Consider the following 54,801-nt stretch of genomic DNA (forward strand, 5'->3'; position numbering starts at 1 on the left):
CTTCGCCGTTGCATAACTTACCCGTCGACGATGCTATCACCGCGGGCGAATGCATGTTTTCGCCCCTTGAGCCCGACCTGCATGCGACTTTCGGCCATCCGCAGGCTGTTCGTAATGAGCCTCGCTCAATGCACGGACGGCCGGAAATCCGCCATGGGCGGCACTCGTCACATTGTTCGGTTTGGAGCAATTGTGATTTCACGCTATCGGCATAGAAAAAGGATAGACGCCGCCTAAACTGCATTTTGTCAGCGGCGCGCGTCTCACCCGACTTGCGGCGCTCCTCAAAATCGCATTGGAGAGTCATCATGAAAAGCAAACTTCTTGCAGCCTTGCTCATCGCAGCTACGACCGCTTTCGCTGCACCTGCGTTTGCCAGCGGCTACGGACCGGCACCTTCGTATCGCCCGTCGGTGGGTGCGCCGGCATCGCAGCGCGGCCAAAGCGCACAAACGGTCGCAGCAGAACGCAACAATGCAGTCGGCTCCGTCAGTGATTCGTACGGCGGCGTAGTCGCTTCGTCTTCGGACTCGGGAAGCCGTCAACCTGAGCAGTCTGTTGGTCGTCTGTACGCAGGTCACTAATCGGAACGTCGTCTCCGTACCGAGGCTGTAGCGAGGTGTCGAAATGTTGAAGATTGTTGAAGGTGCGGCGGTTCTGGGTGCGGTGATGCTGTATTTGGCGCCCGCAATGATTGCGGACGCCAGGGAACGCAAAGACGCCTTTGCGGTGACCATGGTGAACGTCTTGCTCGGATGGACGGTGATCGGCTGGTTTGCGGCGCTGATATGGGCGCGACATCCGGTCAGCGATCGCCGTCTGAAGCACTTCGCAAAGCGAGCACAACGGGCAGTCGCACGGGTCACGATTGATGGAATCGTTGCTCGAGCTGAATGTCGTGATAGCTCGATCCCGGCGTTCAACCCTCGCGTGGTGCCGATCGTTGCGCGCATTGCTGCAAGCAGTAGTCGCCGGAAAATTTGATTCGGCGTGCGGTTCGCACGGTGCGTACGACGATCGCAAGCTCTTTGGGTAGCGACAGTTCGCTCAGAACTTCACCTTCAATTGAAACCCAATGGTGAACGGAAGATTATCCGACGGGATAGGTGGAATCACGATAAAGTTCGCGCCCACACGCTTGTATTCGACCATGACGATCGGCGCGACCACTGGCCCAATCGTGTGGTCGCGGCCCAAGCCCCAGTTGCCATAGTTATAGCCCGAGATGATCCCGCCGATCGCCGCAATCCGCACTACGCCCCAGTGCGCGAACTCGGGCGCCCATACACCGCCGCCGTAATACGAAGGCCGGCGCAGCGAGTTGCGGAAACCGCCGGCAGTCAACGCCCATTGGTTATTGAGCCAGCATTCGACGCCGAGGCCAGGGTTGAACTGTTCGAAATGAGTGTTCGGGTCGGGATTGATGTGATACGAACCCAGCATGGCGTCGACCCATACGCCGCCTTCACACCAGTTGCCCGCATGCGCGGCGGACGCCGCGGCCAGACTGGCAACGAGCGCCGCCAGAGTACGTCGGATGTTCTTCTTGATCTGCCGAAAATGCATGTGCTCTCCGCCACCGGTCGAACGCCGGCGTCATCTATGTTCTGGGTATGCGTGTTTGCCGTCCGTCGCGCACTGTACCGCAACCCGCTCAGGCGATGTTGAGGACACGCTCGGGCGCGCCGGCACAAGACGTGCCCTGCCGCGCAGACACAACAGTAACGGAGAACCCATGGCAGAGCGGTGAACGCGCGTCACGCGTTCGCCCGCGGAAGATCAGAGACCGAGATCGGACAGGCTCGGATGATCGTCGGGGCGGCGCCCGAGCGGCCAGTGATAAAGACGGTCGGCTTCGCGAATCGGCATATCGTTAATGCTGGCGTGACGGCGTGCCATCAGTCCGTGCTGGTCGAATTCCCAGTTCTCGTTGCCGTATGAGCGGAACCAGTTATTCGAATCGTCGTGCCATTCGTAGGCAAAGCGCACGGCGATGCGGTTATCGGTAAACGCCCACAACTCCTTGATCAAACGGTAGTCGAGTTCTCTCGCCCACTTGCGGCGCAACAAGCCGACAATCTCCGCGCGGCCGTGTGTGAACTCGGCACGGTTGCGCCATACGCTGTCCACCGTGTAGGCAAGCGACACGCGCTCGGGGTCGCGGGTATTCCAGCCGTCTTCCGCGGCACGCACTTTCTGGATCGCGGTTTCGCGTGTGAAAGGCGGCAACGGTGGGCGGGTTTCGATCGAGTCGGCCATGATAGTTCCTCAGTCAGGTTGTGGTTCGCCGGGATGGCGGTCGTTTGCTTGGCGGTGTGCCGGATTCGCTCGCACACGCCGCCTCGAGCAGGACTTGGGCTGCAGCTTGCGCGTCGAGCGCGGCATCAGGCTCGCCGCTCACCAGCGCCACGGCAATGGCGCCGTCGAGCAGGATCAGCCATTGACGCGACAAGCGCGCCGCGCGACGAGCGTCGATGCCCGACTCCGCCGCGAATGCATCGCATTCGGTTCGCACGAATGCCAGCAGACGTTCTTTGTGATGGCGCGCGACGATCCGGATCGGATCGTCCGCGGAGGCTATCTCACCGGACGCATTCAGAAACGCGCAGCCGTGAAAATCCGCCGATGCAAACCATTCGCGCAGCACCTCGAACATGCCGAGCAGGCGTTTGCGCGCCGTTTTCCCGTGCCGTTGCGTGCCGGCGATGAACCAGTTCATCCAGCGTTCGTCGCGCCGGTCGAGTGCGGCCGCCACGAGCGCGTCTTTCGATTCGAAATGCGTGTAAAAGCTTTTGCGCGCCGTGCCGGACTGCTTGACGATCGCGTCCACGCCGGTCGCGTGAATACCGCCCGCGTAGATCAACGCTTCAGCCGCGTCAAGCAGCCGCTCGCGCGCGCTGCCCGGTGTGACTGATTCAGTGTGAATTCCGGTAACCATGAACGAAGGGTAGAACGATCATTCTACCTCGTCAAGTCTTTTGCGTTTTTGCAGGTTGGGGGCGCGAACTGCTATCTTGAGTACGATCGATCAACGGGAACGAACTTCATGAACACACTGACTCTCCGCGCTACATTTGTGCGCGCCTTGCTCAGCGCAACACTGCTGACGACGATGGCCTGCACGCCTGTGCAAGTGCTCACGCATTCGGTCAGCCAGAACGAAACGCGCGTGCCGCCCGGCCGCTACGAAATTGACCCGGATCACTGCAGCATCACCTTCGATATCGATCATTTCAAGTATTCACGCTTCACGGCGCGTTTCGATCGCAAGAAGGGAGAGCTCGACTGGAACGAAGGCGGTCTCGACAAGAGCACGACATCGGTGACGATCGATGCCGCGAGCATCGATACGAATGTGCCCTTGCTCGACAAAATGGTGAAGAGCGGCAACATGCTCGACGTGGAGCGTTATCCGGAGATTCGTTTCGTCAGCACGCGTTTTGAGCGCACCGGCGAATCGCGCGGCACGTTGACCGGCGATCTGACGATTCGCGGCGTCACGCAACCGGTCACGCTCGACGTCACTTTCAACGGTTTTGCCCCGGACCCGCTCACGAAAAAAGACACGCTCGGCTTTTCCGCCGAGGGTCATTTCAGTCGCGCGAAGTTTGGCCTCGCGACGTGGTATCCGGCCGTCGGCGACGATATTCATGTGCGCATTCAGGCCGAGTTCGTTAAAACGCCCGCAGGCGGGTGAGCGCGGTGCGGGCGTTTTGCCTAAGCGTTTTTCGCTGTGCGCGCTGCTGCGATTGCGCGCGTCAAAGCATGCTCACGTGTTAGCTCAGGCGGCTGTCCAGTCGAGAATCACCTTGCCGCTCTCGCCTGAGAGCATCGTGGCGAACGCTTCCTGATAGTCGTCGACCTTGAAATGGTGCGTGAGGATCGGCGAAAGATCCAGGCCGCTTTGCAGCATCGCGACCATCTTGTACCAGGTCTCGAACATCTCGCGCCCATAAATGCCCTTGATTTCAAGGCCTTTGAAGATCACCTGGGTCCAGTCGATCGCGGTTTGTGCGGGCGGAATGCCGAGCAGCGCAATCTTGCCGCCGTGATTCATCGCTTCGAGCATGCCGGTGAAGGCGCTTGGCACACCGGACATTTCCAGCCCGACGTCGAAACCTTCGGTCATGTGCAGGTCCGCCATCACGTCGCGCAACGATTCGCGCGAGACGTTGACCGCGCGCGTCGCGCCCATCTTGCGCGCGAGTTCGAGACGATAGTCGTTGACGTCGGTGATCACCACGTTGCGCGCGCCGACATGTTTCGCGATCGCCACCGCCATGATGCCGATGGGTCCGGCGCCGGTAATCAACACGTCTTCGCCGACCAGATTGAACGACAGCGCGGTATGCGTCGCGTTGCCGAACGGGTCGAAAATCGCGGCGAGGTCGTCGGAAATCTCGGGCGGAATCTTGAAAGCGTTGAATGCGGGAATCACAAGATATTCGGCAAACGCACCTTCACGATTCACGCCGACGCCCACCGTATTGCGGCACAAATGCCGACGGCCCGCGCGACAATTGCGGCAGAAGCCGCAGGTGATGTGTCCTTCGCCGGATACGCGATCGCCGATCGCAAAGCCACGCACTTCCTGGCCCATTTCGACGATTTCACCCACGTATTCATGGCCGACATGCATCGGCACGGGAATCGTTTTTTGCGCCCAGTCGTCCCACTTCCAGATGTGAATATCGGTGCCGCAAATCGCGGTGCGCGTGATGCGGATCATCACGTCGTTGTGACCGACTTCGGGTTTCTTGACGTCCGTGAGCGTGAGGCCGGGAGCGCGTTCGAGTTTTGCCAATGCTTTCATGTGCGCCTCCGTATCAGATGACGCCGAGTTCACGACCGACACGCGCGAAAGCATCTACCGCGCGGTCGATCTGTTCGGGCGTGTGCGCGGCGCTCATCTGCGTGCGAATGCGCGCGCGGCCTTTCGGCACCACCGGGAACGAGAAGCCGATGACATACACGCCTTCCTTCAGAAGCGCGTCGGCCATTTTCGATGCGAGTTGCGCATCGCCGAGCATGACCGGAATGATCGGATGTTCGCCGGGTACGAGTGTGAAGCCGAGCGCGCTCATCTTGCTGCGGAAATGCGCGCCGTTTTCGCGCACGCGCGCGCGCAGTTGCGCGCCTTCTTCGCTCGCCAGCAGTTCGAGTACTTTCAGCGAAGCGGCGGCAATGCTCGGCGTCAGCGTGTTGGAGAACAGATAGGGACGCGAGCGTTGCCGCAGCAACTCGACAATCTCCTTGCGCGCAGCCACATAGCCGCCCGATGCGCCGCCCAACGCTTTACCCAGCGTGCCGGTGATGATGTCGACGCGCGACAGCACGCCACAATGTTCCGGCGTGCCGCGTCCGTGTTCGCCGACAAAACCCACCGCGTGCGAATCGTCGACCATTACGAGCGCGCCGTAACGGTCGGCCAGATCGCAGATGCCGGCGAGGTCGGCGATGATACCGTCCATGGAAAACACGCCGTCGGTCGCGATCAGTGTGAAGCGCGCGCCAGCGGCCTTCGCTTCGATCAGCTTCGCTTCGAGATCGGCGAGATCGTTGTTCTTGTAGCGAAAGCGCTTCGCCTTCGAGAGCCGCACGCCGTCGATGATGCTCGCGTGGTTCAGTTCGTCGCTGATGATGGCGTCGTTTTCGTCGAGCAGCGTTTCGAACAGGCCGCCGTTTGCATCGAAGCAGCTGGAGTAGAGGATGCAATCGTCGGTTTGCAGAAACGCGGCGAGCGCGTGTTCCAGATCTTTATGCACGGTTTGCGTGCCGCAGATGAAACGCACCGATGCCATGCCGAAGCCGTCGTTGTCGAGACCTTGCTTGGCGGCCTCGATCAGCCGTGCGTCGCCGGCGAGGCCGAGGTAGTTGTTCGCGCAGAAGTTCAGCACGTCGGTGCCGTTAGCCAGACGAATGTCAGCCGACTGCGGGCTGGCGATCACGCGTTCGTTCTTGTAAAAGCCGTCAGCGCGAATCTGCTCGAGGGTGCCGCGCAGATGGGCGAGGTAAAGGTCACGCATGACCAGACTCCTGAAAAGGTGATAGCGCCCGTGTCAGCGTGTTCGGCATGTGCGACCACGAGGCGGCCTGTTATAGTCGGCTGTCAGTTTATCGGATATTTTCGTTTTTCCGAACTAAAATCCGGTATGTCGAACAACTCTAAACGATGGGTCAGGAAATGGCAAGTTCGGGTATTCGCCGCGCCGCGGCCAACGCGGCGCCCATCCCAGGCGCAACTTCGGTCCCGGCAGCCGCGGCGCCGCCACGCGTCGGCGAGCAGATTCAGCGTTTGCGCGCCGAACGGCGCATGACGCTCGACGATCTGTCGCGCGCGGCCGGCGTGTCGAAATCGATGCTCTCGGAGATCGAGCGCGACAAGGCCAATCCGACCATTGCGGTCGCCTGGCGGTTAACCAATGCGCTCGGCGTCAGCCTCGATTCGCTGTTCGCGCCGCAAAAGACGCCGGAAGCGATCGCCGTCTCCGGTCCGCACGAGATTCCCACGTTGAGCGGTCACGACGCCAAGTATCAGTTGCGTGTGTGGGGGCCGATCGAGCTGGCCGGCAAGTTCGAGTGGTATGAGCTGACGCTGCAACCGGGCGGGGCGCTGGTGTCGAACGCGCATGAGCCCGGCACGCGCGAACATCTGACTGTGCTGCAAGGATCGATCGAGATCGAAGCGGCGAGCACGACAAAACGGCTCAAAGCAGCGGACACCGCGCGCTATGTCGCCGACGAACCGCACGCGATCCGCAACGCCGGAAAGGGCGAGGCGAGAGCGTTGCTAGTGGTGATTCACGGCTGACTGTTCGGCGCACGGCGGCTAGCAGTTGGCGGAATCGGCACTTCGGCTGAGGTTGCGTCCGACACTGTATATTTGTACAGTATAGGGTATCGACTGGAGCCGATCATGAACAACCTGACCACCGACTCGACCGACCATGCTCTGGCCGCGCTGCGCTATCAAACCGCAGCGCGCGATCTCGAACACATCGTGCGCAGTATTGCTGCGCGCTACATCGTGCAGCAGGTGCCGCTGACCTGGCGTTTGCTCCACGCCATCGAAGCCGAGGCGCTGGCGGACCTCGGCTTCGCCAGCCGGCACGACGCCTTGATGCTGGGCCTTTTTCAACGGCCGTCCGATCTGCCGTATCCGGAAACGGACGAGGCAGTGGATTTCGGCACGTCCACGGCACTGCCGGCGGTGTTCGCGTTCGCGGTCAGTGCTTATGAAGAGGCAGCACGTCGCGCTGCACAACCGTCGTCGGAGAATGCGCCTCTGAAACACGCGCGCGCCTGGGGAGACTGAATCAGGGCTGTATTTCCATCGATTGCCACCTACAATGTGTGCAACTAACGGAAGGATAGCTCATGTCACCTCCTCATCTCGTCGACCCCGTTCCGCGTCCCGCGCCGTCCACGGATCTCTTCGATCAGCAACGCGAAGACTGGCGTCGCGATCCGCAAATCGCATTCGACGCATGGCTTGCCAAACAACATTTCCGCCGCTCTTCCGCTGAAGTCTACCAGGCACAGTGGGGGCTTTTTCTCGAATGGCTGGGCATGCGCCAGAAGAGTCTGGTCACGGTTGACACTCGCACGATTGCCGAATTCGTCGCGGGACTGGATGTCAAAAAAACGCAGCGCGCGCGGTATTTACGATTGATCGAGCGGGTACTCGATCATGTGCGGGAAATCGAATCCACTTCGACCAATCCGGCGCGCTTCATTGCTCAGGATGGCGAAGCAGCGTGGCGAAACGCGCGCGATAACGAGCCGACCGGCTTTCTCAACCACGCCGAACGGACCGCGCTGATCGCGCATCTGTTTTCTCCGTTGCCGGATTTGTCGGCAGCGCAACGGTGGAGGGAGCGGCGGGACCGCGCTTTGATTGCTGTGTTTTTAGGCGGCGGATTGAAAACGGGCGAGGGCGCCTCGCTTACGGTTAGTTGCGTGAATGCAGGCTCGCCCTGGGTGGCGATCGAGTCAGCCAATCCGATGCTGACACGGCGCACCCGGCTCGCGCCTTTCGCCGCGGCCATTCTCGACGCGTGGCTTGCCGAACGGCGTCTTTCGGAATTGGCGGGCAATCTGGTTTTTCCCGCATCGCCTTCCGGACGGCCGATGCATAAAGCCACCATGCTGCGCGCGGTCGACGCCCTGATCGACGGGGCCGGGATCGCTGAATCGCGGGCGTCGCGAGCTAGTCCGCAGACATTGCGCAACACATTTGCAGCGGATCTGTTCGAGAGCGGGGTCGAGGCGGAACTGGTCGGACAATGGCTGGGGTTCGTGCAGGCGGTTTCGGCGAACCGTCTCTATCGTGCGTGGCAAAACTGGATGGATCAGCAGGATTCTCCCGCCTCGGACGTTCCTGATCCGGCCGTTCCGCCGTTACCCGCACCTAGGCGTGACGGGCGTTTGACGCGGAAAAGGGGAGCCGACGAGTCCTGAAACGCTCACCTTTCGAGTCCCGAATTTCCTCACCTTTGGCGATTTATCCGCTATTGCACCGAGTCAAACGTCACGCCGACGCCGCGATCGAGGTGCTCGACAGAAACCGGCTAACCGCCTCCAGCCTTGATTCGCCCAGACCCGACGAGTGATCGCATTCCAGGCACTGTAGCTCGAAGCGGTGATCCACTTGCGACAGTTCCGGCTCACCTTCCTCACATTTTGGGCACCGCAGCGGTAGGGCGACATGACCGTCCGCCGTCGTGCCGATCGCCCTTAATTCGTCGGTCGTCAGCCGGCCGGCTTCGACCAGCGAGCAGAGCAGACTCGCAATCGCCGGATCGATACCTTGCTGGCCGCGCAGGCTGGCGATCTCTTTCGTGAGCGCGTCCACTTCGTCGGATTGCTCGCGCAGCTGGGCGTCGAGCCGGTCGCCGCGTGCCTTGGCCGCGGCGATTTGCTGAATAAACTCAAATTCTTTGCGGCTTGCGTCGCGCACGCCGGACTGATAGGTGGCCGCCATGCTGCGCAAGGAGTCGAGCTCGACCAGCATCGGCTTGACGCGCCGCTCAGCTTCCGCGACAGCGTCCTTGATCTGCTGCGCATAGTGTTCAGTGCTTTGACGCAATTCGACGTGCAAGGCGTCGATCCGGTCTCGCAATGTCGCATTGTTCGCGAGTTCATTGTCGAGGCGTTGACGAAGCACTTCGTTCTCGTGATCGAGTCGGCGCACCGTGGCCTGTAAGCCTTCCTGGTGAGCATTTCCGTGTGTGGTCGCGCTCGATAGCTCGGCTTCGAGCGCACGAACACGTTCCCATGCGGCCTCCGCTCGCAGTTCGCTGCGCGTGATCGCGTCTTCCGATACTTGCTGGCGAATTTCCGCTTCTCGAGCGCGCTGCTCGGCGCTGTTGATTTGCGCACGAATTTCTTCGCGTTCGTCGTCGAGTGTCGTGCGTGCCTGTACGACGGCTTCTTCGAAAAGTGCGCCCAGCAATTCGCCGGCGCGGTCTTCGAGTGCTTTTGGGATAGCGCCGGCGCCGACTTTCACGCGCGACACATTTCGGATGCGCTCCCAGAAGTGGTCGATGTCCTTTGGAATGTCGCTCGCACTGCCGGTCTGAGTCAGATCGCGGACGGCGGCCATGGACGGACGGATTCCCAGATCAAAAAACAGTCGCTTACATGCGTGCAGCGAAAGTTCCTGTCGCCGTGCCCCGTTGAGCCGTAGCGCCTCAAGCTCGTTTCGAATGGCTTGCCGTTCCTGATCCAGATTCATGTATACCTCGATGTCGCTCGAATTGGATTGATCATAACAATTTACGTATTGTTTGCTACGTATTCGTTGGTGCGATGGACGGATGCGAGAAAAGGCGTGTTTTGCTGTCCGGAGGGGGGCAGTGGATTCGCGCCAGCTAGTTTTCTTCGTGAAACAAAACGAAGAATAGCCAATAAGGTCTTGTAAAGAAAGAGTTTTTAAAGATTTTACATCGATCGCGCACTGTTTCACGAATGCTTCACGACGGCTACTTCGGTTCGAAGGCTTTGTCCGAAGGACACGCGGGGAAAATTCTAGAGAGTAATAAAAGTAAACACCTTTGAACCCATGTTAAAAACGTTAACGCCACGGCAAAGCCTTATCCAGCAAGGGTTCCAGCCCGATAAGGTGAAGCTTTGCGGGAGAGGTGGTGAGATCTTGCGGGATTGTCGAGTGATGAGGTTCGGGGGCCTCGGTGAGCGGCTCCGGGACAGAACGTGAGCGGGTTCAGGAGGCATCCCAAAAGTGCGGTGCGGCCAAAGGTGAGATTTTGCAGGACCTGAACGCTATGGATCACCCGACTGGGCTCGAAAGTCTGTTCCAGGCCCGGGCAGGGAGAAGGTGAGCGCTTTCGGGACGTGCTCGTCCGGCCAATTTCGGCCTTGTTTTGAGCTCGCTCACCCCATTGGTGAGTCAAGTCGGGAGAAAACGCGAACCGAAGGTGAGATTTTACGGGGCAGAGGTGGCATTTTTGCCTTATTTCTGTGCATTCCGGTGCCTAAGGTGAGGATTTTCGGGAGTGAGGTCGGGTTTCGGACCGAATGCTCGCGTCTACGCTGGATGAATGAACCGATCCCTACTGGCAAAGGTGAGGAAATCCGGGAGGTAGACTTTCGCGCGATCCGCCGCTCGAGAAATGCGCGTGATTTTGGTCAAAGGTGAGACTTTTCAGGAATCGTTTGGCTGCTTGATGGGCATTAAGGTGAGGAAATACAGGATCAAAACGGCTTCCATCGCCGGGAAAAGCCCTACTGACGCTGCTGAAGTCGCTTGCGTTCTGTCGTCGCGGAAATCGCACGGTGAGAATTTTCAGGACCGTGGTGGCTACGATCGGAAACGCCCAATTTCGCCGAAATGCGCTTTGAGGTGAGGTTTTACGGGAGCCATGATGGCTGCGCTCGGCAACGTGTCGTCTGTAAGTTGATGAAATCATTGAATATTTGTGTTGTATTTTGCAAAGGTGAGGTTTTTCGGGGGCTCCTTCTAGAGACGAGCGGCGAGGATCAGATGGCACTACGGTGAGGTTTTGCGGGACCGTTTTTCGGTGCTTTTGGAGCACAACACGCCTGAAGGCCGCGTCGTTCCAAGCGCTTCGCTGGCGTTAAGGTGAGCTTTTTCGGGGGCTTTCAGAGGGTTGAGCCGGGCTCGTCGGGACAAGAGGCGTTGCTCGTGCACGGTCGATTACCTTTGCGCAAGTAGTAGTTGCATCGATGCGCGAAACTCAGGCCGGGCGCGCGGTTGGAACGCTTGCGACACCTGGAGGCATCGCCCTCGGCTGCATCGCGTGAACGCCGGGGCTGCACGCGGGGCGGTCTCAATAACACGGGTGGCCGGTTTGCCGCTGCGCAGTACTCTCTTCGCACGGCGCAATGCATGCGTGGAGTTGCGCATTAAGACGGTGCCGATTCATCAGTTCGCATGCCGGCGTCCACCCTTTTGCGCCGCCCCCAACCCTCCCCTGTCGGCCAACCACTACTTGAAACTTGTTCACTGCCTTGATCGGCCGCAACTGCACCCAGTCCGCAGAGGTGCACCGGTCAGAATCCCGAAATTTTTTTGAGGTGAGAAGATTCGGGATCGAGTGGCTTCCGTTCACGTACACAGTGAAAACGGCTCGGATTTGCCAAGCCCGCGACCTGCAAGGACGGCCCGAACTTGGCGCGAAACGGCTGAGGTGAGGGTTTTCGGGAGTTGTTCGAGGTGAGGTGCGCCCCGTAAACTCGCTTCACCCGCAACGGTGAGATGCACGCTATAGACGCGTATCACCGCAGCCGGTATGCTCTCGCCAAATCCCCCCTCGACCAGACGCATGGCCACGAAGCGCGCGAAGAAGACCGATGTAGTCAGCCCGAGCTCGGCCGAATTGCGTAAAGCCGTCGAGGCGATCGCCATTCAGCCCAAAAGCGGCAAAATCACCCTCCTTACCCGCAAGCTGTTCAACGTGCTCCTCGCCGTGGCTCAGCAGGCGGACGAATCCGGCGATACCTATCGGGCCTTGCTCTCCGACATCGTCGCGAACTCCGCATTTGATTCCAACGACACGGCGCTCGTCAAGGAGCACTTGCGGCGTATGGTGTCGGTCCAGGTCGAATGGAGCACCGGCACGTCGAGCCAGAAGCCGGGCCGGAAATGGGGTATTTCCACGCTGATTGCCGACGCCGAAATTCTCGAAGACCCCACAACCCGCCGCGTCTGGGTGGAATTCTCGTTTGCGCCGAAGATCAAGAAGAAGCTGCTCGACCCGGTTCAGTACGCCCGGCTGAGTCTCCAGTTCCAGAGCCAGTTACGCAGCAGCGCGGGTCTTGCGCTGTACGAGATTTGCGTGCGCTACCTGACCAACCCGAGCCATCTGACGATGCGCGAGACTTGGGAATGGTGGCGCCCTATCCTCTCCGGCACACCGGACACGGAAGCGGGCGATGAAGCGAAGCGCGAGTACAAGTACTTCAAACGTGATTACCTGCGCCCGGCTATCGCCGAAGTCAACGCCGTCACCAATATCTTCGTCGAACTGATCGAGCATCGGGAAGGACGGCGGGTCGCCGAGATCCAGTTCCGCGTGACCGAGCGCAAGCAGCCGATGCTCGCGCTCGACGAACATCCGAACGTGTTCGACAGCACGCTGGTCGACCGAATGGTGAAGATCGGCATCCCGTTGAAAGAAGCGCAAACGCTATATGCCGACAGCGAAGAAAATCGTATTCGCGCCGCGCTTCAGATGACCGAGCAACGCATGCGCAGCACGTCCTTGCCGCCGGTGCGCAGCGCGCCCGCGCTGTTCAAGGACGCGCTGAAGAAAGGCTACGCGCCGCCCGTCGAAGCGCTGCCGTCGGGTAGCGGCGGCAAGGCAGCGGTTGCCGCGCCGGCCGACGACCTCAAGGCGCGCCTGCTTGGCGAGTACTCGGCGTATCGGCGCAAGGAAGCGCGCGAGTTGTACGACGAACAAGGTGAGTCTGAGCGGGAGATCGCGCGGCAGTCGTTTGAAGAAGATGAACTGCCGGGACTCGGCACTCACCTGCGCGACGACTGGCGCCGTCGCGGGCTGGATTCGAAGATTGTCGAAACGGCATTCTTCGATTGGCTGGCTCGCAAGACATGGGGCGAGCCTACCGATGGCGATCTGCTTGCCTTCACGCTGAGCCAATCGCGCGCAGCGTAATTCGAGCGGGGCGCGGCTTTCGGCTGACACCCTGCCCCACCTCGGTGCCAGCGGTGCTTACTTCAACATCTTTTCAATCTGGCGAAGGATATCGTCGCGTTTTTCACGCGTGAGCCCCTTTAGACGAAGTTCGATTCGATCATCCCCATATGATTTGAGATCGCCGACTGACACACCGTCGAGTTTGATTTCCAGACGTTGCGCGTAGCGCTGCCGGCCCGCAGGTTTGCTGCTTTCCTGGGCACTCGCCCTTCCCTTGACGATATCCGCGACTTGCCGCGTACTCAGATCGTCCGAGAGGATCTTGTTGATCAGGCGCAGGGTTGCATCGGCGCCGCGGGCAGTGTGATAACGACCCACCTGATACGCCATGTTCGAGCCGAAGCGGTCCGGTCGCGCGACCATCTCATGCATGACGGCTTCAGGCAACTTGGCGATCGACAAGGCGACAGCAACAGTGGACTCGTCTAGCCCGAGGTGTTCGGCGAGTTCCTTCTGACTCTGGAAATGCCGGTCGTCGAGAAAGCGTTTCCATACGACCGCGTTGTCGAACACCGTCTGCGAGTCGCGTTGGACGTTGAGGTCGTAGCCGAGCTTGTAGCTCTGGATACCGATCGGCAGATCGATGACGATCGCCTTCACCGTTTCCTTGTTGGCTTCTTTCAGTGCCCGCACTCGTCGTCCGCCATCGCTGACGTAGTAGGTGCCGGGATTGTCGTAATCCGGGATGACGTGGATCGCCTGCTGCTGCCCCTGCTTTGCGAGATTGACGGCGAGCTCGGCAATCGATGACTTCAGATAGAAGTACCGCGGATTGAAGGGACTCGGCTTGATCGTCTTGAGCGCCAACTCGATGACCTGACCTGGCCGGTAGCCGTGCTCGATCCGCCATATGCGGTAGGCCGCCGACTCATTGGCTGCGTCAACGGCGTCGATATCGGCGACGTTATGCGACGGCACGACGGGCGCGAGGGTGCGCCCCGCGACGTCGCCAGTCGCGGCGCCGTTCTTGACCAAGCCGTCGATGGCGTTCAGACGATCGAGCGCGGTCCGCTTTTCACTGCTGGTCGAATCAGGACGTGCTTGAAAGCCTTTGGCGAATTGGGAGGGTTTCATTCAGGGTCCTTTATGCGCATAAATTTCACGGGAGCAAGGCGGCGATCTCATTCGCGCACGCCCGTACTTCGATGGCGGCGAGCTTGGCGCCGCGATCATTCATCTGAAGCACTGTTTGCCCTAACGCCATGGCCTGCTTGTAGGCCTCGCGAGTCGGGATTTGTGTCTTGAGCAGCGGGAACCCGAGCTCTTCCAACGCGCGCTTCAGTTCGCGCGTCAGCATCCGTTTTTCTTCGGTCTTATTGAGCAGGAAGACGGCACGCAGGTCTTCGTTCATGACCTGCGCCTGCTGGACAAGCTTTACCAATCCGATACTCGACCAGTAGTCGGCGGGCGATGACGATGTCGGGATCACCGCCACGCTCGCGGCGAGAAGGACAACGCCGGAGACTTTCTCGGTGATGGAAGGCGGGCAGTCGACGACGATGATGTCGTAGTCAGCCACGAACTTCTTGATCTCGCGATGGATCTGGCTGCCTGCTTCGGAGAGGTTGACGACTGGAAAGGGGATGCCGGTGTCGCCGTCGGATGATGCACTGGCCCAATGGATCAGGGTGTTTTGACCGTCTGCGTCTACGACGAGGACGCGTTTGCCTTTCTCATGAAACGCAGCGCCGAGGTGCATCGCGATTGTGCTCTTCCCGACCCCGCCCTTCTGCTGAGTTACCGCGATGATTTCTGCTGCCAATCTTCACCTCCTCTTTTTAGACGCAAATGGATTTTACCTGGAAGAATTTGTATTTCAATCGTTTTAGTGGAAATGCGAGAAGGATTAGCCATTCGGCTTAGGTTTATGCGCATAAAGGCGCGGCAGCGCGATGTGGAAACCATGTGGGATGAGGGCGCACGCCGGGTGGATACGCCAGAGAAGGGTTTGCTCCACGTCGCAACCGTAGATGCTCCGAGCGGTGACGGAAATGTGATCGCGCCGATGCCTTGCGTCGCCGAGTGGTCTGGCTAGGGCGGCTGCCAATCCGAATGCATTTGGGCGCGACGGCGACGTGGCTCTGCATAACACCACGAGGGTCACCCAGCGACGCGATGCGCGCGGTGACGGCGAGGGTGCGGTCGACGACCGGCGCGGCCCGAAAATTTATGCGCATAAACTCGTCGCCGCGGGATCTGCTTTGAAGCTCTTTCGCCAGTAGCGAGTCGGCTCCACAGTTCAATGCTTCATCTCGGTGATCACAGCATCGGGCGGTGTGACCTGACGTGCCAGGGTCCCTCGAGGACGGTCGCACGCAGCGCGCACAGGCTGCAACAGCTACAGCCAGATAGCGTGGCCAGTGCGGAAAAAAGCAGATGCCCGGCGCTTTATGCGCATAAACCAGCAGCCCGACCCGGCGCAGACAGGAACGTTGCCGCGCTTCGAAGCGCACGCCACGCGGTCACGAAGGAATCGGGAGTGGTGGAATGCATCCTCCGCAAATCGTCACCCACCACAAATACAACAGGCTCTGCGTGCATCGCCCAACCGCTTCCCCACCCGCTAAAATCGCCGCGCGACAACGCACAATCCATTGACCCTCGCACGCGGCGGCGAGCCACCATCACGACCCCAGGGAGCCCATGATCACGATCTACCACAACCCCCGCTGCTCAAAATCGCGCGCAGCATGCGAGTTAATCACCGGCACGTACGGCAGCGAAAACGAGGCAACAGAAATCGTCGAATACCTGAAGTGTCCGCTCACGGTCGAACAACTCAAGCAACTCAACGCCCAACTAGGCTGCCCAGTCCGCGAGATGATTCGCGACACCGAAGCCGAATACAAAGAACTCCAACTCTCCGACGCCACCCTGAATGACACTCAGCTATACGAAGCATTGGCGAACCATCCCATCCTTCTGCAACGGCCGATCGTCGTGCGAAACGGCCGAGCCGTCATCGGCCGGCCGCCGGAAAACGTCGCCGCGCTATTCGCCTGAATGGCGTAGCGAAGCGCCCGAATCGAAGCCGGTTATCCAGCCTGCAAGCTAGACTTTGCTGGCAGGCAACGCTGCATCCTTAGTGATGAGCTTTGTCGGGATGATGCGCAGTTCGCTGAAAGTGTCAGCGATACGTTGTTGTTCCGCGAGCACGTTCGCATCGACAGGTTTATAGACGTGCGCGTAGTGCCGCAAGCCCGCTTCGATCACCCCCGCGTCGAGCCCCTGAATCGGCGCAAGTTCTGCAGCGGCTTCGCTGTAATGCCCCCGTACCCACGCGCCTTCTTTGCCCACTTCATCCATCGTGATCGCGAGCACATCGGCGTTCTGTTCGGCGAACGAGCGGGCGCTCAGGAAGAACTGGTGATGGCTCACAATGCCCTCGGCATCCGCCAGCAAGCGCGCGTTCGACTGCCGCTTCGCCGCTTCGAGGAACGGATCCCAGATCGCCCATGCATCGATCGCACCGCGTTCAAAGGCCGCGCGTGCATCGGCGGGTGCCAGAAAGACCGGCTGAACTTCGCTGTACTTAACGCCGCTTTTCTGTAGCGCGGCAACCATAAACCAGTGAACATCCGAGCCTTTGTTGAAGGCGATTTTCTTGCCCTTCAGATCGGCCAGCGTTTTGATGGGCGCGTCCTGATGCACCAGAATGCCTTCGGCGTGCGGCGTCGGAACCTCATAGGCGACGTAGACGAAGTTCGCGCCGGCGGCCTGCGCGAACACCGGCGGCGCCTCGCCGACATAGCCGAAGTCGATGGCGCCGACGTTCAGTCCTTCCAGCAACTGCGGCCCCGCAGGGAACTCGGTCCATTTGACGGTGATGCCGAGCGGCGCGAGCCGCTTTTCGAGCGTCCCGTGCGCCTTCAGCAACACCAGCGTATTGGCGGCTTTCTGATATCCGATGCGGAACTCCTTGGCGTGCGCATCGGCGGCAAAAACGGAGGTCGAGACAATGGGCAGCGTGGCGGCGGCCAGCGAAACGCCCACACCGGCAATGAAGGCGCGGCGCGTGAGCAACGAATGACGTGACATGAAGTGGCTCGAAAAAAGACGGACGCAAAACGGACCGATTGGCTCCGACGATAATTCGCCTGCAAGCCTGGACGAACCGATAAATTCGCATAAGCAAATCACGCGAGCGGCCGAAGCGCACCGGCCTCGATCTGCCCGCCTTGCTGCGTCGAATCTGCGCCCCCCGCTACAATTCGTCATCCGCGCCCGGCCGCGGCTGCGTCAATCGACAAAAAGGGACTCCGTGCATCTGACGACAACACTCGCGCCGTGGTCATCCCACGACACCCAACTCATTCTGTCGTGCGTGCTCGGGCTCGCACTGATCATCGTTTTCATCAGCGTACTGAAACTCGCGCCGTTCCTGTCGATTCTGGTCGGCACGTTCGCCGCGGGTTTTTCCGCCGGCCTGCCGCTCGAAGCGGTCGCCAGCGCATTCAGTAAAGGCGCCGGCGCGCTGCTCGGCGACGTCGGCATCATCATTGCGCTCGGCGCCATGCTCGGCGCGCTCATGGCCGAATCCGGCGCCGCCGACCGGCTCGTCTCGACCATTCTCAAACACTCCACGCCACGCACTCTGCCGTGGATGATGGCGGTGGTCGCGCTGATCATCGGCTTGCCGCTCTTCTTCGAAGTCGGCCTGGTGATGATGGTACCGATCATCTTCGTGATGGCGCGCCGTTCGCAGCAGCCAATCCTTCGCATCGCGATTCCGGCGCTGGCCGGCATGACCACATTGCACGCGCTCCTGCCGCCGCATCCCGGTCCACTGATCGCGGTGAGCGCATTGCATGCCGATCTCGGCCTGACGCTCGGGCTCGGTCTGATCGTCGCGATTCCCGCGGTGATCCTCGCCGGTCCGCTGTATGGCATCTGGTTATCCAAGCGGATGCACGTGGTCGAGCCGGAAGAAATGGGCAAGCTCTTCAGCGCCAAGCAAGACACCGGCGAGCCGCCGAGTTTCGCGATCTCGCTCATCACGATTCTGTTGCCCGTCGTGTTGATGCTAGGGCGCACGGTCGCCAAGCTGCTGCTTGTGCCCGAAACGTTCCTGTTCAACACGCTGAATTTCCTGGGTGAGCCGCTGATCGCGCTCGGCCTCACCGTGCTGTTCGCCGTGGTGGCGCTGGGTTGGTCGCGGGGCATGGCGCGCGAGCGCGTCGGCGGTATCCTGCGCAAGAGCTTGCCGCCGATCGCCGCGCTGCTGCTGACCATCGGCGCCGGCGGCGGCCTCAAGCAGGCGCTCGTGGTAGCGGGCATCAGTTCGACCATCGGCAAGATCGCAGTCGGCGCGCACATGCCGCTGATTCTGCTGGCGTGGCTGATCGCCGTCGCGCTGCGCCAGGCGACGGGCTCGGCGACGGTTGCCACCACCACGACGGCCGGCATCGTCGCGCCGGTCGTCGCCGGTCTCAGCACGACGCACAATTCGCTGATGGCGCTCGCCATCGGCGCGGGCTCGGTGTTCTTCTGCCACGTGAACGATGCCGGCTTCTGGATGGTCCGCGAGTACTTCGGTCTGCAACTGAAACAGACCGTGATGGTCTGGTCGGTGTTGCAGACGATCGTGTCCGTCGTCGGCCTCGCGCTCACACTCGTGTTGTGGACCGTGCTGACGTGACGGCGCCATAGCCTCGCGCGGCGTTGGCAGGAATTGATGCGCGACTGTCCATTCCGGGCAGCCAGCGCCGCTTACACTGCGCGGCAGGCGAGCTGCGCTCCCGCACCTCGCTTCCCTGAAAACGCGGAGCCACCATGCTTGAACTGAGACCGTCCTGCGAAGGATGCGGCAAGTCGCTGCCGCCGAACGCGTCCGAAGCCATGATCTGCACGTACGAGTGCACCTTCTGCGAAGTGTGCGCGCTCACTACGCTGCGCAACGTGTGTCCGAATTGCGGCGGCAATTTCCAGCATCGGCCGGTTCGCACGCGCGCGCAACTCGAGAAACACCCGGCCGGTACAGCATCGCATCCCGTTTCGATCGACGAAACGTCGCACGCGCGTTTCTTCGAGCGCTACCGGAACACGCCGCCCGGCGAGCGCTAGACCAAGTGGCGCGCTCACGCCTGCCGTGCCACCAAAGCGCGACGCACCCACGCGCGCCGGCTCACAGCGCGCTTCAATCGTCGTTATTCACCGCACCCGGCGTCGCGATTCCACTCGCCGTATGCGCCGCCACGCGAAGCAAGCGGATCTGCTTTCGATAGTTGCGGCAGCCGCTGCAAGTCGGCAGATGCAGCCGGATCGCGACCCACTCGCCGGTCGTCAAGGAGCGGTCGAGCGCGTCGGACAACAAGCGCGTGATGTGCTTACATTTCCCCATTTGCGTCCTCGCGGGATAGGCCCTGTTCGCTCAGGCAAGTGCGCAAACGCAGCCGCGCGCGGTAGATCAGGACGCTGCAATGATTGGCGGTCATCTGCAATTCGGCGCAGATCGCCTCGGTTTCGAGATCGAGAAATTCGCGCATCATGAACACGCGTCCGATGTGCTCGGGCAAGTGTTCCAGGCACATCTCGAACAAGGTCCAGAACTGTTGCTGACGCAGCGCGGTTTCAGGCGTCGGCCAAGGGCGCGGCTTGGTTTCGCGCGACCAATGGCCGTTGTCCTTGAACAGCTCGCGATCGAGCAACGCTTCACCGTCGAGTTCGGATTCGAGCGCCGACAGGTTGATCGTGCGTCGCCGGGCGCGCAGTGTGTCGACGAGTTTGTGCCGCAGGATGCCGAAAACCCAGGTCTTATGTTCCGACTGCGCCGTGAATCGATCGGCTTGCGCCCATGCCGCGGCGAGCGCCTCCTGGACGGCGTCTTCCGCCGCGGCGGCATCGCGCAACTGCAAACGGGCGAAGCGCACCAGGTCGCGTCGCAATTGCGTCAGATAAACGGGATCGTCGAGCGCCGGCCCGCTCATTTGCGCCATGGACGGCCCCGTTGGCGCGATCCTGAATGCCGCGGTTTTTTTCTTGGATCGTAGTGATTCATGAGCGGTTGGTTTTCCTCGCGCTGTGGCTGAGCGCGTACGCCATTCTCCCGCAAGCGCCTGCGCAATCGAATCGGTATTGAACATAGGCCCGACCATGAGCGATGACCAGAATGGACTTAGTCGCGCCGCGCACGTGCTTATGACAACCACAAAACATTATTGCGAAAATTGAAATCGTCGCCGGTTGGGGCGTTTGCGGCGGACTGCCGTGCGCGGATTACCCGTCGCCAATGGGCACTCGAATCTGGCGCCAATTGCCCGACTGGATTATTTCAGTAATTGAAAAGAAGTCTTCTTGTCTTCGCTGTTTGTCGGCGAAGACTCAGTCGCTATTCTCCACTCCATCGATCGCACCAGATCGCGAACCAAACGCTGAAGAGGAGTAGCACCATGAAACGCATTCTTTCCGCCCTGATCGCTTCCGTCGCCCTGTTTGCGGCCGCTTCGGGCGCCGCCCACGCTGCCGCCCCGTCGCAATGCAACGGCCCGGCGTCGTACTGCAACGTGTTCTTCGGCAACTGATCGGCCGACGGGCGCAGATCCGTCAGCGAGAAGATTTCTCGAACAACAAAAGAAGGGCGCCGATAGCGGTGCCCTTTTTGCTTTTGATCGGCGCTGACCCAAACGAAGTCCAGAAAAACACAGTCCAGGGAAGCCGCGCGTCACAGCAGCGGCAAACAATACGCGACACCCCAAAGCAACACTCGCGCCCGGCGCGCAAATGCGTTCAATGCTCACCCTACTAACGTGTTACAGTGGGTCAACAGCTTGCAGTTCTCCTGCGCATCGCGCGCAGTCCCTGACGCAAACGCCTCGCGTCATAGCGCCCTGAACGAACAGGGTCCCTTCCTCCTACGCAACTCCGCGGTGTCGTCGAGCGGGCTAATGAAGCGGCCGTTCTTTACGCACATCGTCGATCAACACGACGTTTCGCAGGTACACCGCGACCTGGCGGGCATTGCGCCCGACAACGACGCCACGTTCCACGAAAGTCTTCACCGGAGACGAGCATCATGGGCAATACGATCAGAAGCTATCGGGGTCTTGAGATCTATCCGTTGGTGTATCCGCACCAGCCGAGCGGTCTCGATGGCGTCCGCCACTACGACTCCGGCTTCGACGCCGCTGTGCGAATCTGCAGGCGGGGCACCGACGACACGATGACCAGCAGCCGCGTGTTTCGCGTGCCGAGCCGTTCGCCGTTCGGCGCGGCAGGCGACGCGCGCATTGCTTCAGCCAGTTACGCGGAGCAGGTTATCGACGGCATGGTTGCCGGCCAGTCGATCGCTGGGCTCTGATGCGTGCGCGAATGGCAAGTCAAGTTTCCAGGCGCGCGCAGGGCGCGAATCATCCGGTGCTCACGGGGCGCGCGAACTATCAGGTGATGGCGTCTTCGCGCCGCATCTCGAGCGGCACTGTGCCGACGCTGAAAGTCATCCGCCTGAGCGACGAACGGGTGATCTACCCGTTCCAGGGGCACGCCGACATGCCCTTTTTCGAAGATGCCGAAGCGGCGCAGACGTTTGCCGAGACCTACGGCTGGCAACTGGTGGATGGTGACATCGCGGTGCCGGAGTGACACGCTGAACGCGGAGCGAGGCAAGCTCGTGACGTAAGGCCGCAAGCAAGGCACAACGCCTCGCCTTCACGGTGGGCAAAGCGCCACCGCAAAGCGCGCCACGCACAACCGCGGCGGCGCAAGACCCCCGCGCCGTCTTGCCGGCGACTAGATCTTCCCACCGCCGTCCATGCCGCTGCCGCGGCGCCACACTTCCTTGCCGCGTTCGGACAACTCGCCGCTACTATGCGCGGCGTCGGCTTCCGTACCTTCGATGGCCATCTCACCGCCTGGCTGTTCCTGTGCCCGCTGCTTTTCCTTCTTGCGAGCGGCCACGGCTTCGTCGTGGGATTTACCTGCGTAATTCGCACTCATGGTTCGATCCTCCATAAAGTAGGGTTCGCTCACGCGGCGCGCGTAATCGCTCACTGATGCCCAGCGCGTCGATTTCCGCCAGAGCGGGACACAAACAAACACCTGGTTGCCTCAAAACGTCCTAGGCCGGAAGCATGCTTGATTGACAAGGCAAAAGTACCAGTTATCCACAAGGTTATTCAGCAAATCTGTGGATAACTTTCTGCGGGGCAAGGTTATCCACCGCGCACCACGTCGTATGTGCCCCAATAGTCGCGAGGCGGTATTTGGCGCGGGTCGTCGCCGCATGCGCTGCTTTTGCCTATGATGGACAGTTCGTACCCTTATGCGCATCAAGCGCGTCACAAGAAGGAAGCGAATCATGACCCACCACATTGCAGTGGTCGTCGGCAGCTTGCGGCGCGACTCGTTCAATCGGCACCTGGCGCAGGCCGTGATTTCACTCGCGCCGTCCGACTTCACCTTCGAATTCATCGACATCGGCTCGTTGCCCCTCTACAGCCAGGACTACGACGCCGACTATCCGGAAGCCGGCAAACAGCTGAAGCAGCGGATCGAAGCCGCCGATGGCCTGCTATTTGTCACGCCCGAATACAACCGGTCCATACCCGGCGTGCTGAAAAACGCGCTCGACTGGGCTTCGCGCCCGTGGGGCACCAATTCGTGGCGCGGCAAACCCGGCGCCGTGCTCGGCACGTCGGTCGGCGGGACTGGCACGGCGTTGGCGCAACAGCATCTGCGCAACGTGCTGGCGTATCTCGATGTGGCGACGCTCGGTCAACCCGAGGTGTTCATCAAGCACGATCCGGCGGTCATCAACGAAAAAGGCGAGATCCTGAACGACGGCACGCGTAAATTCCTGCAGACTTTCGTCGACCGCTACGTCACGTGGGTCAAGCGCCACACCGCTGCCTGATGCGCCTGGCGATACGTAACGGAGCGGGCAGGCCAGACGGCTCAATGCGGCGGCAACGCCGTAATCTCACGGCCTGCCGCCACGGACGCTGTCACGTTCACACGTGGTGATGTCCTGTCACCCGCTCCCAGCCGTGACGCACGGCCAGCTTGAAGCGCTCCCAAGTGCTGTCCGGCGAGGTGCTTTCCCAATGACGTCGGGCTTCCGGTTCGACGTCGTCCCACGGCTGGTCGCGATAGCGCATGTCCTTGCCGATCTCCGCGCCATAGCGGTAGGCCGGCACGTAGTCTTCGTAACGCGCGCTTTCGGAGGCGTACTGCTCGTCGTAGTGTGCGCGGAAGTCTTCCTCGTACTCGAGATATTCGTTCGGCATCTGGCCGCCTAAACCGGCGGTCGGCTGCCCCGCTTCCGAGACGACTTCGGATGGCTGCATGATCGCGCCCGAACCCGGAACCGAGCCTGCCGCGATTGCACTACGGCCCACGTCGCCGACCAGCGGATCCGTGACCGGTTCGTTGAGCGGGTCCGTCACCGGCCGCTCGCTAAGCGGCGGTGGCACGAACGGCTCGGCGTCGGTGCTGCCCGGCGGCACGGTGTACCGTGGATCAGCCGTCGTGGCCGGCCTTGTGGTCGCCCCGGCGCTCGACGCCGGCATGCTCGACGCACGCGGTGTGCCGGGCGTCATGGCGCCGATGCCGAGTTCATCGAGGACGGAATGCTCGCGTCCGGATTCCTCCGTTTGCGCGTCCCAGCCTGGCGAGCGTTCGCCGATGTCGGTCGCACCCAGTCTCGTCAAGGTATTGCGCGCGAGGTCGGCATGGGCTTCGCTTGCCGCGCTGACGCAGACGAGCACGGCGCCGCGGCGCACGGCTTCGGCGTAGCGCGCGGTTTCCGGCGCACGCGGACCGCTGGCAAACAGACTCGACAGGAAGCGTTCGATATTCGCCAGCACGCCAGAACTGGCGACTTCGTCGGTCGCGGAACCGACAGACGGCTCCGGATTCGCCTGCAATTCGATCGTTTCGCGTCCAAAACCAGTCTCGACGAGCGTGTCGCGTGCAGCTTCCGCTTGAGCATAGGTGTCGAATAAACCAATCACGGTGTGTCGCATGGCTGTCTCCCGACGTATTTGGCACAACGGACGGCACGCCAACGCGCCGTCCTCCTTGCTTCGGTACTGCGCAACGATCATGCCGGGTCCGGGCGACCGGCCTGCGCCCGCTGGCGCCTACCCGCGCGCAGCGGCGACGCAAAAAAGCGCGGCCTGCCGCCGCGCTTTTACAACCGCTGGTAAATGTCAGACTTCAGGCCACGCCCACCAGCGCGGGCCTCACTCCGCCGGATGCGCCGCCGGATCGGCGCCCGTCTGCGCCAGATCGTGCTGGATCGCTTGCAGGAGTTCTTCCAGCAGACCGATATCGAAAGGCTTGGAGAGCACCCGCACGTCGACGTGGCGGGCACGGTCGAGCTCTTCCGCGTAGCCGGTGACGAGAATGACCGGCAGTTTGGTGTGAAATGCGAGCACCGCCTCGGCCAGATCGATGCCATTCAAGGTGCCGGGCATATGGATGTCGGACAGCACTAGATCGAACGGCAGCGGTTCGCCGGTGCGGGCTTGCCGCGCGTGGGCGTCGTCGAACAGGCGCAGCGCGGTGTCGGCGTTGAAGACGCACGTGACCTGATGGCCCATCATCTGCAGCAGGGCTTCGGTGCCGGCGGCCACTTCCTGGTTGTCCTCGACCAGCAGAATGCGCAGGCCAGGCGGCGCGCCGTTTTGCTCGACGCTCGTTTCAGGCGGTCCGTCGGCCTCCGGCTCGGCCGTGGCGCGCGGCAGATAGAGACGCACGGAAGTGCCCGCGCCAACCGCGCTGTCGATCGCGGCGAGGCCGCCGGAGCGCTCGCAGAACGCGAAAACCTGCGGCAAACCGAGACCCGTGCCCATGCCTTTCGGCTTGGTCGTGAAAAGCGGCTCGAAGGCGCGCGCGAGCACGTCGGGCGCCATGCCCGCGCCGGTATCTTCGAGCGACAGCTGCACGAAGTCGCCCGTTAGCGGAAAGCCGTCTTCGTGCCGGAAATGGATATTGGTGGCGCGCACTGTGAAGCGCCCGCCGTTCGGCATGGCGTCGCGCGCGTTCACCGCAACGTTGATGAGCGCCAGCTCCAGTTCCGCGACATCGACGCGCATCGGCCAGACCTTGACACTGATATCGATCACCAGCGATACCTTCGCGCCGAGCGAGGCGCGCAGCAACTCGCGGCACGCCGGCAGCCAGCGTTCCAGCGACAGTGTCTCGTTGCGCAAGGGCTGCTTGCGCGCAACGCCGAGCAGCTGCCGGGTGAGCGACTGGCCGCTCTTGAGCGCCCGCTCCATCGCCGACAGTTCGCGGTCCAGACCGCTTGTACCGCGCCGCCGCACGATCTGCACGTTGGCGGAGAGGATCATCAGCAGGTTATTGAAGTCGTGCGCGACGCTGCCGACCAGCGTGCCCAGCGCTTCCATCTTGCGCGACTGACGGTACGCCGATTCGATCGAGCGGCGCATGGACGCTTCGGCCTGCCAGCGTTGCCACGCCTCCTCTTCGGCGCCGAGGCGGCGCAGCGACAACCAGATCACGCACCACAGCGCGATGGACGGCGTGAACATCGACAGGATCAGCACGCCGAGGTGCCGGTACCACGCGGCCCAGATCGCCGAGGCGCGATAGCCGCATACCACGTACACGGGATACGAACCGACGTGGCGGAACGCGAGGATCAGATTTTCGCCGTCGACATTCGAATGCATGCGTATCACGCCGGCCCGACGTCCCTGCGCGAGCGCTTCGGCGAACGGCGTTTGCGACGCCATGGCGGTGGGCTCGCGCGGCGTGCGCGGATAGTGCGCGAGGATCGAGCCGTCCGTGCGCACGAGGCTCATGGTCATCGGCGTGCCGCTGTTGTTGCCGCCGAGCAGTTCGCGATAGAACGCGTCGAAATAGCTCGGCCGCAGCGCGACGGAGACCACGCCGGCGAACGAGCCGTCCGCGCCGAGCCGCTTGACGCCCATGTTGAACACCTGTTCGCCGGCCACGTGCCCCGTCATGACCTTCGACACATGCTCGAGATCCTTGCCGTCGCGAATGCCCGTGAAGTCCTCGCGCTCGCCGACCGAGATGGCCGGCGACGGCAGGTAGCGGCTGCTGGCGAGCAAGGCGCCGTCGCGCCCGAAGATCGACACGGCCGCCACCTGCGGATAGCCGCCGCCCATGACGCGCAACTTCTCGTGAATGGCGGCTTCGCGGGCGCGAATGCCGTCGTCGTCAAGACCCTCGGTCAGATCGACGATGCGCGCATCGAGCGTTTCGTTCATGTCGAACACTTTCAGCGCGTGTTCTTCGGCAATCCGCACCGTGCGCAGCGTCATGTCGGTGGCGTCGGCCTCGCGCGTGCGCCAATCGCTGAGCGCCATGGCCGCGACATACACGCATGGCAGGACGATCGCCACGATCAGCAGGGCGATCAGGGTAATGCGCCGCACATGGAAATTCTGTTCCGGCACGGCTGGGAACAACGCCTCATCCTGCCGGCTAGCGGCACGGCGACTCGCGGGCGGCGGTTCGAACCGGTCTGGTGTCATTGTCGATAATGCGAAGGTCATTCGGGACGCAGAGGCCCGGAGTCAGCATCATACGAGAAGCATAGACGCGGCGCGGCGGTAGAAGTTACTCGCGGCAAACGGGCCGCCTCGGCGGCTGTCGGACCGCCATCGACTGACGACTCAATCGTCTGCTTTTTAAAACAGCGACGAATCGAGAAGCGCAAACGTACACAAAAGGATAGAAGTAAAAGGATCCCTTCAAAACATATCGAAATATTCTAAAAAATAGTGCTTGGTGGGAAAATGTATTTAACGAAAGCGAAATCGGCGAGTTGCCTTTCCGCCGTTTTACTTCGAGAATCAGCCCCATGATAAGAGTGCGTCCGCCATGTTCGGACGCATCTGCCGCGAGGGCACCCAGCCAAGCCATGCGTACCACGCGTGGCGGAAGGCGTTCGCGGATCACGTGCGCGGCAAGGGACCAGCCCGATCCACGAGGCCGCGCAGATTCATCTACGGGGTAGGCTTCGAACATGCCGGTCATCGCCGTCGTCCATCGTGCGCGTACGTTCTCAGGCGTGCCCACCGGTTCCATCCATCGCGCCTCGCCGCGCGCGCTCCCCGCTCGCCTGCAATCCGCATTTCAGCAAGCTTCAGCCCGCTTTGCCGCTGGTCGACAGAGTTCGCGCTAAAGAATCCTCCTCCATACGCCGTTAACGCGAGTGAGCTAATTCCGCTTTCCGACCCGCCCATGTCATTGCCTATTGTGATCGCCGACGATTCGCTGCTTGCCCGCAAGGTGCTCACCAAGGCATTGCCGCCGGACTGGGAGGTCGACGTGTCTTACGCATCGAACGGGCGCGAAGCGCTCGCGCTGTATCGCGAAGGCAAAGCGTCGGTGATGTTCCTCGATCTGACCATGCCGGACATGACCGGTTATCAGGTGCTGGAAGCACTGCAGCACGAGGATCTGAACACCTTCGTCATCGTCGTCTCCGCTGACGTTCAGCCGATGGCCCAGTCGCGCGTGCGCGCGCTCGGTGCTGTCGCGTTCATCGCCAAGCCCGTGACGCCCGATTCGGTACTACCCATCCTCAAGGAGTACGGGTTGTATGTCTGAGCCAGTCCTCAACGAAGATCAGCGCGACGCGCTGCAAGAGGTCGCCAATCTGGCGATGGGCCAAGCCGCGACGCGTCTGGCGCGGCTGCTCGATGCGTTCATCGAGTTGTCGGTGCCGCGCGTGAAGGTGGTGGCGGTCAGCGAGGCGGCGCAGGCGCTGCGGGAGATGACCGGGATCGAGGACACCGTGAGCGCGGTGCGCCAGGGTTTCCGCTCCGATATCAAGGGCGAGGCGCTGGTGATCTGCCGCAGCGACAGCATCGAACAACTGTGCGCGCTCGTCAGCGATCCATACTCGCGCTCGACCTACGAGGCGGTGAGCCAGACAGAGCTGGTGTTCGATGTGGCGAACGTGCTGACTGGCGCCTGCGTGTCGTGCATTCTCGACCAGCTCGGCCGCACGCCGATCTTCTCGGCGCCGGGTTTGCTCGGCGAAGCCATGACGCTCGACGAGGTCTTCCAGCCCGGTGTGCTGCAATGGGAAGTGGCCTTGCTGGTCGAAGTGAATTTCGCGCTCGAGGACCAGAGTTTCCGCGCGCACCTCGTGATGCTGATGGCCGAAGAATCGATTCGCCACATGAACAACGCGCTCGACGCGCTGCTGTCGAGCCTATGAATGCGCCCGTGGACTCGTTGAGCGATCTGGTGGTCGAACGTGTCGGTTTCGGCATTTTCGTACTGGATCGCGACATGAACGTGCTCATGTGGAACCGCTTCATGCAGGATCACAGCGGGCTGACGCCGGACCAGGTGGTCGGCAAGTCGCTATACACGCATTTTCCCGAACTGCCGCGCGTGTGGCTGTCGCGCAAGATCGAAAGCGTGTTCCAGCTCGGCAGCTTTGCGTTCAGTTCGTGGGAACAGCGCCCGTATCTCTTCAAGTTCGATCACGACCGGCCGATTACGGGCGGTGTCGATTTCATGCAGCAGGACTGCACCTTCATGCCGCTGATGCGTGAGCGCGAAGTGGTGGCGGTGTGCGTGACCATTTCCGACGTCACGCACGTGAGCATCGTGCAGCGCGAACGCGAAGAGGCGGTCGCCAAGCTGCAGGAATATGCCGACCGCGACGGCCTGACGGGCATTGCCAACCGCCGCTTCTTCGAAGCGCGCCTGCGCGACGAATACACGCGCTGGCAGCGCTACGGCGGCGACATGTCGGTGCTGCTGTTCGATCTCGACCACTTCAAGAAAATCAACGACCAGTTCGGCCACGGCGTCGGCGACACGGTGTTGCGCGTGATGGCCCAGCGCGTCGCCGAGGTGGTGCGGGCGCAGGACACGTTCGGGCGCTTCGGCGGCGAGGAATTCGCGCTGCTGCTGCCGTGCACGCCGCTCGACGACGCGATGCGCGTCGCGGAAAAGATCCGCTGCACGATCGCCGACACGCCGGTCGAAGTGCAGGGCACGAGCGTGCCGGTGACGGCGAGCGTCGGCGGCGCGTCGGCGCGGGGCGGCGTGCCTTCATATGACGTGCTCATCAACGAAGCCGACGCTGCGTTGTACAGCGCGAAACGGCAAGGACGCAACCGCTCGGTCGGGTTCGTCTGACTTCGCGCGAGCACGGCCTTCAGCCTTGCGAGAGGCTCCGCGCAAGCCTCGAGGCGTGCCGCGAGGCGCACGGGCGAGCCCGCCTCAGGCTTCCTTCCGGCCCCTTATCCGCCGCCGAATCTGCGGCATCTCACAAACGTTGATATACTTTTCGCCGTTTCCGGCCTCCCAGCCGGGTCTTTCGCGCGTGTCCGCGCGCGCTTGCCGCCGGCCCTGCGGCAGGCATCAAACTTCTTGAACGCCTTTCAGCGGGCGCCTCCTGCGGAGATCGTCTTGGCTGTTTCCAATCTTGTCGTGGACGATACAGAAATCGACGCCGCTGCCGCCACGTCCGGCAGCTCGTTCTATCTCGCCATGCGCATCCTGCCGGCCGCGCAGCGCGACGCGATGTATCAGGTCTACGCTTTCTGCCGCGCCGTCGACGATATCGCCGACAGCGACATGCCGCGCGCCGAACGCGCCGCCGCGCTCGAGCGCTGGCGGGCCGACATCGACGCGTGCTACGCCGGCGCGCCGCGCGCTTCGCTGCGCGCGCTGACGCGGCACATTCATACGTTTCATCTGCAACGCGAAGACTTCCACGCGATGATCGACGGCATGGCAATGGACGCCGCCGAAGACATCTGCGCCCCCGATGAAGACACGCTCGACCTCTATTGCGACCGCGTCGCGAGCGCGGCGGGCCGTCTATCGGTGAGGATATTCGGGATGCAGGAAGAGCTCGGCCGTTTGCTCGCGCATCATCTGGGCCGCGCGCTGCAGCTCACCAACATCCTGCGCGATATCGACGAAGACGCCGGCATCAATCGCTGCTATCTGCCGCACGAATTGCTGGCGCGCGAAGGCATCGCGGTGACGAACCCCACGCAGATCGCCGACGACCCGTCGCTGCCGCGCGTGTGCGCCACGCTCGCCGAGCGGGCCAAGGAACACTTCGCCGCGTCCGACGCGATCATGGACCGCGAGCCGCGCAATCACGTGCGGGCGCCGCGCATCATGTCGGGCGTGTATCGCGTGCTGCTCGAACGGACGCTGGAGCGCGGCTTCGACATTCCGCGTACGAAGGTCAGCAAGCCAAAGCTCCGCATGCTGTGGATCGTCGCGCGTTACGCGCTCTTCTGAGCTGATGCAAAAGCTCGTACATGTGGTCGGCGCAGGCCTTGCCGGCCTGGCCGCCGCAGTGCAGTTGCAACGGCGCGGCGCGCACGTCGTGCTGCATGAAGCCGCTGCCCAGGCGGGCGGCCGTTGCCGTTCGTATTACGACGCCAGGCTGGGCGCGACGCTCGACACCGGCAATCACATGATGGTGTCGGGCAATGCCGCGACGCTCAACTACGCACGAGCGATCGGCGCCGCCGACGAACTGGTCGGCCCGGCCCATCCCGAATATGCGTTCGTGGATCTGGCCACGCGGGCGCGCTGGACCGTGCGCCTGTCGCCGGGACATCTGCCGTGGTGGATCTTCGACCCGAACGCGCGCGTGCCGAACACGGCGCCAGGCGACTATCTGGCGCTGCTGCCGCTGCTGTTTGCCAAACCCGGGCGCAGCGTCGCGCAGACCATGCGTTGCAACGGTGCGTTGTGGGACCGTCTGCTGCGGCCGCTGTTTCACGCCATGCTGAACGTCGAGCCGCGCGAAGCCTCGGCGGAACTGACGGGCGCCATGGTGCGCGAGGCTCTGCTCGCCGGCGGCCTTGCGTGCCGGCCGCTGGTGGCGCGCAACGGTCTCGGCAGCGCGTTCGTGGATCCGGCGCTGCGGCTGCTGCAACATGGCGGCGCGGCGATCAGGCTGGGTTCGCGCCTGGACGGAATCGTCTTTGCCGCCGACAACCGTCGCGTACAAGCGCTGAATTTCGCCGCTGAAAGCATCGCGCTCGACGCGAACCAGGCCGTGATCCTCGCGGTCCCGCCTGAAATCGCGCAAACGCTCGTGCAGGGTTTGCGCGCACCGACGCGCTTCGCGGCGACCGTCAACGTGCATTTCGCGGTCGAGCCGCCGTTTGGCTTGCCGCAGGTCACCGGGCTGCTCAACGGCACGGCTGAATGGCTGTTCGCCTTCGAAGGCCGCTTGTCGGCGACCGTGAACGGTGCTGAGCGGCTGCTCGACACGCCGCATGAAGCACTCGCGGCCACGGTCTGGGCCGAAGTGGCTCAGGCGGCCAGTTTGCCGGTCGCGCCAATGCCGGCCTGGCAGGTCGTCGTGGAAAAACGCGCGACCTTCGCCGCGCTGCCGGATCAGGAGACGCGGCGGCCCGGCACGCGCACTCGCTGGAATAACTTGATGCTCGCGGGCGACTGGACGGCTACCGGTCTGCCCGCGACGATTGAAGGCGCGATCCGCTCAGGCCAGAAGGCCGCGGATACGTTGCTGAATGAACCGATGGAACGCCGATGAACGATTTATCTCAAGCCCAGCCACTGGACGCCGTGCTGCCCGAATTCGCCGACGCCACGCCGGACGCGACCGCGCCGGCTGTTGCGGGTGAGGCGCCCGCAGCGTCGCTCGACACCGCGATCACGCGCGCGACCGATGCGATTCTCGCCGCGCAGAAGGCGGACGGCCACTGGGTCTACGAACTCGAAGCCGACGCCACGATTCCCGCTGAATACGTGCTGCTGGTCCACTATCTCGGTGAAACACCGAACGTGGAGCTGGAACAGAAGATCGCGCGCTATCTGCGCCGCATCCAGTTGCCCGACGGCGGCTGGCCACTGTTTACCGACGGCGCGCTCGACGTCAGCGCCAGCGTGAAGGCGTATTTCGCACTGAAGATGATCGGCGACCCGGCGGACGCCGAGCACATGGTCCACGCACGCGAGGCAATTCTCGCCAACGGCGGTGCCGAAACCGTGAACGTCTTCACGCGGATTCTGCTTGCGCTGTTCGGCGTGGTGTCCTGGCGCGCGGTGCCGATGATGCCCGTCGAGATCATGCTGTTGCCCATGTGGTTCCCGTTCCATCTGTCGAAGGTGTCGTACTGGGCGCGTACCGTCATCGTGCCGCTGCTCGTGCTGAATGCGAAGCGGCCGGTGGCGCGCAACCCGCGCCGCGTGCGGATCGACGAGTTGTTCCGCGGCGCGCCGGTCAACACCGGCCCGCGCGATCGGGCGCCGCATCAGCATTCCGGCTGGTTCCGGTTTTTCAGTGGCGTGGACGTGCTGCTGCGCGCCGTCGACGGCCTGCTCCCGAAAGCCACGCGCGAGCGCGCGGTGCGGCAAGCGGTGGCTTTCGTCGACGAACGGCTCAATGGCGAAGACGGCCTCGGCGCGATTTTCCCGGCCATGGCGAACTCGGTGATGATGTACGACGTGCTTGGCTATCCGGCCGATCATCCGAATCGCGCGATTGCTCGCCAGTCGATCGACAAGCTGCTCGTTATCAAGGATGACGAAGCGTATTGCCAGCCGTGTCTGTCGCCGGTATGGGATACCTCGCTCGCGGCGCACGCGCTGCTCGAAACCGGCGAGGCGCACGCCGAACAGGCGGCCGAACGCGGGCTCGCGTGGCTGCGTCCGCTGCAGATTCTCGACGTGCGCGGCGACTGGATTTCGCGCCGTCCGAATGTGCGGCCGGGCGGTTGGGCGTTCCAGTACAACAACGCGCATTACCCGGACGTCGACGATACGGCGGTGGTCGTGATGGCGATGCAGCGCTCGGCAACGGTGACGCAATCGGATGTCGATCGCGAAGCGATTGCGCGGGCGCGCGAGTGGGTGGTCGGCATGCAGAGCAGCGACGGCGGCTGGGGCGCGTTCGAACCGGAAAACACGCAGTATTACCTGAACAACATTCCGTTCTCCGATCACGGCGCCTTGCTCGATCCGCCGACCGCGGACGTCTCGGGCCGCTGTCTGTCGATGCTCGCGCAACTCGGCGAACTGCCGCAGAACAGCGAGCCGGCGCAACGCGCGTTCGCGTACATGCTGCGGGAGCAGGAATCGGACGGCAGCTGGTACGGCCGCTGGGGCCTGAACTACATCTACGGCACGTGGACCGCGCTGTGTTCGCTGAACGCAGCCGGCATGCCGCACGACGACCCGCACATGAAGCGCGCGGCGCAGTGGCTCCTGTCGATCCAGAACGAAGACGGCGGCTGGGGCGAGGGCGGCGAGAGCTACAAGCTCGACTACCACGGTTACGAGCGCGCGCCGAGCACGGCTTCGCAAACCGCGTGGGCGCTGATGGGCCTGATGGCGGCCGGCGAGGTCGATCACGAAGCGGTCGCGCGAGGCGTCGCGTATTTGCAGCGTGAACAGCGCGAGCACGGTCTGTGGGACGAAGCGCGTTTCACCGCGACCGGCTTCCCGCGCGTGTTCTATCTGCGTTATCACGGCTATCGCAAGTTCTTCCCGCTGTGGGCACTGGCGCGCTTCCGTCATCTGAAGCGCAACGGCCTCACGCGCGTCGCCGTCGGGATGTAACGGATGCCGCTTTCCCCAACGCCGTCAACCGATGACGGCCGCCGTCCCTTGCCGGTAATCGTGGTGACGGGCATGGCGTTCGAGGCGCGCATCGCGCGTGGCGAAGGCGTCGAGGTCGTCTACGCGGCGCGCGCCGACCTGCTGGAGAGCGCGTTGAGCGCGGCGGTGGCGCGTGGCTGTTCGGGCATCATCAGTTTCGGTACGGCGGGCGGTTTGGCGCCGGACCTGGAGCCGGGCTCGCTGATCGTCGCGGACGCCGTCGAGGGTCCGTTTGGGCGCCTCCAGACCGATCGGCCATGGTCCGACCGGCTCGCGGCCGCGCTGGCGGCAGGCCCGCTCTCCGCGCGTTTGCGGCGTGGTCTCATGGCGGCAGTCACCGCGCCTCTGGTGACGGCGGGCGACAAGGACGTGCTGCATCGCTCGAACGGCGCTCTAGCGGTGGACATGGAGTCGCACATTGCCGGCGCGAAAGCGGCCGCGCACGGGGTCCCGTTTGCCGTGTGCCGCGCGATCGTCGATCCGGCGTGGCGCACGCTGCCTTCCGCGGCGACCGCCGGCCTGCGCGACGACGGCGGCACGGCGCTCGGGCCGATTCTGCGGGAATTGATGCGGCAGCCGTCGCAGCTCGGCGCGCTGATTCAGGTTGCCGTCGACGCCCGGGCGGCGCGCATTTCGCTGGTGCAGGCGCGACGCGCGATAGGCGAGGCCGGGGCATTGCGCGTGACCATCGGCTGAAGCGCGCGCCGCCGCGCTATTTCCCTTTTATTCAGCAGTTATTGAAATACTAGGGAAAACCCTTATATTTGGTACAATGTTAGTGTTAACCCTAGGTCGTGCCGTTAAGGCGCGCGGCCCAAGCGCCTCGAACACGGAGTACCAAAATGAATTTCCACACCAGAAAGTGGGTCAAGCCCGAAGATCTGAACCCCAACGGCACGCTGTTCGGCGGCAGCCTTCTACGCTGGATCGATGAAGAAGCCGCCATTTACGCCATCTGCCAGCTCGACAATCAGCGCGTCGTGACCAAGTTCATGTCCGAGATCAACTTCGTCAGCTCGGCGCGGCAGGGCGACATCATCGAACTCGGCATGACCGCCACGCATTTCGGCCGCACCTCGATCACGCTCCGCTGCGAAGTGCGCAACAAGATCACGCGCAAAAGCATCCTGACCGTCGAGAAAATGGTGTTCGTCAATCTCGACGAGAACGGCGAGCCGGGGCCTCACGGGCGCACGCGGATTCGTTATGCGGATGAGGCGTTTGCCCGCTATCGCGAGAATTCGCGCCCGGTGCCGAAAGGCGCGGTTGCCGTCGAAGAAGAGCGGGTTGCGTCGCGCGCCGAGGTGGATAGCTTGCATTGAGCCGGTTGATCGGCTCCGACTCAAGCTGTGGCGCAGTGCGCGCCGATGCGGTAATTCGTTCTGTTTTTGCCAGCGCTTAGCTCGGCTTTGCGGGGCGCCCGTTCTGGGCGCCCCGTCTGAATCCCAATTCTTATTGCGTCACTGGCGCCGAGGCCGGCTGTGTGCGGTCGGCCGGTGTTGCGGGCGGCGTCCGTGCGGCCGCGCCTGACGCGCCGTTGGGCGCCGCTGCCGGCACGGCCGGCGGGGAGCCCGCTGGACCGCTCGCGGGCGTTTCGCCTGGATCACTGTAATCAGGCACACCTGCCGGCACGGCCGGCTTCGCGCCCGCCGCGCCGCTTGCGGGCGTCTCACCCGGATCGGTGTAGTCAGGCACGCCTGCCGGGGCGCCTGTGGCAGCGCCAGAGGCCGCATTAGGGGCTTCCGCGGCGTCGCCCGGATCCGCATAGTTCGGCAGAGCACCTGCCGCCGGCGCGCCGGCTGCGGGCGCCGACGAGGCGCCGGAATCGCCTTGATCGTCATAGTTCGGCAGCGGCGCAGCGTTGTCGCTGGTGCCGCGCAGACGCGCCCGGCGTTGCTGCGTATACGCGTCGCGCACGAACGAGTACTTGTCCAGCGCAGCTTGTTGCAGCAGATCCGAAGCACCCAGCAGGTCTGAACGCACGCTCACGAATTGCAGTACGTAGAGCGGATTGCGCAGCGCCGGCTCCATGTAGTTCAGCGGGTTGAACTTCACGTCGACGATAAGACCCATGCTGTCGCGCACCGTGCTCGGGCCGAACAGCGGCAGGACGAGGTACGGACCCGACGGAATGCCCCAGTGTCCCAGCGTCAGGCCGAAATCCTGATGATGCTTAGGCAGCCCGGCCGGTGTCGCCCAATCGAGCAAGCCGCCCAGACCGAAGGTGGAGTTGAACGCGAAACGGACGATGTCCTCGGTCGCGTCGGTGATCTTCAACTGCAGCAGCGCGTTCGCGGCGTTGGTCAGATCGCCCAGATTCGAGAAGAAGTTGCTTACGGCGGTGCGCAACGGCTGCGGCGTCACCTTCTGGTAGCCCTTCGCCACCGGAACGGCGACGTAGCGGTCCAGTCCATCGTTGAAATTGAACACCGCCCGGTTCATGGGTTCGAACGGGTCGCCGGGCTTGCGGTCGGGGCCGGTGGCGCAGCCAGAAATCAAACCGGTGGCGACGAGTGCCAGCGCGGTGTTACGCAGCTTCATGCTTATATTCCTTTTTGCTTCGCGCGACGTGAGCGCGGCTTACCCATCAGCACGGGTTGAAACACCACTGCGCCGATCAGCGTACAGAACAGCGAGAGCGCCAGCAGACGCCCCATGCTGGAAGTCCCCGGGTGGTGCGACAGCCAGAGGCTGCCAAACGCCGTCGCCGTGGTCGCCGCACTGAACAGCACAGCGTGCGTCAGGCTCGACTGCAGGAGGCCGGTCTGACCATGGCGCCACGCCATCACGAAGTAGATCTTGAACGCTACGCCGACGCCGAGCATCAGCGGCAACGCGATGATATTCGCAAAGTTCAGCGGCATGCCGAATACCACGCACAACTCGAGCGTCACGAGCGCCGACACCAGCAGGGGAACCAGCGTGCGCAGCATGTCGCCGACGCGCCGCAGCGCGATCCAGAGCAGAATCGCAATCGACACGAGCGCGTAACCGGCGGCCTGCAGAAACGCCTTGATGATGGTGTCGGCCGAGTGCAGGATCGAAATCGGGCCGCCGATCGCGCCCGGCTCCGCCTTCTTCACGGCGTGCGCAAAGTGCGCGAGCATGACGTCGTCGTTCGGGTCGGTGCCGGGTTTCACCTTCGGCGAGATGTCGACGAGGGCGCGGCCGTCTTTCGAGATCCAGCCTTTGGAGATCTCCTTGGGCAGATTTTCGCGCGTGATCTCGGTGGGTTGCAGCAGGTTGGCCAACTGCTTCAGCGCAATGCGCAGCGTCTCGGACATCGCGGTTTCGGCGCGGTCGCGCGTGGCGGCATCGGCAGCGGCTAATTTCTGCAATGTGGCGGACAGATGTTTGGCTTCGGCGGCGCCTGGTCCCGGGTGATCGTCGGCGGCGAGCGAGAGCTGGTTCGACGCGCGTTTGAGCGCGGCGACGCGCACGGCATCCGTCGCCTGTTGCGCGGGCTGTTGCTGCAGCGCGGGCAATAGCTGCTGCGCAGCGCTCACGATCAGCATCAGCTTTTGCTGCTGATCGGCGGGAACGAAGGTGTCGAGCGTATTGACGCGGCCCACTTCCGGCAACGTACGCAGACGCGCGGCCATGCGATCGGCGTCGGCGAGCGACGGCGCCAGCGCATGCACGTTGTTGACCGCCGCCTCAGGCGAATCCTTCAGCGACAACAGCGTCTCCATCGATTCCGTGTGCGGATCCTTCAGATGAAGCGGGTTGAAGTCGAAGCGCAAATGCGTAAGCAACGGCGTGGCGCCGATCACGACGATGAGCGTGCCAATCAGCACCGGTTTGCGATGGCGATCGAGGAAATCGTCGACGGGCGCGAGTTGCTTGAAACCAGGCGAACCGGCTTCGCCGGGCGGCCTGAAGATCTTCAGCAGGGCCGGCAGCAGCGTCATGTTGGTGAAGTACGCGACGAACATGCCGACGCCCGCGATCTCGCCCAACTCGGACACGCCGCGGTAAGCCGTCGGCAGGAACGAGAAGAAGCTCAACGCGACGGCGACCGCGGCGAGCGTGAGCGGCACGCCGATGCTGTGCGACGTATGCATGAGGGCCGCGGAAAGCCGGTTGTCGCGATTGCGCTCCTCGCGATACTTGACGCCGAACTGCACGCCGAAATCGACCCCGAGTCCGACGAACAGCACCATGAAGGCGACCGAAATCATGTTGAGCGCGCCCACCAGCAGCAGGCCGAGCGCCGCGGTAATCGCGAGCCCGACGAACAGCGTGATGAACACGGCGGCGATCATGCGGCCCGAGCGCAGCGCCAGCCACAAAATGATCAGCACGACGATGAAGGTGCCGATGCCGTTGAGCACCGCGCCGTCCTTGACCGACGCGAACTCTTCGTCCGCGAGCGGCTGTTCGCCCGTGAGACGGACAGTGGCGCCGTAGCGCGAGTCGAGGTGCAGCGCGGCGGCGGTGTCGCGGATCGACTTCGAGGCCGTCGCGCCGGGCTCCAGCGCGTCGTAGTTCACGACCGGCTGCACGATGACGAAGGCGCGCGCCGGCTCGGTGGCCGCGCTCTTGTCGACCAACGCACGCCACGAGAAGGCGGCCGGCTGGCCAGCCAGCACGCCGTCGAGTGTGGTCGCGCTTTGCGACAGCAGATGGCTCATGTCGCCGAGCTTCACTTGACCCAGTTGAAGCGGCAGCAACAGACTTGTGGTGAGCGTGCCGGCAAGGCCGGTCAGGCTCGGATCGTGCGCGAGGGCGTTGACGAGCGGGCGCGATTGGACGAGCTGCGAGGTGGTCGACATCACCTCGTCGATTGATGGGAACAGCAGGCCGTTGTGCTCGAAGAACGGGCCGCCGGCCGGCTGCGAAACCGCGACGAACTCTTTGGGATCGGCCTTGAGCGCCGTGGTCAGGGCTTGTGCGGCGGCGTCGGCGAACTCCGGCGCGCGCGCCTGGACCACCACTAGAACAGTTTGACCACGGTCCGGAAAGGCCTGGTCCATGGCATCTTCGAGCGACGACCATTGCTTGTCGGTCTCGACGAGACGGCTGATGTCCGTGTTGATCTTGAAGTTATAGGCAACGTAAAAACCGCTCAGCACGGTGAGCACGAGCGACAGCACGACGATCCTCATCGGATGACGCACTGAATAGGCGACGAGACGGACAATAGATGACTTCAGCATGTAGGCGAACGTGGCCTTATCACGGTTGTTGTTTTTGACGAAAGTGCACAAGTATACAGAGCCGGAGCGCTCAGTCTCCGGTTCGGTAGCAAGTGCGGCTCCCGGAGAGGCTCTTCGGGGCGGAACGCAATCTCGGTATACTGGTCTATCCTGCTGTCGCCGTGAGCTTGCAAGCCCGGCGGTGCTTACTTCTTTCTGGTCCTGTCGAGCGTATGAAACGTTATCTGTCTGCTTTTCTGGCCGCGGCCGTGGTGTCCACAGCGGCATATGCGCAAAGCGCACCCGAAGCGGTGGTAAAAAGTGCTGTCGAGGGCACGGTGGCCGCGATGAAGGCTGACCCGCAGGCGCGCGGCGGCGACATGGCGAAGATCACCCAACTGGTCGAGTCGCGCTTCCTGCCGGCCACCGACTTTCAGCGCACCACGCGGATCGCGGTCGGCAAGGCCTGGACTACCGCGACGCCCGAACAGCAAAAGCAGTTGTACGAGCAGTTTACGCTGCTGCTCACGCGCACTTACGCGGCCTCGCTGTCGCAACTGCGCGATCAGGACGTGAAGTTCAAGTTCTTGCCGGTGAGCGTTCCGGCTGGCGCCAAAGACGTCGTCGTGCAGTCGCACGTACTCAGCAATGGCGGCGACGATGCGATCGACTATCGCATGACCAAGGGCGACGCCGGCTGGAAGGTCTACGACATCAACATGATGGGCGCCTGGCTGATCCAGGTGTACCAGACGCAATTTGCCGATCAGATTTCCAAAGGCGGCATCGACGGGCTGATCAAGTTTCTGACCGCTCACAATGCGCGCAGCGCTGGGTAACGGCTGATGGCCTGGTCTCATGAGGCGTGAGACGTGAAACCCAAGGCATAAAAAAAGCGCGGTGGCTTGATGGCCACCGCGCTTTTTTGTGTCTTCGATCAGGGCCGGTGATAAACCGCCCCCTCGACCGCTTAGTGTGCAGCCGTCGCCGTCTGCACTTTCTTACCTTTGCCAGACACCTTGATCTCTTCCAGCTTGATCTCGACGTGGCGCGAGAAGACATACTCGGCGGGACGCTGCTTATCCAAAGGAATGTCCTTGGTGAACGCGCCCGAGGTCTTCGGACCGCGCAGGCTGACCTTCAGCGCCTTCAGCGGATGCGCCACTGTATCCATCACGGCGGTCGCTTCGAAACCGCAGTGCACCATGCAGTCCGCGCACTTTTCGTAGTTGCCCGTGCCGTACTTGTCCCAGTCCGTGGTTTCCATCAGTTCCTTGAAGGTCTTCACGTAACCTTCGCCGACGAGATAGCACGGCTTTTGCCAGCCGAACACGGTACGGGCCGGGTTGCCCCACGGCGTGCATTCGTACGTCTGATTGCCGGCCAGGAAATCGAGGAACATGCCCGACTGGCTGAACGACCAGTTCTTGCCATTGTTGCCGCGCTTGAAAATCTCGCGGAACAGTTGCTTGGTCTTGTCGCGATTCAGGAAGTGCTGCTGATCCGGCGCGCGTTCGTACGCATAACCCGGCGAGACGGTGATGCCGTCGACGCCCATCGGGCCCAGCGTGTCGAAGAACGCGGCGACGCGTTCCGGCACGGCGTCGTTGAACAACGTGCAGTTGATGTTCACGCGGAAACCGCGGCGCTTCGCTTCCTTGATGGCGGCGACAGCCTTGTCGTATACGCCTTCCTGCGAAACAGAGTGATCGTGTGCCTGCTGATCGCCGTCGAGGTGAACCGACCAGACGAAGTACGGATTCGGCTCGTAGTCGTCCATTTTCTTTTCCATCAGCAGCGCGTTCGTGCACAGGTACACGAATTTCTTGCGCGCCATGATGCCCTTCACGATCTGCGGCATTTCCTTGTGCAGCAGCGGTTCGCCACCTGCGATCGAGACCACCGGTGCATTGCATTCGTCGACGGCTTCAAGGCATTCTTGCAGCGACAGGCGCTGATTCAGGATGGGATCCGGATAGTCGATCTTGCCGCAGCCATTGCAGGCGAGATTGCAGCGGAACAGCGGCTCCAGCATCAAGGCGAGCGGATAGCGTTTATTCCCGGACATATGCTGACGCATGATGTATGCGCCGACCCGGACTTTCTGTAGCAGCGGAATAGACAAGACGTCCTCCTTAAACTTCGCGTGCAGCGAGTGGTTGCATCAGCTTCGATGGCAACTTGAATTCGACTTTTTCTTCACGGCCCGCCATCGTCGTGACATCGACAGGCCCCAATGCGCTCAGCGCATCGATTACGTTTCTGACCATCTCTTCCGGCGCCGAAGCGCCGGCCGTGATGCCGACCGCTTGCACGTTAGCAAACCACTCCGGCTTCACTTCCGAACCGTCGGCGACGAGATAGCTCGCCACGCCGCTTTCGCTGCCGATCTCGCGCAGCCGGTTCGAGTTCGAACTATTGGTTGCGCCCACCACCAGCAGCACGTCGACCTGTTTGCTCAACTCGCGCACCGCCGCCTGGCGGTTTTGCGTGGCGTAGCAGATGTCGCGCGTATCCGGACCGACGATGTCGGTGAAACGGCGCAGCAGCGCGTCGATAATGCCACGCGTGTCGTCCACCGACAGCGTGGTTTGCGTGACATAAGCGAGCGGCGTGTCGAGCGGCAGGTCCAGATGTTCGACCTCGGCCTCGCTCTGCACCAGCAGCACTTTGCCTGGAATCTGGCCGATCGTGCCTTCCACTTCCGGATGCCCGGCGTGGCCGATCAGAATCAGCGTGCGGCCGGCGCTGACGTACTGGCGGCCCTGCACGTGCACTTTGGTGACCAGCGGGCAGGTCGCGTCGAGCACGTCGAGACCCCGCGCTTGCGCGTCACGCTCGACGGTCTGGGCGACACCATGCGCGCTGAAAATCGCCACGGCGCCTTGCGGCACTTCGTCGAGTTCCTCGACGAAGCGCGCGCCTTTCTGGCGCAGATTGTCGACCACGTGCCGATTGTGAACAATCTCGTGGCGGACATACACGGGTGCGCCGTGTTGCTGTAACGCACGATCGACGATCTCGATCGCGCGAACAACGCCCGCACAAAAGCCGCGGGGTTGAGCAAGGATGACTCGCATAAGTTGGCGAACTCCGACTGACGCGGGCTTCGAAGAAGTCGGTAAATATGACTTTATCGCCGCGATCATCTAATTAGTTGACGTCTTGAGCCCCGGCGACGTGCCGGTACAGCAAAACCAAACGCGCATTCTAACGCTATCAGGCCGGCTTTGCTTCGAGGCGCCCGGCGCGTGTTGGGCAGACGCCGCAGCGGCGCAGCCTGGTCCGGCGCCGGCGCCGGCGCCGGCGTAGGCGGTGGTGCGATGCGGCAATGATTACACGCTGCAGCGGTTTAACGGAACCCTTAAACTACGGGGTCCTGCGGCGCGCTGGCGCCCGCGTTACCAATGGGTTTTCGAGGCTCGCTGGATGGACGTTGAACAGTACGAAAATTTTCCGGTCGCGAGCGTGTTGCTGCCAAAGGCGCTGCGCGCGCCTATCGGCACTATCTATCAGGTGGTCCGCACGGCGGCCGATATCGCCGACGAAGGCGACTGGAGCGCAGCCGAGCGCCACGCCCGTCTCGCCGACTTCCGCGCCGGCCTCGACGCGGTGGCGGCGCGGCGCGCGGCGCCGGTCCATCCGCTCCTGTTCGGCAAGCTGGCCGGCGTGGTGGCTCAGTATAAACTGCCGCTCGCGCCGTTCTACGATCTGCTCCACGCGTGCGGTCAGGGCATCGACACCAGTCGTTACGCCGACCGCGCCGCGCTGCTCGACTATTGCCGCCACTCGGCAAATCCGCTTGGGCATCTGATGCTGCATCTGATCGACGCGGCCACGCCGGAGAATCTCGCCGACGCCGACGCGATCTGCACGGCGTCGCAGTTGATCAGCTTCTGGCTGGACGTCTCCGCCGACTGGAAAAAGGACCGCGTGTATCTGCCGCGCGCCGATATGCGGCGCTTCAACGTGACCGAGGCGCACATCGCCAACGGTGTCGCCGATGAAGACTGGCGGGCGCTCATGGCGCACGAGGTGTCGTTCGTCCGCGAGACGCTGGTGCGCGGCGCGCCGCTCGCGTTGCGTATTCCGGGGCGGCTGGGCATCGAATTGTGCGGCGCCGTTCACGGTGGCCTGCGCTTTCTCGAACGAATCGAGAAGGCAGGCTACGACGTGTTTCACGAGCGGCCGGTGCTCAATACGTTTGACTGGTGCGTCGTCGCGGCTCGGGCCGTGGTGATGTGGCTGTCGCGGCGCGTCGGCGTGCAAGCGCGTTCAATCGAGGGTAATGCTTAATGGCGGTGGTTCTGTTTCTTCTTTCGTGTCTATCCCTGCTGATCTGGTGTGTGTTGCTGTTCGCGCGCGGCGGTTTCTGGCGCGCGCGTCCTGCCGCGCCGCTGACCGTCGGGCCGCGCGCAACGTGGCCGGCGGTCGCCGCCGTGGTGCCGGCTCGCAATGAAGTCGACGTGATCGCCGAGGCGGTCACCACGCTGCTTCAGCAGGACTATGCCGGCGAATTCCACGTGATCGTCGTCGACGACCACAGCACCGACGGCACCGCCGACGCCGCTCGCGCGGCCGCGCTGCAGTTGCAATGCCCGGGCCGTCTGACCGTACTGAGCGCGAAGCCGCTGCCGCCGGGCTGGTCCGGCAAGGTGTGGGCGCAATCGCAGGGTATCGAGGCCGTGCGCACGCTCGGCCTGTCCGCGGACTTCCTCTTGCTGACCGACGCCGACATCGGCCATCCCGCCGACGCGGTCGCGCAACTCGTCGCGCGTGCGGACGCGGAACAGCGCGATCTCGTCTCGCTGATGGTGCGTCTGCGCTGCGATTCGTTCTGGGAAAAGGCGCTGATTCCGGCCTTCGTCTTCTTCTTTGCCAAGTTGTACCCGTTCTCGTGGGTCAACAACCCGCGCAATCGCACGGCGGCGGCCGCGGGCGGCTGCATGCTGGTGCGCCGTAGCGCGCTGGAAGAAGCGGGTGGCATCGAGTCGATCCGCGCCGAGTTGATCGACGACTGCAGCCTCGCCGCGCGCATCAAGCATCGCGGCACGGGGCGTCATCCGATCCGGCTGGATGTGGCGGCGCGCAGCGTGTCGCTGCGCCCGTACGACAGCTGGCGTGAGATCTGGAACATGATCGCGCGCACGGCATTCACGCAGCTGCATTACTCGCCGTTGCTGCTGGCGGGCACGCTGGCCGGCATGACGATCATTTACCTGATGCCGCCGGTCGCCGCGCTGGTGCTCGGCCCGACTGGCTGGCCGGCGTGGCTCGGGTGGGCGGCCATGTGCTGCGCTTATGCGCCGATGCTCAGCTACTATCGCCGCTCGCCGTTGTGGGCGCCGTTTCTGCCGCTGGTCGCGTTGTTCTATGTCGGCGCGACGTTTGCGTCGGCCGTGCGCTACTGGCGCGGCAAGGGCGGGCAGTGGAAGGCGCGGGTTCAGGCGCCGGTGCAGGAACGCTGACGCAGCGCTCGGATATCGCAGTGGGATAGAAGAAGCGACGCTCTCGGGCGCCGCTTTTTCACATCAGCCTTTGGTGAGCATCATGTAGAGCTGAATCACCATGTCGGGCGAGAACGTGAACGGTACCCAGCCGTGACCGGTGTGACGCATGACCAGCAAACGGTCGCCGTTCGACTGTTTCTGCACCGCCATGACCGGATTCTTCGTGGACACGAAGCGCCAGCCCGGCGGAATGCCAGGCGGCGGCTCCGGCGTCATCGACGCGCGGGCGTTCGACAGTTCCTCGATCAGTTGGCCGATCTGCTCCGCGCGTAGCGCGACCGTCTGGCCGCCGATCGTCATCGTGATCTCGTTCTGCGCGGGGCGGTTGATTTCGAGCGTGGGCTGAAGCTGCGGAGCCGGCGCCTTGTCTTTGACAACGGCCGCCTCCGTCTCAGCCGCTTCCGCCGTGGATGCGGACGCGATCTGATCCGCCGACGCCTGCGGCGCGGCGTTTTCTGCGGGTGTCTCGGGGATGTGTTCGGCCTGCGGGGCCACGACAGCCTGAATGAGCTGATCGACGCCCATTTCCAGTGCGCCGAGCTGTTCGTGAAGGTTCATGCGAGGTTTCTCTGGTAAGACCCGCGATTTTACCTGCTGCGCGCAGGCTTTTACCTTTTGCTGACACCGTGACGTTGTAACAAAATGCTTGCGGCGGCATCGGCCCGCCCAGCGCAGGCCAGGTCGTTAGCCGCGCTTCATGGCTTCAAATAGCCCGCTTGCCGGAACCAGTCGAGGGCGTCGCTCAAGCCCTCGCGATAGGGGCGCGCGCTATAGCCGAGTTCCCGTTCCGCTTTCGCCGACGTGAAATACATCTTGTTTTTCGACATTTTCAAGCCGTCGACGGTGACGAACGGTTCGCGTTTCGTGATCTTGGCGACCGCTTCCGCGCCCATGGCCAGCGGATAGAGCGGCCAGCGCGGCAGGCTCAGCGTCGGCGCCTTGCGGCCGGTCAGCGCCGCGATATCCGCGAGCATCTGCTGAAGCGGCAGATTTTCGCCGCCGAGAATATAGCGCTCGCCGATCTTGCCGCGTTCGAGTGCGAGAAAATGGCCGGCCGCGACGTCGTCCACGTGCACGAGATTCAGGCCCGTGTCGACGAACGCGGGAATCTTGCCGAGTGCCGCTTCCACGATGATGCGTCCGGTCGGCGTCGGCTTGACGTCGCGCGGTCCGATCGGCGTGGACGGATTGACGATCACCGCCGGCAGGCCGTCTTCGGCGATCATCCGCTCCACCGCGCGCTCGGCCAGCACCTTGCTGCGCTTGTACACGCCGATCGCCTGATCGGCTTTGAGTGGCGAAGTTTCATCGGCGGACTGGCCGGAACTGGTCACTTTCAGCGTGGCCACGCTGCTGGTGTAGACAATGCGCTCGACGCCTTCCTTCAACGCCGCGCGCATGGTCGCCTCGGTGCCTTCGAGGTTCGAGCGCTCGATCTCGGTCGGGTCCGGCGCCCACAGGCGATAGTCGGCGGCCACATGCAGCAGATAGCGCACGCCGTGCAGCGCGTTGCGCATCGACGCTTCGTCGCGCATATCGCCGATCACGATTTCCGCGTCCAGCGACTCGACGTTCTGCCGCGGACTGGTGGCGCGCACCAGCACGCGCACTCTGAAACCCTTCTGTTGCGCGATGCGCGCCACCGACGAGCCGACAAAGCCGGAAGCGCCGGTGACGAGCACGAGATCGCGATTCTGTTCGGTCATTCTGTTTCCATTCCCTGCATGACAGTCGACGGATTGTACGTGGCGTGCGGGCCGTGTGTCGTGCGGACGGTTTCAAGGAGGCGCGGTCGAGATCGCGCGTTGCCGAGCAAGCTCGCCGCGACACGACTAGAATGCCGGCTTGAAAGATTGCGAAGAGAGGACGGCATGGCCCCGGATCTGGATCAGCGGATCGAAACGTATTACGTGCGCGTGCGCGGCACCGTGCAAGGCGTCGGCTTTCGCCACGCGACCGTGCGGCAGGCTCACGCGCTCGGTATCAAGGGATGGGTGGCGAATCTCGATGACGGTTCCGTCGAAGCCATGTTGCAGGGCTCGGCTAACCAGGTGGACCGCATGTTGTCGTGGCTGCGGCACGGGCCGCCGGCGGCGCGCGTGACCGAGGTAGCCGGCGAAGAGCGCGCCACCGAAAAGCGCTACGAGCGTTTCGAACAGCACTGAGCGGCTGCACGGAGAACAGGCAAAACACACCAAACAAAAGGCAGCGCGCCATCATGCACGATGGCGCGCCGCCTTGCCGTGTTCGCGCTTCAGTCAGCGGCCGGGCGCGCTCAACGCGCCAGCAGCAGGCTCTCCGCAAAGCCCCATTCTTCCTCGACCCATTGATGGCTGCACACGAAGCCGGCGTCGCCGGCAATCGCGGGCATCTCTTCCGCGCGATATTTGTGGCTGCTCTCGGTCCAGATCGTTTCGCCCGCCTTGAGCGATATCGTCAGCTTCGCCGCGCCCACGCGCGCGGTGATATCGCGCTTCGCCCGCAGATGCATTTCGATGCTGCGCGCGTCAGGGTTGAAGCGCGCGACGTGTTCGAACGCCTCGAGCGGAAAGTCGCCGTCGAGTTCGCGATTGATGCGCGCGAGCAGGTTCAGATTGAACGACGCGGTGACGCCGATCGAGTCGTCGTAGGCGGCCACCAATACGGGAGTCGGCTTGATCAGATCCGTGCCGAGCAGCAACGCATCGCCGGGAGCGAGCATGTTGCGGATATCGCGCAGGAAACGCGTCGCCGCCAGTCTGCCGAAATTACCGATCGTACTGCCAAGAAACAGTACGAGTAACCGTTCGTCCGCAGCGCGCTGCTTGCTGACTTCAGCGAGGCCGGCCAGATAATCGCGTTCGTAACCCACAATCGAAATCCGCTCGATGTCGCCGAGTTCGCGCCTGCACAACTGCAACGCACTGCGCGAAATTTCAATCGGGCAGTAAGAAGTGGGGCGCTTTTTACACAGCGCTTCCAGAATGCGCCGTGTTTTACGGCCGCTGCCGCTGCCGAGTTCGGCGACCGTCACGTCATGCGGCAGGTGCGCGACGATATCCGCGGCGTGCCTGGCGAGCAGGCGCTCCTCGGCGCGCGTCACGCCGTATTCCGGTAGCACGGTAATCACTTCGAACAGCGCGGAGCCCACTTCGTCATAGAGGTACTTCGAGGGCAGTTCTTTCTGCGGCGTATGGGTGAGGCCGGCGCGAACGTCGGCGGCAAAGGCGGAGCGTAGGTCGGGCGATGCGTCGTGCGATAGGGCTGGCTGGGTCATGCTGGCTCCAGTAGTCACATTCGATGAGCGGGATTGCTGCCGGGCGTCGGCACGCGCGATGAAACGTAGTTGAGGCGTGCCGCGAAGAAGAAGGGCGGGCTCGGTCCGTAGGACTGCCATCGCCGGCCCGGCTCATGGATGCTGCACATGCTGTCCCCCGAGGGGACTTCCTGCGGGGCGCTGCGAACGACAAGGCAAACAGCGTCGCAAGGCTAAGTAGCAAGATTCGCGCTTGAGCCGTTTTGCGCGAGGTGGTGTGCGACCTTGCCTGGGAGAAGCCTGGCTCCTTTGGCCGCACGTGAAGTTATGTTCTAGTGCATCGACGCGCGATGCGCACGGAATAATTGCAGCCTGCTGACGAAAGCGCGCGGAACCTACGCTGAGCCGCGAACAGATAACCCGTCTAGAATGCCGGCTCTGCGTCGCTTACTGAAGACGAAAACGCAGCGCCGGATGCGCGCTGCACGCTTGTGAGACCTCACTTCCAATGACAACACCGAACGCCGCGCGACTCAATGCTGCGCTGCAAACACATCTGCCCGCACACGCGGCTGTATCGCATATCGAAGCGGTTGCGCAACGGGGCGCTCGATGAACCAGTATGACCCGAAGCGCGGGATCGCATTGTCGGTGTGCGCGTCCGCGATGTTTGCATTACTGTCCGCTTACGCCACACTGCTCGCGCCGCTGAGCGGCCTCGATATTTTCGCCTGGCGCATCATATGGACGGTCCCGGGCGCGCTGTTGCTCGTGGCGTTGCGAAAGCGCCTGCCCATTCTCCGGCGACTTCTTTACCGCATGGTGACCGAGCCGAAGCTCGGCGTGGCGATGATCGTGAGCGCGGCCTTGCTCGGCGCGCAATTGTGGGTATTTCTCTGGGCGCCGCTGCATGGCCGGATGCTCGACGTCTCCCTCGGCTATTTCCTGCTGCCGCTAGTGATGGTGCTCGTCGGGCGCTTCTACTACCACGAACGTATCGACGGTTTGCAGTGGTTGGCAGTTGCATGCGCGGCTGCCGGCGTCGGCCATGAACTTTGGGTGACGGGCGCCTTTTCGTGGCCGACCTTGCTGGTCGCACTCGGCTATCCGCCGTATTTCGTGCTGCGCCGCAAAATCAATCAGGACTCGCTCGCGATGTTCACTGTGGAAATGGCGCTGCTGCTGCCACCGGCGATATTGTTCGTGATCAGCGGCGGGTCGCTGGCGATGATCTCAGGCCGTCTCGACATGTGGTGTCTATTGCTGCCTGGCCTCGGCGCGCTGAGCACCATTGCGCTGGCGTCGTATCTCAAGGCGAGCCGGTTGTTGCCGGTCGCATTGTTCGGCATTCTCGGCTATGTCGAGCCGGTGTTGCTCGTGCTGATCTCGATCACGTTGCTCGGCGAAACGCTGAGCGCCGCGCAGTTGGCCACCTACGGTCCAATCTGGATTGCCGTCGCGTTGACGGCATTGCATAGCGTGCGCCTTGTGCGCCTCGCGCCGAACTGACTTGGGCTGAGTTGCATCGAGCGTGCGGGCCGTGAATGGGGCGGCGCGCTTGAGCGATGCGCCTAGCGATGTGCCGCTGTCTGGTCCGCATTGATCCGCGTCGGACCGACCTGCGCCTCGATCGCTTCGCGCAGCGCAGGCCGCCAGCCGAAGCCGAACAACGCTTCGGCCAGCACGAACACTGGTCCGATCAGCAGGCCGATTACATCGTCGACGAAGGCCGGCTTGCGATGTTCGTAGGCAATGTGTCCGATGAACTGAAACACCCAGCCGACCAGAAAGAGTCCGACGCCGATCACGAGCCACGCGAATGTGGATTGCGCCGCCGCCCACTGGCCGAACGCGACGCAGAGTGCGGACACGAACGCCATCATCACGCCGAGCGGCACGTCCAGCACCAGGTAGTAGAGCGTGGCCGCGAAGAATACTACCCACGCCGGCGATAGCGTCCATGGCAGTGCGCCGACCGCGAAAGCGGGCCGGCTCAACAGCACCGCCAACGCCAGCACGATCATCGGAATGCCGATGAAGTGCGTGGCGATATTGCGCCGGTCACGATGGTAGGCCGCGTACTGCGTAAGCTGTTGCGTCAGCGTTCTCATGGATGCCGCTCCTGGATCAAAGCCAGCATAATCGCGGTCAGCGGAATTTGAAACCATCGGGTAGCCGACAATCGGGCACGAGTGCCGTTTTATGACTGCGAGTTTGCCATCGAACGAGCTTGCCGCGTTGCTTGTGCGCAGCGCGCGGTTTCGCTCGGCGCCAGCTGCCATGCGGGCGCAGTCGATCGAAGCGGGATGTGCCGAACGGCTCGCTGCGGGTCAGAGGATTTTCAAATGCGGCGATTCCGACGACAGCCTCTATTGTGAGTTCGATGGGCTCGAAACGATCAACCAGGTGTTGAAGCGGTTGGAAACGCAAGGCGCGCTGAAGCCCGGTTATGCCGAAATCGAAATCACCGATATGCACAAGCTGGACGCTTTGGCGGAGTTGAATCCTGTTGCAGATTGATGGCTGTGTTGTGCCTTTGCCTGCTCACGAGAAGAATGCGAATGGCAGCGTGGCGGCCAGATAGACCGCAATGCCCATCGAGGGCAAGCCCACCGCAATAGCGATGGCCGCGATGGCACCGCTCGCGACGGTCAGCGAGAGCGTGCGCTGGCGAGCCTTCTTCCGCCCGGCAAGCGATGCGCGGTGCAGCGTATCGCTGTTCTCATCTAACGATGCGACAGCGTTCTGGCGGATGTTCAAACTGGACATGATGACTTTCCGGTGATCGATCATCGGAGTCTGCCATTCCTGCCATATTGAACGGCTCAATAACGCGTCGCGCGGCGCAAAAGAGATATAAACGGCCGCTGCGAACCACGCGCACGCGCCGCATCTTTATAAGCATTTTACGGCGCGGCGCCGTTTCTTTTGCGATTCGCTACACCCAGCCCGGTAAGGTCGAGACACCCCGGTCAGGAAGCGAAAATATGCTTGGAAATAGCGCTCTGGATGGTGTGCCAGTACCACGAAAAGCGGACCGTTATCCGGCATCCGGCTTGGCGATCATCCTTGCAGCGATCTTTGTCTCGTTCGCCGGTGCCGCGCGTGCGGCTGACGCTCAGTCCGTTGCACAAGCATCCATCGTGGCGAGCGAGGCGACTTCAGAAACCAGCTTGCCGACACTCAGCGATATCACCGCCGTGCTGCGCGCGCAATTTCGCGTGGCGCCGACGGAATCGCTGAAGATCGCGCGCGCGGTGCTGATCGAAGCCGATCGTCACGCCGTCTCGCCCGTCTTGCTGCTTGCGGTGATGGCGGTTGAATCGGGCTTCGATCGGCATGCGGTGAGTGTCGCGGGCGCGCGAGGGCTCATGCAGATTTTGCCCGCCGCGCATCCGCAATTGATCGCGACGGCGACCGATCTGTCCGATCCGGCAATCAACGTGCGGATCGGCTCGACCATTCTGCGCCGCTACCTCGACGAGAGCGGCGGCGATCTCGATACCGCCTTGCTTCGCTACAGCGGCGGCGGGCGCGGCTATGCGCGGCGTGTCGCGCTGAGTATGCAGCGTTTCGACGCAAGCCTGCGCCGCGAATGAAGTACTCATTCGCGGCGCAGTGAGAAGAGACCGAACAGGATTCGCTAGTTCATCACGCCGGCATACTCGGCGCGCAAATCCTGCAGCCTGTCGCGCGCGGTGCTCAGACGTTCGACGAGTTGCGCCGAAGCGCGCGAGATCGGCATGCGCGTCTCGTCGCTGAGCGAATGATCGAAGGCCAGCATGGCTTTGATCGCGGACGGATTCGGCGCGGCGAACAGGAGCCGCAGAACCGGCAGCAGGCAGGCGAACAGGTTGCGCGCGTCCACATCGCGTTCAGCCCTGAGCAGGTCCTGGAACGTGACCAGCAGGTCGGCGCAGACATGTGCACTGGCGAGAATGCCGCCTGTTCCGCCGTGATGCAGACAATCGTCCAGGGCTTCGTCCGTGCCGCACAGGACGTTGATCGGCAGGGCGCTCAACTTGGCGAAATGCTCCTTCACGCACTCCTTGATCGCGACGATGTTGCCGCACTCGACGAGCCGCGCGACCGTATCCGGCGCGATCGTCACGCCGGTTCGGTGCGGCACGTTATAGAGGACGATGGGACGCTCGGTCGCGAGCGCGGCCTGCTCGAAGTGCCACTGCACGCCGGCTTGGTCCGGACACACGTATGACGGCGCGGAGACCAGATAACCCGCGCACTCCCAACGCTCATAGCGCTGAATATCGCGCAGAACGTCGCGCGTATTCGATCCGCCGACGCCGATCAGCATCGGCAGACGGGAGCCGGTCACTTCGGTCAGCGCCTGCAAAACGGTGAGGCGCTCCGCTTCCTCCAGCAAGGCGGCTTCGCCCGTCGTGCTCAACGCGACGATACCGCTGATCTCCGTGCGCAAGTAGTATTCCGCGAGACGCTGCAATGAGTCGATATCGACTTCGCCGTTACGCAGCGGTGTAACGATGGGCAACCAGATACCTGAGAACATGATTAGCGCGCCTTTGCGGCCGCGCTGCGGCGCTTCAATGGTCCGATCGTCGCGGCGGGAAGTGTTGCGATCAGTGTGTGGAGTGTGAAGTCGAGGTCGTCGAAGGCAATGTCGAGTTGCACGCGGATTTCCTGACGGACCGCTTCCGTGGCGACGACATAGACACCGAGAGGAGAATGAAGCAGGACGCGAAGTTGAGTGCCGGGAAGTTCGCACGATCGGTGAGGCAGTGTCACCTGCAAGCGGACTCGCCCCGCGGGAAAGGGAATGACGTTGTTGCGTTGAACGTGCGATTCGTTGAGCGGCTGAGTGGCGAAGCTGTCGATTGATTGTGTGAGAGCCATGTGATGCGGCGTTCGTCGACGCCATGGTTGATCAAGACAGTTCGAGATTAGACGTCTGCGGGTAAACGCGGTGCAAAAATTGGGGTGTTCGTTGGAAAAATCATACGGGCTTGCTTGAAAGTGCAGGTGCTCGACGCGAGACGACACGCGCAAGAAAAAAGGCGAGTCATACGACTCGCCCTCCCTGAACGGCACAGTTCGGCTTCGATTACCTACACATGCCTGGCCGGTGCGTGCCGAAACCGATCACGTGTTATTGCGTTTTCGTCGTGTCGGTCTTTGCGCCGTCGGCTTTCACCGGGGCATTGCTGGCCTCTTTCGCGCTCTCCGTTTTAGTCTTGGCGGCGCTTGTTTCTGCAGCGCTCTTCTTGGTGATCTTGTGGGCCTTTGCCGTCTGATGGGCGGAAGTCTTCTTCACTTGCGCTTTGGTCGTGGCTTTGGCGGGCGCTTTCGCCGCCGCGGTGCTTTCGTTCGCGGCGCCCGTTTGCACGGCGGTGCTCGCCTTCAGGTTCGCCTGGCCGGCGGGCTGCGTTTGCGCGGGCTGTGCGGATTGCGTCGTGGACGGCGCGGCCGTTTGAGCGAAAGCGGTCGATACGAGCAGAGCGGAAGCGAGAGCGGCGAAAAGCGTCTTCATGGTTTGACTCCTGGTTTTACCGGTTGATTCTTGTGTCGCGGCTGAAATGTTTCAGCGCTGCCGGTTTAACGTTGGCGGGAAGACAGGAGTTGACGACGTTGTGGTGACAAAACGTAACCGTTGAAACATATTGGGATCCCGAAGCAATTACGGCTCCGCGCCCCATGATCGGTGCCGGATGCGCTACCGGCGATGGCTCCGACACATGAGACCGTGTGCGGAAGGCAGCGAAGGGGGCGAAGGCGAAGGCGGCAAAAAAAGCCTTCACGCCTCCGCACGCCCGCGCTGCGTTAGCGCGTCATTGAAACGGGTTCTGTACGACGCCCGGCTTCGCGTCCGGCTCGTCCTTCACCTTCGCGGGCAACTTGGGCTGCGCCTGCAAACTGGCGACGATCGCATCCACCGCTTCCTTGAGTGCGATCGCCGCCTTCAATCCGCGCTGATCCTGCGTCAGTTCCAGCGTGCCGCTCAGCACGATGCGCGTGGTGCCGTTGCTCACGGTCAACGCGTCGCCCTGAATGTTGAGCACGTCGTCGTCGTTCGAATAGGGTTTAAACACCTTTCAGTCCTCCCGGTCGCTGATCTTTGAGGTTCTCGGGAATGCCCGGAAAACGGATGCCCGATGCTGCTTCGAGTTCGTGAATCGTCTTGATGTCGTATCTGTTGGTCGAGACATTGTCCACCACCACGGCAAATGCCATCTTCCGCGACGGCACGTAGACCACCTTGAATAACTGCGTCGGCACGAAGACGCGCGTCGGTCCGATGGTCTGCAACTGCTGGCCGTTGAAGATCGGGCCGGTGACCACATAGGTATCGTCGTACGACACCGCGATCTTGCGCACCGACGTTTCAATGCGTGCCCACAGACGCTGATTGTTTTCGCGGTTTTGCGGCACGACGTTGGCGAGCGAGAACGATTGTGCCATCGCCTCCTGATTCCAGCGATTACCCGCCGGGCTCATATGACCACGATCGAATCCGCTGCGCTTGTAGTCCGCGAGCGTGGCGCCTTCGCCGTCCGGCAGGCGCGCGTCTTCGAAGAACTTGTTGGTGCGCACCATGTCTTTGGCGGCTTCGATATGGTCGCGCGTCAGAAGCTCGGCGGACCACAGCGGACCGTGCGTGATGCCCGAATGCAAAACCGCGAAATCGCTATAGCAAAGCATGCGCGTTTTCGGGGCCATCTTCTGATTGCTCAGAACCGGCCATTGCGCATTCGGTGTGAATTGGGTGCAGGAGGGCGCTGCGCTCGCGTGAGCGGCAACGGCGAACAACAGACAGGCAAACCACTTCTTCATGTGTCAGTCAGTCGGGAGATGGGGGCGCAAGTATAGCGTTGCGGGCCCATCTCGCGCGACGTGAAATACAGGGAAAACACCGGAAGAGAAAACGGAATCGCGCATTGAGCGCTGTCATGAAAACGATACCGACGCGTGGCACGCACGCAGACGTCTCCATCTCGCCGCACCAAAAAAAAACGGGCCGCCTTGCAGCGACCCTAATGCGTGGATTTCCAACTCTACGCACGCAAACTTAAGGCGGGCTTAAATGCGCAAGAGAGCCGGAGTTTTTTTGAAACGGCAGCGCGCGAACGTGCGTGCGAAATCGGCCATGCGCGAGCGAAGCGCCGCTCGCGCATGGCAAATTCGACCGAGAG

Annotated in this window: 57 protein-coding genes; 29 read left to right on the forward strand and 28 right to left on the reverse strand. The window is 62.6% G+C overall.

The genetic code is table 11. The features are described from left to right. Positions 1–308 precede the first annotated feature (308 nt). Positions 309–584: a hypothetical protein gene (locus tag RI103_RS19270; RefSeq protein WP_310816912.1), complete on the forward strand. Its 276-nt coding sequence runs from the start codon at positions 309–311 to the stop codon at positions 582–584. Positions 585–627: 43 nt separating this feature from the next. After that, complete coding sequence (locus tag RI103_RS19275; protein ID WP_310816914.1) at positions 628–984, forward strand: superinfection immunity protein; 357 nt, start codon at positions 628–630, stop codon at positions 982–984. 63 nt (positions 985–1,047) lie between these two features. On the opposite strand, the gene RI103_RS19280 is transcribed toward RI103_RS19275, so the two are convergent. The 3 genes from RI103_RS19280 to RI103_RS19290 all read right to left on the reverse strand — a co-directional run bounded on the left by RI103_RS19280 (position 1,048) and on the right by RI103_RS19290 (position 2,938). Continuing rightward, positions 1,048–1,566, reverse strand: a complete 519-nt coding sequence (locus tag RI103_RS19280) for a hypothetical protein (RefSeq protein WP_310816915.1) — start codon at positions 1,564–1,566, stop codon at positions 1,048–1,050. 213 nt (positions 1,567–1,779) lie between these two features. Further along, positions 1,780–2,259 (reverse strand): nuclear transport factor 2 family protein, encoded by a 480-nt coding sequence (locus RI103_RS19285; protein ID WP_310816916.1) that lies wholly within the window; start codon positions 2,257–2,259, stop codon positions 1,780–1,782. Positions 2,260–2,272: 13 nt separating this feature from the next. After that, a complete protein-coding gene (locus tag RI103_RS19290; RefSeq protein ID WP_310816917.1) occupies positions 2,273–2,938 on the reverse strand; it encodes a TetR/AcrR family transcriptional regulator in 666 nt (221 codons plus the stop codon). Between the two features lie 108 nt (positions 2,939–3,046). On the opposite strand from RI103_RS19290, the gene RI103_RS19295 reads away from it, so the two are divergent. Next, positions 3,047–3,697, forward strand: a complete 651-nt coding sequence (locus RI103_RS19295) for a YceI family protein (protein ID WP_310816918.1) — start codon at positions 3,047–3,049, stop codon at positions 3,695–3,697. Between the two features lie 84 nt (positions 3,698–3,781). Here RI103_RS19295 and tdh read toward each other — a convergent pair whose 3' ends face one another. Further along, positions 3,782–4,813 (reverse strand): L-threonine 3-dehydrogenase, encoded by a 1,032-nt coding sequence (tdh, locus tag RI103_RS19300; protein WP_132383412.1) that lies wholly within the window; start codon positions 4,811–4,813, stop codon positions 3,782–3,784. A 13-nt stretch (positions 4,814–4,826) separates the two neighbouring features. Next, positions 4,827–6,026: a glycine C-acetyltransferase gene (locus tag RI103_RS19305; RefSeq protein WP_310816921.1), complete on the reverse strand. Its 1,200-nt coding sequence runs from the start codon at positions 6,024–6,026 to the stop codon at positions 4,827–4,829. Positions 6,027–6,172: 146 nt separating this feature from the next. On the opposite strand from RI103_RS19305, the gene RI103_RS19310 reads away from it, so the two are divergent. The 3 genes from RI103_RS19310 (at position 6,173) to RI103_RS19320 (ending at position 8,460) form a co-directional block, all read left to right on the forward strand. Further along, the gene (locus RI103_RS19310; RefSeq protein WP_310816922.1) at positions 6,173–6,811 is read left to right on the forward strand and encodes an XRE family transcriptional regulator; all 639 of its coding nucleotides are present in this window, start codon (positions 6,173–6,175) and stop codon (positions 6,809–6,811) included. A 105-nt stretch (positions 6,812–6,916) separates the two neighbouring features. Further along, positions 6,917–7,315 carry a DUF2471 family protein gene (locus RI103_RS19315; protein WP_310816923.1) on the forward strand — a complete coding sequence of 133 codons (399 nt, stop codon included), beginning with the start codon at positions 6,917–6,919 and terminating at the stop codon, positions 7,313–7,315. A gap of 62 nt (positions 7,316–7,377) precedes the next feature. Next, positions 7,378–8,460, forward strand: coding sequence for a tyrosine-type recombinase/integrase (locus RI103_RS19320; protein ID WP_310816925.1), 1,083 nt, complete (start codon positions 7,378–7,380; stop codon positions 8,458–8,460). 70 nt (positions 8,461–8,530) lie between these two features. On the opposite strand, the gene RI103_RS19325 is transcribed toward RI103_RS19320, so the two are convergent. Next, complete coding sequence (locus RI103_RS19325; protein ID WP_310818633.1) at positions 8,531–9,736, reverse strand: DNA-binding protein; 1,206 nt, start codon at positions 9,734–9,736, stop codon at positions 8,531–8,533. Positions 9,737–11,804: 2,068 nt separating this feature from the next. On the opposite strand from RI103_RS19325, the gene RI103_RS19330 reads away from it, so the two are divergent. Then, positions 11,805–13,154: a replication initiation protein gene (locus tag RI103_RS19330; RefSeq protein WP_310816927.1), complete on the forward strand. Its 1,350-nt coding sequence runs from the start codon at positions 11,805–11,807 to the stop codon at positions 13,152–13,154. 57 nt (positions 13,155–13,211) lie between these two features. Here RI103_RS19330 and RI103_RS19335 read toward each other — a convergent pair whose 3' ends face one another. Then, the gene (locus RI103_RS19335; protein WP_310816929.1) at positions 13,212–14,270 is read right to left on the reverse strand and encodes a ParB/RepB/Spo0J family partition protein; all 1,059 of its coding nucleotides are present in this window, start codon (positions 14,268–14,270) and stop codon (positions 13,212–13,214) included. 25 nt (positions 14,271–14,295) lie between these two features. Then, the gene (parA, locus tag RI103_RS19340; RefSeq protein ID WP_094781809.1) at positions 14,296–14,958 is read right to left on the reverse strand and encodes a ParA family partition ATPase; all 663 of its coding nucleotides are present in this window, start codon (positions 14,956–14,958) and stop codon (positions 14,296–14,298) included. Between the two features lie 881 nt (positions 14,959–15,839). Here parA and arsC point away from each other — a divergent pair. Beyond that, complete coding sequence (gene arsC / locus RI103_RS19345) at positions 15,840–16,199, forward strand: arsenate reductase (glutaredoxin) (RefSeq protein ID WP_310816932.1); 360 nt, start codon at positions 15,840–15,842, stop codon at positions 16,197–16,199. Between the two features lie 48 nt (positions 16,200–16,247). Here arsC and RI103_RS19350 read toward each other — a convergent pair whose 3' ends face one another. Beyond that, complete coding sequence (locus RI103_RS19350) at positions 16,248–17,234, reverse strand: sulfonate ABC transporter substrate-binding protein (protein ID WP_310816933.1); 987 nt, start codon at positions 17,232–17,234, stop codon at positions 16,248–16,250. Between the two features lie 223 nt (positions 17,235–17,457). On the opposite strand from RI103_RS19350, the gene RI103_RS19355 reads away from it, so the two are divergent. Then, complete coding sequence (locus RI103_RS19355) at positions 17,458–18,834, forward strand: gluconate:H+ symporter (RefSeq protein WP_310816934.1); 1,377 nt, start codon at positions 17,458–17,460, stop codon at positions 18,832–18,834. A gap of 134 nt (positions 18,835–18,968) precedes the next feature. Continuing rightward, the gene (locus RI103_RS19360) at positions 18,969–19,259 is read left to right on the forward strand and encodes a DUF1272 domain-containing protein (protein ID WP_310816936.1); all 291 of its coding nucleotides are present in this window, start codon (positions 18,969–18,971) and stop codon (positions 19,257–19,259) included. A 73-nt stretch (positions 19,260–19,332) separates the two neighbouring features. Here the strand turns inward: RI103_RS19360 and RI103_RS19365 are convergent, their stop codons facing one another. Further along, positions 19,333–19,536 carry a zf-HC2 domain-containing protein gene (locus RI103_RS19365; RefSeq protein WP_310816937.1) on the reverse strand — a complete coding sequence of 68 codons (204 nt, stop codon included), beginning with the start codon at positions 19,534–19,536 and terminating at the stop codon, positions 19,333–19,335. Next, complete coding sequence (locus RI103_RS19370; protein WP_310816938.1) at positions 19,523–20,131, reverse strand: RNA polymerase factor sigma-70; 609 nt, start codon at positions 20,129–20,131, stop codon at positions 19,523–19,525. The genes RI103_RS19365 and RI103_RS19370 overlap by 14 nt, the downstream gene beginning before the upstream one ends. Before the next feature lie 453 nt (positions 20,132–20,584). Between RI103_RS19370 and RI103_RS19375 the strand changes: the two genes are divergently transcribed. The 3 genes from RI103_RS19375 (at position 20,585) to RI103_RS19385 (ending at position 21,773) form a co-directional block, all read left to right on the forward strand. Then, positions 20,585–20,716 carry a hypothetical protein gene (locus tag RI103_RS19375; protein WP_013341997.1) on the forward strand — a complete coding sequence of 44 codons (132 nt, stop codon included), beginning with the start codon at positions 20,585–20,587 and terminating at the stop codon, positions 20,714–20,716. A gap of 491 nt (positions 20,717–21,207) precedes the next feature. Then, the gene (locus tag RI103_RS19380) at positions 21,208–21,492 is read left to right on the forward strand and encodes a hypothetical protein (protein ID WP_310816940.1); all 285 of its coding nucleotides are present in this window, start codon (positions 21,208–21,210) and stop codon (positions 21,490–21,492) included. A gap of 11 nt (positions 21,493–21,503) precedes the next feature. Then, positions 21,504–21,773 (forward strand): DUF6723 family protein, encoded by a 270-nt coding sequence (locus RI103_RS19385; RefSeq protein WP_310816942.1) that lies wholly within the window; start codon positions 21,504–21,506, stop codon positions 21,771–21,773. Between the two features lie 147 nt (positions 21,774–21,920). Here the strand turns inward: RI103_RS19385 and RI103_RS19390 are convergent, their stop codons facing one another. After that, complete coding sequence (locus RI103_RS19390; RefSeq protein ID WP_310816943.1) at positions 21,921–22,127, reverse strand: hypothetical protein; 207 nt, start codon at positions 22,125–22,127, stop codon at positions 21,921–21,923. A 361-nt stretch (positions 22,128–22,488) separates the two neighbouring features. Between RI103_RS19390 and RI103_RS19395 the strand changes: the two genes are divergently transcribed. Further along, complete coding sequence (locus tag RI103_RS19395; RefSeq protein ID WP_310816944.1) at positions 22,489–23,043, forward strand: NAD(P)H-dependent oxidoreductase; 555 nt, start codon at positions 22,489–22,491, stop codon at positions 23,041–23,043. A gap of 97 nt (positions 23,044–23,140) precedes the next feature. On the opposite strand, the gene RI103_RS19400 is transcribed toward RI103_RS19395, so the two are convergent. Both RI103_RS19400 and RI103_RS19405 read right to left on the reverse strand, forming a co-directional pair. Beyond that, positions 23,141–24,154 (reverse strand): hypothetical protein, encoded by a 1,014-nt coding sequence (locus tag RI103_RS19400; protein WP_310816945.1) that lies wholly within the window; start codon positions 24,152–24,154, stop codon positions 23,141–23,143. A gap of 219 nt (positions 24,155–24,373) precedes the next feature. After that, positions 24,374–26,659 (reverse strand): ATP-binding protein, encoded by a 2,286-nt coding sequence (locus RI103_RS19405; RefSeq protein WP_310816946.1) that lies wholly within the window; start codon positions 26,657–26,659, stop codon positions 24,374–24,376. Positions 26,660–27,371: 712 nt separating this feature from the next. Here RI103_RS19405 and RI103_RS19410 point away from each other — a divergent pair. The 8 genes from RI103_RS19410 (at position 27,372) to RI103_RS19445 (ending at position 35,074) form a co-directional block, all read left to right on the forward strand. After that, positions 27,372–27,740, forward strand: a complete 369-nt coding sequence (locus tag RI103_RS19410; protein ID WP_310816948.1) for a response regulator — start codon at positions 27,372–27,374, stop codon at positions 27,738–27,740. Continuing rightward, the gene (locus tag RI103_RS19415; RefSeq protein ID WP_310816950.1) at positions 27,733–28,356 is read left to right on the forward strand and encodes a chemotaxis protein CheC; all 624 of its coding nucleotides are present in this window, start codon (positions 27,733–27,735) and stop codon (positions 28,354–28,356) included. The genes RI103_RS19410 and RI103_RS19415 overlap by 8 nt, the downstream gene beginning before the upstream one ends. Further along, positions 28,353–29,291 (forward strand): diguanylate cyclase, encoded by a 939-nt coding sequence (locus tag RI103_RS19420; RefSeq protein WP_310816951.1) that lies wholly within the window; start codon positions 28,353–28,355, stop codon positions 29,289–29,291. The genes RI103_RS19415 and RI103_RS19420 overlap by 4 nt, the downstream gene beginning before the upstream one ends. A 273-nt stretch (positions 29,292–29,564) precedes the next feature. After that, the gene (gene hpnD, locus RI103_RS19425; RefSeq protein WP_310816952.1) at positions 29,565–30,413 is read left to right on the forward strand and encodes a presqualene diphosphate synthase HpnD; all 849 of its coding nucleotides are present in this window, start codon (positions 29,565–29,567) and stop codon (positions 30,411–30,413) included. 4 nt (positions 30,414–30,417) lie between these two features. Further along, positions 30,418–31,686 carry a hydroxysqualene dehydroxylase HpnE gene (gene hpnE, locus RI103_RS19430; protein WP_310816954.1) on the forward strand — a complete coding sequence of 423 codons (1,269 nt, stop codon included), beginning with the start codon at positions 30,418–30,420 and terminating at the stop codon, positions 31,684–31,686. Then, positions 31,683–33,713: a squalene--hopene cyclase gene (shc, locus tag RI103_RS19435; RefSeq protein ID WP_310816955.1), complete on the forward strand. Its 2,031-nt coding sequence runs from the start codon at positions 31,683–31,685 to the stop codon at positions 33,711–33,713. Before hpnE ends, shc begins: the two co-directional genes overlap by 4 nt. Before the next feature lie 3 nt (positions 33,714–33,716). Further along, a complete protein-coding gene (locus RI103_RS19440; RefSeq protein ID WP_310816956.1) occupies positions 33,717–34,448 on the forward strand; it encodes a phosphorylase in 732 nt (243 codons plus the stop codon). A 146-nt stretch (positions 34,449–34,594) separates the two neighbouring features. Beyond that, positions 34,595–35,074 (forward strand): hotdog domain-containing protein, encoded by a 480-nt coding sequence (locus RI103_RS19445; RefSeq protein WP_310816958.1) that lies wholly within the window; start codon positions 34,595–34,597, stop codon positions 35,072–35,074. Between the two features lie 130 nt (positions 35,075–35,204). Here the strand turns inward: RI103_RS19445 and RI103_RS19450 are convergent, their stop codons facing one another. Beyond that, positions 35,205–36,293, reverse strand: coding sequence for an MlaA family lipoprotein (locus RI103_RS19450; protein WP_310816959.1), 1,089 nt, complete (start codon positions 36,291–36,293; stop codon positions 35,205–35,207). Positions 36,294–36,295: 2 nt separating this feature from the next. Beyond that, positions 36,296–38,911 (reverse strand): MMPL family transporter, encoded by a 2,616-nt coding sequence (locus RI103_RS19455; RefSeq protein WP_310816960.1) that lies wholly within the window; start codon positions 38,909–38,911, stop codon positions 36,296–36,298. Between the two features lie 212 nt (positions 38,912–39,123). On the opposite strand from RI103_RS19455, the gene RI103_RS19460 reads away from it, so the two are divergent. Next, positions 39,124–39,729, forward strand: coding sequence for an ABC transporter substrate-binding protein (locus RI103_RS19460; RefSeq protein ID WP_310816962.1), 606 nt, complete (start codon positions 39,124–39,126; stop codon positions 39,727–39,729). 131 nt (positions 39,730–39,860) lie between these two features. Here RI103_RS19460 and hpnH read toward each other — a convergent pair whose 3' ends face one another. Next, positions 39,861–41,015 carry an adenosyl-hopene transferase HpnH gene (gene hpnH / locus RI103_RS19465; protein WP_310816963.1) on the reverse strand — a complete coding sequence of 385 codons (1,155 nt, stop codon included), beginning with the start codon at positions 41,013–41,015 and terminating at the stop codon, positions 39,861–39,863. Positions 41,016–41,025: 10 nt separating this feature from the next. Continuing rightward, entirely contained in the window at positions 41,026–41,970 is a 945-nt protein-coding gene (ispH, locus tag RI103_RS19470; RefSeq protein WP_310816964.1) for a 4-hydroxy-3-methylbut-2-enyl diphosphate reductase, read from the reverse strand. 349 nt (positions 41,971–42,319) lie between these two features. Here ispH and hpnC point away from each other — a divergent pair, with 349 nt between their 5' ends. Continuing rightward, a complete protein-coding gene (hpnC, locus tag RI103_RS19475; RefSeq protein WP_310816965.1) occupies positions 42,320–43,186 on the forward strand; it encodes a squalene synthase HpnC in 867 nt (288 codons plus the stop codon). Next, positions 43,186–44,358, forward strand: a complete 1,173-nt coding sequence (locus tag RI103_RS19480; protein WP_310816966.1) for a glycosyltransferase — start codon at positions 43,186–43,188, stop codon at positions 44,356–44,358. The genes hpnC and RI103_RS19480 overlap by 1 nt, the downstream gene beginning before the upstream one ends. Before the next feature lie 63 nt (positions 44,359–44,421). Here RI103_RS19480 and RI103_RS19485 read toward each other — a convergent pair whose 3' ends face one another. Together RI103_RS19485 and hpnA are read right to left on the reverse strand one after the other, a co-directional pair. Continuing rightward, on the reverse strand, positions 44,422–44,958 hold the full coding sequence (locus RI103_RS19485) for a hypothetical protein (protein WP_310816967.1): 537 nt from the start codon (positions 44,956–44,958) through the stop codon (positions 44,422–44,424). A 137-nt stretch (positions 44,959–45,095) separates the two neighbouring features. Then, positions 45,096–46,106: a hopanoid-associated sugar epimerase gene (gene hpnA, locus RI103_RS19490; protein ID WP_310816968.1), complete on the reverse strand. Its 1,011-nt coding sequence runs from the start codon at positions 46,104–46,106 to the stop codon at positions 45,096–45,098. A gap of 165 nt (positions 46,107–46,271) precedes the next feature. Here hpnA and RI103_RS19495 point away from each other — a divergent pair, with 165 nt between their 5' ends. Then, positions 46,272–46,565 (forward strand): acylphosphatase, encoded by a 294-nt coding sequence (locus RI103_RS19495; protein ID WP_012428825.1) that lies wholly within the window; start codon positions 46,272–46,274, stop codon positions 46,563–46,565. Positions 46,566–46,675: 110 nt separating this feature from the next. Here the strand turns inward: RI103_RS19495 and egtD are convergent, their stop codons facing one another. Next, entirely contained in the window at positions 46,676–47,656 is a 981-nt protein-coding gene (egtD, locus tag RI103_RS19500; protein WP_310816970.1) for an L-histidine N(alpha)-methyltransferase, read from the reverse strand. Positions 47,657–48,247: 591 nt separating this feature from the next. On the opposite strand from egtD, the gene rarD reads away from it, so the two are divergent. Beyond that, a complete protein-coding gene (gene rarD / locus RI103_RS19505; protein WP_310816972.1) occupies positions 48,248–49,144 on the forward strand; it encodes an EamA family transporter RarD in 897 nt (298 codons plus the stop codon). Between the two features lie 62 nt (positions 49,145–49,206). Here the strand turns inward: rarD and RI103_RS19510 are convergent, their stop codons facing one another. Beyond that, positions 49,207–49,746: an Mpo1-like protein gene (locus RI103_RS19510; protein ID WP_310816973.1), complete on the reverse strand. Its 540-nt coding sequence runs from the start codon at positions 49,744–49,746 to the stop codon at positions 49,207–49,209. A gap of 91 nt (positions 49,747–49,837) precedes the next feature. On the opposite strand from RI103_RS19510, the gene RI103_RS19515 reads away from it, so the two are divergent. Continuing rightward, the gene (locus tag RI103_RS19515; protein ID WP_310816974.1) at positions 49,838–50,155 is read left to right on the forward strand and encodes a hypothetical protein; all 318 of its coding nucleotides are present in this window, start codon (positions 49,838–49,840) and stop codon (positions 50,153–50,155) included. A gap of 24 nt (positions 50,156–50,179) precedes the next feature. On the opposite strand, the gene RI103_RS19520 is transcribed toward RI103_RS19515, so the two are convergent. Next, positions 50,180–50,404, reverse strand: a complete 225-nt coding sequence (locus tag RI103_RS19520) for a hypothetical protein (protein WP_310816975.1) — start codon at positions 50,402–50,404, stop codon at positions 50,180–50,182. A 287-nt stretch (positions 50,405–50,691) separates the two neighbouring features. On the opposite strand from RI103_RS19520, the gene RI103_RS19525 reads away from it, so the two are divergent. Continuing rightward, positions 50,692–51,234 carry a lytic transglycosylase domain-containing protein gene (locus tag RI103_RS19525; protein WP_310816976.1) on the forward strand — a complete coding sequence of 181 codons (543 nt, stop codon included), beginning with the start codon at positions 50,692–50,694 and terminating at the stop codon, positions 51,232–51,234. Positions 51,235–51,278: 44 nt separating this feature from the next. Here RI103_RS19525 and RI103_RS19530 read toward each other — a convergent pair whose 3' ends face one another. The 5 genes from RI103_RS19530 to RI103_RS19550 form a co-directional block, all read right to left on the reverse strand. Next, positions 51,279–52,163: a 4-hydroxy-tetrahydrodipicolinate synthase gene (locus tag RI103_RS19530; RefSeq protein WP_310816977.1), complete on the reverse strand. Its 885-nt coding sequence runs from the start codon at positions 52,161–52,163 to the stop codon at positions 51,279–51,281. Between the two features lie 2 nt (positions 52,164–52,165). Further along, positions 52,166–52,507, reverse strand: coding sequence for a hypothetical protein (locus tag RI103_RS19535; RefSeq protein ID WP_310816979.1), 342 nt, complete (start codon positions 52,505–52,507; stop codon positions 52,166–52,168). Between the two features lie 253 nt (positions 52,508–52,760). Then, a complete protein-coding gene (locus RI103_RS19540) occupies positions 52,761–53,141 on the reverse strand; it encodes a hypothetical protein (RefSeq protein WP_310816980.1) in 381 nt (126 codons plus the stop codon). A gap of 298 nt (positions 53,142–53,439) precedes the next feature. Next, entirely contained in the window at positions 53,440–53,700 is a 261-nt protein-coding gene (locus RI103_RS19545; RefSeq protein ID WP_310816981.1) for a hypothetical protein, read from the reverse strand. Further along, on the reverse strand, positions 53,693–54,442 hold the full coding sequence (locus RI103_RS19550) for a DNA/RNA non-specific endonuclease (protein WP_310816982.1): 750 nt from the start codon (positions 54,440–54,442) through the stop codon (positions 53,693–53,695). The genes RI103_RS19545 and RI103_RS19550 overlap by 8 nt, the downstream gene beginning before the upstream one ends. Between the last annotated feature and the right edge of the window lie 359 nt (positions 54,443–54,801).

This window comes from Paraburkholderia sp. FT54, from assembly GCF_031585635.1.
Taxonomy (GTDB): domain Bacteria; phylum Pseudomonadota; class Gammaproteobacteria; order Burkholderiales; family Burkholderiaceae; genus Paraburkholderia.

What these genes read in the sequence shown, in the direction of transcription:
- shc (WP_310816955.1), top strand. Translation starts at nt 31,683, where the DNA reads ATGAACGATTTATCTCAAGCCCAGCCACTGGACGCCGTGCTGCCCGAA.
- RI103_RS19305 (WP_310816921.1), bottom strand. Translation starts at nt 6,026, where the DNA reads ATGCGTGACCTTTACCTCGCCCATCTGCGCGGCACCCTCGAGCAGATT.
- RI103_RS19270 (WP_310816912.1), top strand. Translation starts at nt 309, where the DNA reads ATGAAAAGCAAACTTCTTGCAGCCTTGCTCATCGCAGCTACGACCGCT.
- RI103_RS19535 (WP_310816979.1), bottom strand. Translation starts at nt 52,507, where the DNA reads ATGGCTCTCACACAATCAATCGACAGCTTCGCCACTCAGCCGCTCAAC.
- RI103_RS19415 (WP_310816950.1), top strand. Translation starts at nt 27,733, where the DNA reads ATGTCTGAGCCAGTCCTCAACGAAGATCAGCGCGACGCGCTGCAAGAG.
- RI103_RS19440 (WP_310816956.1), top strand. Translation starts at nt 33,717, where the DNA reads ATGCCGCTTTCCCCAACGCCGTCAACCGATGACGGCCGCCGTCCCTTG.
- RI103_RS19325 (WP_310818633.1), bottom strand. Translation starts at nt 9,736, where the DNA reads ATGAATCTGGATCAGGAACGGCAAGCCATTCGAAACGAGCTTGAGGCG.
- RI103_RS19530 (WP_310816977.1), bottom strand. Translation starts at nt 52,163, where the DNA reads ATGTTCTCAGGTATCTGGTTGCCCATCGTTACACCGCTGCGTAACGGC.
- RI103_RS19510 (WP_310816973.1), bottom strand. Translation starts at nt 49,746, where the DNA reads ATGAGAACGCTGACGCAACAGCTTACGCAGTACGCGGCCTACCATCGT.
- RI103_RS19420 (WP_310816951.1), top strand. Translation starts at nt 28,353, where the DNA reads ATGAATGCGCCCGTGGACTCGTTGAGCGATCTGGTGGTCGAACGTGTC.
- ispH (WP_310816964.1), bottom strand. Translation starts at nt 41,970, where the DNA reads ATGCGAGTCATCCTTGCTCAACCCCGCGGCTTTTGTGCGGGCGTTGTT.
- RI103_RS19405 (WP_310816946.1), bottom strand. Translation starts at nt 26,659, where the DNA reads ATGACACCAGACCGGTTCGAACCGCCGCCCGCGAGTCGCCGTGCCGCT.
- RI103_RS19290 (WP_310816917.1), bottom strand. Translation starts at nt 2,938, where the DNA reads ATGGTTACCGGAATTCACACTGAATCAGTCACACCGGGCAGCGCGCGC.
- RI103_RS19455 (WP_310816960.1), bottom strand. Translation starts at nt 38,911, where the DNA reads ATGCTGAAGTCATCTATTGTCCGTCTCGTCGCCTATTCAGTGCGTCAT.
- hpnC (WP_310816965.1), top strand. Translation starts at nt 42,320, where the DNA reads ATGGACGTTGAACAGTACGAAAATTTTCCGGTCGCGAGCGTGTTGCTG.
- RI103_RS19550 (WP_310816982.1), bottom strand. Translation starts at nt 54,442, where the DNA reads ATGAAGAAGTGGTTTGCCTGTCTGTTGTTCGCCGTTGCCGCTCACGCG.
- RI103_RS19485 (WP_310816967.1), bottom strand. Translation starts at nt 44,958, where the DNA reads ATGAACCTTCACGAACAGCTCGGCGCACTGGAAATGGGCGTCGATCAG.
- RI103_RS19365 (WP_310816937.1), bottom strand. Translation starts at nt 19,536, where the DNA reads ATGGGGAAATGTAAGCACATCACGCGCTTGTTGTCCGACGCGCTCGAC.
- RI103_RS19275 (WP_310816914.1), top strand. Translation starts at nt 628, where the DNA reads ATGTTGAAGATTGTTGAAGGTGCGGCGGTTCTGGGTGCGGTGATGCTG.
- RI103_RS19360 (WP_310816936.1), top strand. Translation starts at nt 18,969, where the DNA reads ATGCTTGAACTGAGACCGTCCTGCGAAGGATGCGGCAAGTCGCTGCCG.
- arsC (WP_310816932.1), top strand. Translation starts at nt 15,840, where the DNA reads ATGATCACGATCTACCACAACCCCCGCTGCTCAAAATCGCGCGCAGCA.
- RI103_RS19460 (WP_310816962.1), top strand. Translation starts at nt 39,124, where the DNA reads ATGAAACGTTATCTGTCTGCTTTTCTGGCCGCGGCCGTGGTGTCCACA.
- RI103_RS19380 (WP_310816940.1), top strand. Translation starts at nt 21,208, where the DNA reads ATGGGCAATACGATCAGAAGCTATCGGGGTCTTGAGATCTATCCGTTG.
- RI103_RS19515 (WP_310816974.1), top strand. Translation starts at nt 49,838, where the DNA reads ATGACTGCGAGTTTGCCATCGAACGAGCTTGCCGCGTTGCTTGTGCGC.
- RI103_RS19520 (WP_310816975.1), bottom strand. Translation starts at nt 50,404, where the DNA reads ATGTCCAGTTTGAACATCCGCCAGAACGCTGTCGCATCGTTAGATGAG.
- RI103_RS19310 (WP_310816922.1), top strand. Translation starts at nt 6,173, where the DNA reads ATGGGTCAGGAAATGGCAAGTTCGGGTATTCGCCGCGCCGCGGCCAAC.
- RI103_RS19410 (WP_310816948.1), top strand. Translation starts at nt 27,372, where the DNA reads ATGTCATTGCCTATTGTGATCGCCGACGATTCGCTGCTTGCCCGCAAG.
- hpnA (WP_310816968.1), bottom strand. Translation starts at nt 46,106, where the DNA reads ATGACCGAACAGAATCGCGATCTCGTGCTCGTCACCGGCGCTTCCGGC.
- RI103_RS19480 (WP_310816966.1), top strand. Translation starts at nt 43,186, where the DNA reads ATGGCGGTGGTTCTGTTTCTTCTTTCGTGTCTATCCCTGCTGATCTGG.
- RI103_RS19285 (WP_310816916.1), bottom strand. Translation starts at nt 2,259, where the DNA reads ATGGCCGACTCGATCGAAACCCGCCCACCGTTGCCGCCTTTCACACGC.
- RI103_RS19445 (WP_310816958.1), top strand. Translation starts at nt 34,595, where the DNA reads ATGAATTTCCACACCAGAAAGTGGGTCAAGCCCGAAGATCTGAACCCC.
- RI103_RS19395 (WP_310816944.1), top strand. Translation starts at nt 22,489, where the DNA reads ATGACCCACCACATTGCAGTGGTCGTCGGCAGCTTGCGGCGCGACTCG.
- RI103_RS19385 (WP_310816942.1), top strand. Translation starts at nt 21,504, where the DNA reads ATGGCAAGTCAAGTTTCCAGGCGCGCGCAGGGCGCGAATCATCCGGTG.
- RI103_RS19315 (WP_310816923.1), top strand. Translation starts at nt 6,917, where the DNA reads ATGAACAACCTGACCACCGACTCGACCGACCATGCTCTGGCCGCGCTG.
- hpnE (WP_310816954.1), top strand. Translation starts at nt 30,418, where the DNA reads ATGCAAAAGCTCGTACATGTGGTCGGCGCAGGCCTTGCCGGCCTGGCC.
- RI103_RS19330 (WP_310816927.1), top strand. Translation starts at nt 11,805, where the DNA reads ATGGCCACGAAGCGCGCGAAGAAGACCGATGTAGTCAGCCCGAGCTCG.
- RI103_RS19375 (WP_013341997.1), top strand. Translation starts at nt 20,585, where the DNA reads ATGAAACGCATTCTTTCCGCCCTGATCGCTTCCGTCGCCCTGTTTGCG.
- RI103_RS19450 (WP_310816959.1), bottom strand. Translation starts at nt 36,293, where the DNA reads ATGAAGCTGCGTAACACCGCGCTGGCACTCGTCGCCACCGGTTTGATT.
- egtD (WP_310816970.1), bottom strand. Translation starts at nt 47,656, where the DNA reads ATGACCCAGCCAGCCCTATCGCACGACGCATCGCCCGACCTACGCTCC.
- RI103_RS19320 (WP_310816925.1), top strand. Translation starts at nt 7,378, where the DNA reads ATGTCACCTCCTCATCTCGTCGACCCCGTTCCGCGTCCCGCGCCGTCC.
- RI103_RS19400 (WP_310816945.1), bottom strand. Translation starts at nt 24,154, where the DNA reads ATGCGACACACCGTGATTGGTTTATTCGACACCTATGCTCAAGCGGAA.
- RI103_RS19390 (WP_310816943.1), bottom strand. Translation starts at nt 22,127, where the DNA reads ATGAGTGCGAATTACGCAGGTAAATCCCACGACGAAGCCGTGGCCGCT.
- tdh (WP_132383412.1), bottom strand. Translation starts at nt 4,813, where the DNA reads ATGAAAGCATTGGCAAAACTCGAACGCGCTCCCGGCCTCACGCTCACG.
- RI103_RS19370 (WP_310816938.1), bottom strand. Translation starts at nt 20,131, where the DNA reads ATGGCGCAAATGAGCGGGCCGGCGCTCGACGATCCCGTTTATCTGACG.
- RI103_RS19280 (WP_310816915.1), bottom strand. Translation starts at nt 1,566, where the DNA reads ATGCATTTTCGGCAGATCAAGAAGAACATCCGACGTACTCTGGCGGCG.
- RI103_RS19495 (WP_012428825.1), top strand. Translation starts at nt 46,272, where the DNA reads ATGGCCCCGGATCTGGATCAGCGGATCGAAACGTATTACGTGCGCGTG.
- RI103_RS19540 (WP_310816980.1), bottom strand. Translation starts at nt 53,141, where the DNA reads ATGAAGACGCTTTTCGCCGCTCTCGCTTCCGCTCTGCTCGTATCGACC.
- RI103_RS19295 (WP_310816918.1), top strand. Translation starts at nt 3,047, where the DNA reads ATGAACACACTGACTCTCCGCGCTACATTTGTGCGCGCCTTGCTCAGC.
- RI103_RS19350 (WP_310816933.1), bottom strand. Translation starts at nt 17,234, where the DNA reads ATGTCACGTCATTCGTTGCTCACGCGCCGCGCCTTCATTGCCGGTGTG.
- rarD (WP_310816972.1), top strand. Translation starts at nt 48,248, where the DNA reads ATGAACCAGTATGACCCGAAGCGCGGGATCGCATTGTCGGTGTGCGCG.
- RI103_RS19335 (WP_310816929.1), bottom strand. Translation starts at nt 14,270, where the DNA reads ATGAAACCCTCCCAATTCGCCAAAGGCTTTCAAGCACGTCCTGATTCG.